The 54905-nt window shown below is 74.5% G+C and carries 54 protein-coding genes and 1 riboswitch (1 of these 55 cut by a window edge); of the genes, 31 read left to right on the top strand and 23 right to left on the bottom strand.

The features are described from left to right. A protein-coding gene (locus tag OG556_RS04875; RefSeq protein WP_371516028.1) for a PP2C family protein-serine/threonine phosphatase crosses the window boundary here: on the bottom strand, positions 1 to 645 show its 5' portion. Its footprint begins 444 nt before the window's first position; only the first 645 of its 1089 coding nucleotides appear in the window; its start codon is at positions 643 to 645; its stop codon lies beyond the left edge, outside the window. 217 nt (positions 646 to 862) lie between these two features. On the opposite strand from OG556_RS04875, the gene OG556_RS04870 reads away from it, so the two are divergent. The 3 genes from OG556_RS04870 (at position 863) to OG556_RS04860 (ending at position 3729) form a co-directional block, all read left to right on the top strand. Next, positions 863 to 1831: a pseudouridine synthase gene (locus tag OG556_RS04870; protein ID WP_371516027.1), complete on the top strand. Its 969-nt coding sequence runs from the start codon at positions 863 to 865 to the stop codon at positions 1829 to 1831. A 72-nt stretch (positions 1832 to 1903) separates the two neighbouring features. Next, on the top strand, positions 1904 to 2665 hold the full coding sequence (locus OG556_RS04865; RefSeq protein ID WP_371516026.1) for an SDR family NAD(P)-dependent oxidoreductase: 762 nt from the start codon (positions 1904 to 1906) through the stop codon (positions 2663 to 2665). Continuing rightward, positions 2662 to 3729: an S-adenosylmethionine:tRNA ribosyltransferase-isomerase gene (locus tag OG556_RS04860; RefSeq protein ID WP_371516025.1), complete on the top strand. Its 1068-nt coding sequence runs from the start codon at positions 2662 to 2664 to the stop codon at positions 3727 to 3729. Before OG556_RS04865 ends, OG556_RS04860 begins: the two co-directional genes overlap by 4 nt. A gap of 94 nt (positions 3730 to 3823) precedes the next feature. Here the strand turns inward: OG556_RS04860 and OG556_RS04855 are convergent, their stop codons facing one another. Together OG556_RS04855 and OG556_RS04850 are read right to left on the bottom strand one after the other, a co-directional pair. Then, the gene (locus OG556_RS04855) at positions 3824 to 7504 is read right to left on the bottom strand and encodes a SpoIIE family protein phosphatase (protein ID WP_371516024.1); all 3681 of its coding nucleotides are present in this window, start codon (positions 7502 to 7504) and stop codon (positions 3824 to 3826) included. Positions 7505 to 7709: 205 nt separating this feature from the next. Continuing rightward, positions 7710 to 9203 (bottom strand): MFS transporter, encoded by a 1494-nt coding sequence (locus OG556_RS04850; RefSeq protein ID WP_371516023.1) that lies wholly within the window; start codon positions 9201 to 9203, stop codon positions 7710 to 7712. A 121-nt stretch (positions 9204 to 9324) separates the two neighbouring features. Here OG556_RS04850 and OG556_RS04845 point away from each other — a divergent pair, with 121 nt between their 5' ends. Then, complete coding sequence (locus OG556_RS04845; protein WP_371516022.1) at positions 9325 to 9867, top strand: winged helix-turn-helix transcriptional regulator; 543 nt, start codon at positions 9325 to 9327, stop codon at positions 9865 to 9867. Between the two features lie 71 nt (positions 9868 to 9938). Here the strand turns inward: OG556_RS04845 and OG556_RS04840 are convergent, their stop codons facing one another. Next, the gene (locus OG556_RS04840; protein WP_371516021.1) at positions 9939 to 11126 is read right to left on the bottom strand and encodes an alpha/beta hydrolase family protein; all 1188 of its coding nucleotides are present in this window, start codon (positions 11124 to 11126) and stop codon (positions 9939 to 9941) included. 191 nt (positions 11127 to 11317) lie between these two features. Next, positions 11318 to 11881 carry a hypothetical protein gene (locus OG556_RS04835; RefSeq protein ID WP_371516020.1) on the bottom strand — a complete coding sequence of 188 codons (564 nt, stop codon included), beginning with the start codon at positions 11879 to 11881 and terminating at the stop codon, positions 11318 to 11320. Between OG556_RS04835 and OG556_RS04830 the strand changes: the two genes are divergently transcribed. Continuing rightward, entirely contained in the window at positions 11871 to 12101 is a 231-nt protein-coding gene (locus OG556_RS04830; protein ID WP_371516019.1) for a hypothetical protein, read from the top strand. The genes OG556_RS04835 and OG556_RS04830 overlap by 11 nt on opposite strands. Positions 12102 to 12353: 252 nt before the next feature. On the opposite strand, the gene OG556_RS04825 is transcribed toward OG556_RS04830, so the two are convergent. The 3 genes from OG556_RS04825 to OG556_RS04815 all read right to left on the bottom strand — a co-directional run bounded on the left by OG556_RS04825 (position 12354) and on the right by OG556_RS04815 (position 15594). Then, positions 12354 to 13442, bottom strand: a complete 1089-nt coding sequence (locus OG556_RS04825; protein ID WP_371516018.1) for a serine hydrolase domain-containing protein — start codon at positions 13440 to 13442, stop codon at positions 12354 to 12356. Between the two features lie 392 nt (positions 13443 to 13834). Next, a complete protein-coding gene (locus OG556_RS04820) occupies positions 13835 to 14902 on the bottom strand; it encodes a glycoside hydrolase family 19 protein (RefSeq protein WP_371522571.1) in 1068 nt (355 codons plus the stop codon). Positions 14903 to 15180: 278 nt separating this feature from the next. Continuing rightward, positions 15181 to 15594 carry an HIT family protein gene (locus OG556_RS04815; RefSeq protein WP_371516017.1) on the bottom strand — a complete coding sequence of 138 codons (414 nt, stop codon included), beginning with the start codon at positions 15592 to 15594 and terminating at the stop codon, positions 15181 to 15183. Between the two features lie 167 nt (positions 15595 to 15761). On the opposite strand from OG556_RS04815, the gene OG556_RS04810 reads away from it, so the two are divergent. Next, complete coding sequence (locus OG556_RS04810) at positions 15762 to 15950, top strand: DUF1508 domain-containing protein (protein WP_350883537.1); 189 nt, start codon at positions 15762 to 15764, stop codon at positions 15948 to 15950. Between the two features lie 121 nt (positions 15951 to 16071). Here the strand turns inward: OG556_RS04810 and OG556_RS04805 are convergent, their stop codons facing one another. Next, the gene (locus OG556_RS04805; RefSeq protein WP_371516016.1) at positions 16072 to 16767 is read right to left on the bottom strand and encodes an MSMEG_1061 family FMN-dependent PPOX-type flavoprotein; all 696 of its coding nucleotides are present in this window, start codon (positions 16765 to 16767) and stop codon (positions 16072 to 16074) included. A 141-nt stretch (positions 16768 to 16908) separates the two neighbouring features. Here OG556_RS04805 and OG556_RS04800 point away from each other — a divergent pair, with 141 nt between their 5' ends. From OG556_RS04800 to OG556_RS04750, 11 genes are all read left to right on the top strand, one after another. Further along, positions 16909 to 17223 carry an antibiotic biosynthesis monooxygenase gene (locus OG556_RS04800; RefSeq protein WP_371516015.1) on the top strand — a complete coding sequence of 105 codons (315 nt, stop codon included), beginning with the start codon at positions 16909 to 16911 and terminating at the stop codon, positions 17221 to 17223. Positions 17224 to 17421: 198 nt separating this feature from the next. Continuing rightward, a riboswitch (FMN riboswitch) is annotated at positions 17422 to 17549 on the top strand. Between the two features lie 208 nt (positions 17550 to 17757). After that, the gene (locus tag OG556_RS04795) at positions 17758 to 18420 is read left to right on the top strand and encodes a riboflavin synthase (RefSeq protein WP_371516014.1); all 663 of its coding nucleotides are present in this window, start codon (positions 17758 to 17760) and stop codon (positions 18418 to 18420) included. 56 nt (positions 18421 to 18476) lie between these two features. After that, on the top strand, positions 18477 to 19064 hold the full coding sequence (locus OG556_RS04790; protein ID WP_350883668.1) for a nicotinamide mononucleotide transporter family protein: 588 nt from the start codon (positions 18477 to 18479) through the stop codon (positions 19062 to 19064). Beyond that, positions 19061 to 20338, top strand: coding sequence for a bifunctional 3,4-dihydroxy-2-butanone-4-phosphate synthase/GTP cyclohydrolase II (locus OG556_RS04785; protein ID WP_371516013.1), 1278 nt, complete (start codon positions 19061 to 19063; stop codon positions 20336 to 20338). The genes OG556_RS04790 and OG556_RS04785 overlap by 4 nt, the downstream gene beginning before the upstream one ends. A 71-nt stretch (positions 20339 to 20409) precedes the next feature. Then, on the top strand, positions 20410 to 20883 hold the full coding sequence (ribH, locus tag OG556_RS04780; protein ID WP_350883547.1) for a 6,7-dimethyl-8-ribityllumazine synthase: 474 nt from the start codon (positions 20410 to 20412) through the stop codon (positions 20881 to 20883). Positions 20884 to 20983: 100 nt separating this feature from the next. Further along, positions 20984 to 21256 carry a phosphoribosyl-ATP diphosphatase gene (locus tag OG556_RS04775; RefSeq protein WP_063346472.1) on the top strand — a complete coding sequence of 91 codons (273 nt, stop codon included), beginning with the start codon at positions 20984 to 20986 and terminating at the stop codon, positions 21254 to 21256. Between the two features lie 45 nt (positions 21257 to 21301). Further along, positions 21302 to 22150 carry an ATP phosphoribosyltransferase gene (hisG, locus tag OG556_RS04770; protein ID WP_350883551.1) on the top strand — a complete coding sequence of 283 codons (849 nt, stop codon included), beginning with the start codon at positions 21302 to 21304 and terminating at the stop codon, positions 22148 to 22150. Between the two features lie 164 nt (positions 22151 to 22314). Then, a complete protein-coding gene (locus tag OG556_RS04765; RefSeq protein WP_350883553.1) occupies positions 22315 to 22755 on the top strand; it encodes a PH domain-containing protein in 441 nt (146 codons plus the stop codon). A gap of 215 nt (positions 22756 to 22970) precedes the next feature. Then, complete coding sequence (locus tag OG556_RS04760) at positions 22971 to 24314, top strand: hemolysin family protein (protein ID WP_371516012.1); 1344 nt, start codon at positions 22971 to 22973, stop codon at positions 24312 to 24314. Next, positions 24311 to 25357: a hemolysin family protein gene (locus tag OG556_RS04755; RefSeq protein ID WP_363623619.1), complete on the top strand. Its 1047-nt coding sequence runs from the start codon at positions 24311 to 24313 to the stop codon at positions 25355 to 25357. The genes OG556_RS04760 and OG556_RS04755 overlap by 4 nt, the downstream gene beginning before the upstream one ends. A gap of 98 nt (positions 25358 to 25455) precedes the next feature. Continuing rightward, complete coding sequence (locus OG556_RS04750) at positions 25456 to 26442, top strand: NAD-dependent epimerase/dehydratase family protein (protein ID WP_371516011.1); 987 nt, start codon at positions 25456 to 25458, stop codon at positions 26440 to 26442. Positions 26443 to 26469: 27 nt separating this feature from the next. On the opposite strand, the gene OG556_RS04745 is transcribed toward OG556_RS04750, so the two are convergent. Both OG556_RS04745 and OG556_RS04740 read right to left on the bottom strand, forming a co-directional pair. Then, complete coding sequence (locus OG556_RS04745; protein WP_371522568.1) at positions 26470 to 28437, bottom strand: AAA family ATPase; 1968 nt, start codon at positions 28435 to 28437, stop codon at positions 26470 to 26472. Between the two features lie 408 nt (positions 28438 to 28845). Further along, positions 28846 to 29478: a uridine kinase gene (locus tag OG556_RS04740; protein ID WP_371516010.1), complete on the bottom strand. Its 633-nt coding sequence runs from the start codon at positions 29476 to 29478 to the stop codon at positions 28846 to 28848. Between the two features lie 209 nt (positions 29479 to 29687). On the opposite strand from OG556_RS04740, the gene OG556_RS04735 reads away from it, so the two are divergent. Next, complete coding sequence (locus tag OG556_RS04735; RefSeq protein WP_371516009.1) at positions 29688 to 30851, top strand: acyl-CoA dehydrogenase family protein; 1164 nt, start codon at positions 29688 to 29690, stop codon at positions 30849 to 30851. 128 nt (positions 30852 to 30979) lie between these two features. Here the strand turns inward: OG556_RS04735 and OG556_RS04730 are convergent, their stop codons facing one another. After that, positions 30980 to 31450 carry a hypothetical protein gene (locus tag OG556_RS04730; RefSeq protein ID WP_371516008.1) on the bottom strand — a complete coding sequence of 157 codons (471 nt, stop codon included), beginning with the start codon at positions 31448 to 31450 and terminating at the stop codon, positions 30980 to 30982. A gap of 229 nt (positions 31451 to 31679) precedes the next feature. Here OG556_RS04730 and OG556_RS04725 point away from each other — a divergent pair, with 229 nt between their 5' ends. The 4 genes from OG556_RS04725 (at position 31680) to fxsA (ending at position 36277) form a co-directional block, all read left to right on the top strand. Further along, complete coding sequence (locus OG556_RS04725) at positions 31680 to 32120, top strand: Lrp/AsnC family transcriptional regulator (RefSeq protein ID WP_350883567.1); 441 nt, start codon at positions 31680 to 31682, stop codon at positions 32118 to 32120. A 31-nt stretch (positions 32121 to 32151) separates the two neighbouring features. Further along, positions 32152 to 33765, top strand: coding sequence for an amidohydrolase (locus OG556_RS04720; RefSeq protein ID WP_371516007.1), 1614 nt, complete (start codon positions 32152 to 32154; stop codon positions 33763 to 33765). Between the two features lie 237 nt (positions 33766 to 34002). After that, the gene (gene lnt / locus OG556_RS04715; protein ID WP_371516006.1) at positions 34003 to 35643 is read left to right on the top strand and encodes an apolipoprotein N-acyltransferase; all 1641 of its coding nucleotides are present in this window, start codon (positions 34003 to 34005) and stop codon (positions 35641 to 35643) included. 55 nt (positions 35644 to 35698) lie between these two features. Beyond that, positions 35699 to 36277, top strand: coding sequence for an FxsA family membrane protein (gene fxsA, locus OG556_RS04710; RefSeq protein ID WP_371516005.1), 579 nt, complete (start codon positions 35699 to 35701; stop codon positions 36275 to 36277). 136 nt (positions 36278 to 36413) lie between these two features. Here the strand turns inward: fxsA and OG556_RS04705 are convergent, their stop codons facing one another. The 3 genes from OG556_RS04705 to OG556_RS04695 all read right to left on the bottom strand — a co-directional run bounded on the left by OG556_RS04705 (position 36414) and on the right by OG556_RS04695 (position 39002). Further along, positions 36414 to 36788, bottom strand: coding sequence for an RNA polymerase-binding protein RbpA (locus OG556_RS04705; protein WP_030306127.1), 375 nt, complete (start codon positions 36786 to 36788; stop codon positions 36414 to 36416). Positions 36789 to 37063: 275 nt separating this feature from the next. Continuing rightward, entirely contained in the window at positions 37064 to 38680 is a 1617-nt protein-coding gene (locus tag OG556_RS04700; RefSeq protein WP_371516004.1) for a hypothetical protein, read from the bottom strand. Between the two features lie 127 nt (positions 38681 to 38807). Beyond that, positions 38808 to 39002, bottom strand: a complete 195-nt coding sequence (locus OG556_RS04695; protein WP_063346460.1) for a hypothetical protein — start codon at positions 39000 to 39002, stop codon at positions 38808 to 38810. Positions 39003 to 39451: 449 nt separating this feature from the next. Between OG556_RS04695 and OG556_RS04690 the strand changes: the two genes are divergently transcribed. The 4 genes from OG556_RS04690 to OG556_RS04675 all read left to right on the top strand — a co-directional run bounded on the left by OG556_RS04690 (position 39452) and on the right by OG556_RS04675 (position 42201). After that, positions 39452 to 39877, top strand: a complete 426-nt coding sequence (locus OG556_RS04690) for an ankyrin repeat domain-containing protein (protein ID WP_371516003.1) — start codon at positions 39452 to 39454, stop codon at positions 39875 to 39877. Positions 39878 to 39900: 23 nt separating this feature from the next. After that, the gene (locus OG556_RS04685; protein WP_371516002.1) at positions 39901 to 40413 is read left to right on the top strand and encodes a GNAT family N-acetyltransferase; all 513 of its coding nucleotides are present in this window, start codon (positions 39901 to 39903) and stop codon (positions 40411 to 40413) included. Between the two features lie 46 nt (positions 40414 to 40459). Next, positions 40460 to 41533 (top strand): serine hydrolase domain-containing protein, encoded by a 1074-nt coding sequence (locus OG556_RS04680; RefSeq protein ID WP_371516001.1) that lies wholly within the window; start codon positions 40460 to 40462, stop codon positions 41531 to 41533. 170 nt (positions 41534 to 41703) lie between these two features. Beyond that, entirely contained in the window at positions 41704 to 42201 is a 498-nt protein-coding gene (locus OG556_RS04675; protein ID WP_363623640.1) for an NUDIX hydrolase, read from the top strand. Between the two features lie 42 nt (positions 42202 to 42243). On the opposite strand, the gene OG556_RS04670 is transcribed toward OG556_RS04675, so the two are convergent. The 3 genes from OG556_RS04670 to OG556_RS04660 all read right to left on the bottom strand — a co-directional run bounded on the left by OG556_RS04670 (position 42244) and on the right by OG556_RS04660 (position 44595). Further along, a complete protein-coding gene (locus OG556_RS04670) occupies positions 42244 to 42894 on the bottom strand; it encodes a vitamin K epoxide reductase family protein (protein ID WP_371516000.1) in 651 nt (216 codons plus the stop codon). Between the two features lie 68 nt (positions 42895 to 42962). After that, on the bottom strand, positions 42963 to 43784 hold the full coding sequence (locus OG556_RS04665) for a DsbA family protein (protein WP_371515999.1): 822 nt from the start codon (positions 43782 to 43784) through the stop codon (positions 42963 to 42965). Between the two features lie 136 nt (positions 43785 to 43920). Further along, entirely contained in the window at positions 43921 to 44595 is a 675-nt protein-coding gene (locus OG556_RS04660) for a hypothetical protein (RefSeq protein ID WP_371515998.1), read from the bottom strand. A 284-nt stretch (positions 44596 to 44879) separates the two neighbouring features. Between OG556_RS04660 and OG556_RS04655 the strand changes: the two genes are divergently transcribed. Further along, a complete protein-coding gene (locus tag OG556_RS04655) occupies positions 44880 to 45767 on the top strand; it encodes a CHAD domain-containing protein (protein WP_371515997.1) in 888 nt (295 codons plus the stop codon). Positions 45768 to 45816: 49 nt separating this feature from the next. On the opposite strand, the gene OG556_RS04650 is transcribed toward OG556_RS04655, so the two are convergent. Continuing rightward, a complete protein-coding gene (locus OG556_RS04650; RefSeq protein ID WP_371515996.1) occupies positions 45817 to 46596 on the bottom strand; it encodes a uracil-DNA glycosylase in 780 nt (259 codons plus the stop codon). Positions 46597 to 46768: 172 nt separating this feature from the next. On the opposite strand from OG556_RS04650, the gene OG556_RS04645 reads away from it, so the two are divergent. Together OG556_RS04645 and OG556_RS04640 are read left to right on the top strand one after the other, a co-directional pair. Further along, positions 46769 to 47740, top strand: coding sequence for an SPFH domain-containing protein (locus tag OG556_RS04645; RefSeq protein WP_371515995.1), 972 nt, complete (start codon positions 46769 to 46771; stop codon positions 47738 to 47740). A 78-nt stretch (positions 47741 to 47818) separates the two neighbouring features. Beyond that, the gene (locus tag OG556_RS04640; protein ID WP_371515994.1) at positions 47819 to 48277 is read left to right on the top strand and encodes a CBS domain-containing protein; all 459 of its coding nucleotides are present in this window, start codon (positions 47819 to 47821) and stop codon (positions 48275 to 48277) included. Between the two features lie 57 nt (positions 48278 to 48334). Here the strand turns inward: OG556_RS04640 and OG556_RS04635 are convergent, their stop codons facing one another. Further along, complete coding sequence (locus OG556_RS04635) at positions 48335 to 48643, bottom strand: TetR family transcriptional regulator C-terminal domain-containing protein (RefSeq protein WP_371522566.1); 309 nt, start codon at positions 48641 to 48643, stop codon at positions 48335 to 48337. Between OG556_RS04635 and OG556_RS04630 the strand changes: the two genes are divergently transcribed. Beyond that, a complete protein-coding gene (locus tag OG556_RS04630) occupies positions 48545 to 49012 on the top strand; it encodes a hypothetical protein (protein ID WP_371522564.1) in 468 nt (155 codons plus the stop codon). The two genes, OG556_RS04635 and OG556_RS04630, sit on opposite strands and share 99 nt — an antisense overlap. 41 nt (positions 49013 to 49053) lie before the next feature. Beyond that, positions 49054 to 49560 carry a hypothetical protein gene (locus tag OG556_RS04625; RefSeq protein ID WP_371515993.1) on the top strand — a complete coding sequence of 169 codons (507 nt, stop codon included), beginning with the start codon at positions 49054 to 49056 and terminating at the stop codon, positions 49558 to 49560. Here OG556_RS04625 and OG556_RS04620 read toward each other — a convergent pair. The 3 genes from OG556_RS04620 to OG556_RS04610 all read right to left on the bottom strand — a co-directional run bounded on the left by OG556_RS04620 (position 49557) and on the right by OG556_RS04610 (position 54518). Then, positions 49557 to 52478, bottom strand: coding sequence for an FAD-binding and (Fe-S)-binding domain-containing protein (locus OG556_RS04620; protein ID WP_371515992.1), 2922 nt, complete (start codon positions 52476 to 52478; stop codon positions 49557 to 49559). The two genes, OG556_RS04625 and OG556_RS04620, sit on opposite strands and share 4 nt — an antisense overlap. Positions 52479 to 52641: 163 nt before the next feature. Continuing rightward, complete coding sequence (locus OG556_RS04615) at positions 52642 to 53646, bottom strand: glycosyltransferase family 2 protein (protein WP_371515991.1); 1005 nt, start codon at positions 53644 to 53646, stop codon at positions 52642 to 52644. Between the two features lie 203 nt (positions 53647 to 53849). After that, positions 53850 to 54518 carry a lytic transglycosylase domain-containing protein gene (locus OG556_RS04610; RefSeq protein ID WP_371515990.1) on the bottom strand — a complete coding sequence of 223 codons (669 nt, stop codon included), beginning with the start codon at positions 54516 to 54518 and terminating at the stop codon, positions 53850 to 53852. Between the last annotated feature and the right edge of the window lie 387 nt (positions 54519 to 54905).

The following is a 54905-nucleotide window of genomic DNA, read 5'->3' as shown; positions in this document are numbered from 1 at the left end:
CCGCTCGGCCAGCCGCCCGAGATCGGGCTCCGTCCGGGCCGCCTCGCGGAACACCCCCAGAACGTCGGCCGCCGTCTCCACCGCCGGCAGCCCGTGCCCCTGCACGTCCCCGAGCAGGATCCGGGTGCCGTAGCGGGTGTCGACCACCGCGTACAGGTCCCCGCCGATGCGTGCCTCGGCCGCCGCCGCGACGTAGCGCACCGCGGTGCGCAGCCGCCCGATCCGCTCCGGCGGAGGGCGCAGCAGGGCCCGCTGCGCCGCCTCGGCGACCGTCCGGACGTGGAACAGCTCCCGCTCCCGGGCCGCGACCAGGACGACGTTGGCGGCGCTGGCCAGGGTCGCCGCGAGCACCGTGATCAGCGCGGTGATGTGCACCTCGGCCGGCAGTTCGGTGTTGGTGGTCTCCAGCAGCCCGACCGCCACGACGGCGATGCCCCCGGCGGCCAGCGGCACCCGGGCGCTGCGGGTGGTCGCCCCGGCCAGGACTGGCGCGACGGCCAGGACGGGGGAGAGGGTCGTCCCCGGTCCGGTCACCAGGTCGGCCACCACGGCGGCGACCAGCAGCCCGAAGGCGCCGACCAACAGCATCCGGGTGCGCCGCGGCAGGTGCAGCGGCGGCACACCGTCCGGGCCGTCTGCGCTCACACGTCCTCCCGGCTGCTCCCGGCGGATTGGCGACCTACCGTCCACTGTGCTCCGCACTCCCCGTGAGCGGCACCTCGGGGGCCCGGGGCTGCTCGGGCAACTCGGGCAACTCGGGGACCTCGGGGACCTCGGGGACCTCGGGGACCTCGGGCAACTCGGGGACCTCGGGGACCTCGGCCGAGGCCGCCCCGGGCGGGCGGACTACGCTGGCCGGGAGATGAGACGCAAGAGCCGCCGCCCGGCCTCCCCCCTCCCGCAGCGCCACGGTGTGGACCCGGTGCACCTGCGGCTGCCGCCCGAGGGCCCCTGGCCGACCGTCCGCGCCTACCTGGTCGAGCGGCTGCCGGCCGTGGCCGCCGCGCGGATCGACGCGGCGCTGGGCGGCCGCGAGATCGTCGGCGAGCACGGCCCGGTCGCCCCGGACGAGCCGTTCCGGCCCGGCGCGCACCTGTGGTTCTACCGGGACCTCCCCGAGGAGGTCCGCGTCCCGTTCGAGCTGGAGGTGCTGCACCGCGACGAGCACCTGGTCGTCGTCGACAAGCCGCACTTCCTGGCCACCACCCCGCGCGGCCGGCACGTCGTCGAGACGGCCCTGTCCCGGCTGCGGCACAGTCTCGACCTGCCCGCCCTCAGCCCCGCGCACCGGCTCGACCGGCTCACCGCGGGGCTGGCCATGTTCGTGGTGCGGCCCGAGGAACGCGGCGCCTACCAGACTCTGTTCAGCGACCGGTTGGTGCGCAAGGAGTACCAGGCGATCGCCCCGTACGACCCGGCGCTGGAGCTGCCGCGCACCGTGCGCAGCCACATCCTCAAGGAGCGCGGGGTGATCGCGGCCCGGGAGCTCGACGCGCCGCCGAACAGCGAGAGCCGGATCGACCTGCTGGAACGCCGCGACGGCCTGGCCCACTACCGGCTGCGGCCGCTGAGCGGGCGCACCCACCAGCTGCGGCTGCACATGTGCGGCCTCGGCGTGCCGATCCTCGGTGACCCGGTGTATCCGGTGGTGCTGCCCGAACCGGCCCCGGACGACTTCCGCAGCCCGCTCCAACTCCTCGCCTCGGTGGTCGAGTTCACCGACCCGCTGACCGGCCGGGAGCGCCGCTTCGACACCCGCCGCACCCTCGCCGCCTGGACGGACCCGCAGGCCTGGGCCACCGGCCCCGGTCCGGCGCCCCATACGGGCTAGGCCCAACGGACGACCGGGTCCCGGTCCCGGCGGCCGATCCGCCGCCGCCCCTCGCGGGGCGAGGGTGGGGACATGAACGCAGCACAGCACACCGCCCCCGCCCAGGCCCCCGCCCCCGTCGCCGTGGTCACCGGCGCCTCCCGGGGCCTCGGCCTGGCGCTCGCCAAGGCCCTCGCCGCCGACGGCTGGCAGCTGGTGATCAGCGCCCGTGGCGCGGCCGGACTCGCCGCCGCCGAGACGGCCCTGGCCGCCGTCACCAAGGTCGTCGCCCTCTCCGGTTCCATCGTCGACGACGACCACCGTGCCCACCTGACCGCGGCCGCCGACGGGCTCGGCGGCGCGAGCCTGCTGGTCAACAACGCCGGTACGCTCAACGGCGCCACCGTGGCCGGCGCCGAGCCGCTGCCCCGGCTGGCCGACTTCCCGCTGCCGGACCTGCTGGAGACCTTCGAGGTCAACGCGCTCGCCCCGATCGCCCTCACCCAGCTCCTCCTGCCGCAGCTGCGCGCCCGCGCCGGGGCCGTGCTCAACATCAGTTCGGACGCCGCCGTCGTGCCCTACCTCGGCTGGGGCGGCTACGGCGCCAGCAAGGCGGCGCTCGACCACGCCACCGCCGTACTCGCCCGCGAGGAGCCGGAGTTGCGGGTGTGGGCGGTGGACCCGGGCAGCATGCGCACCGAGATGTTGCAGGAGGCCAGCCCCGGTGAGGACATCTCCGGCGAACCGCTGCCCGAGGAGGTGGTGCCGGTCCTGCTCGGACTGCTGCACGACCGGGCCCCCTCCGGCCGCTACCGCGCCGAGGACCTGAAGGCCGCAGCCAGGGGTGGGCGATGACCGGACTCGTGGACCTCGGCCTCGACGTCGCCGTACCGCCCGAACTCTCCGCCCGGGCACCGGCGGAGGCGCGCGGCGGAGCGCGGGACGGCGTGCGGATGCTGGTCGGCCGGCGCGACCGGGGGAGCGTCGAGCACCACCGCTTCACCGAGCTGCCCGTGGTGCTGCGCGCGGGTGACCTGCTGGTGGTCAACAACTCGGCCACCCTGCCGGCCGCGCTGCCCGGCCGACTGCCCGACGGTACGGCGGTCGCGCTGCACCTGTCCTCCGCCCAGCCCGACCGACGCGGCTCCCACCTGGTGGAGTTGCGGCGGGTGGTGCCGGGGTCGGCGGCCGCCTACTACCCGCCGGCCGACTCCCCGGCCCGCCCCGGTCTGCGGGTGGCGCTGCCCGCCGGCGGTGCGGCGGAGCTGGTCGCACCGTTCACCGCCCGGCTCTGGTACGCCGAACTGACCCTGCCGGCAGGGCTGTTGCCGTACCTGGAGGTGCACGGCAAGGCGATCCGGTACGGCTACGTGGACCGCGACTGGCCGATCGAGGCCTACCAGACGGTGTTCGCGACCGTCCCCGGAAGCAGCGAGATGCCCAGCGCCGCACGGCCGTTCAGCGCGGAGGTGGTGGCCCGGCTGGCGGGTCGCGGGGTGCTGGTCGCGCCGGTCACGCTGCACACCGGGGTGGCCTCGCCGGAGGCGCACGAGGCGCCGTACGCCGAGCGGTTCCACGTCCCGGCGGCCACCGCCCGCCTGGTCGGCCATGCGCGGGCCGGGGGCGGGCGGGTGGTCGCCGTCGGCACCACGGTGGTGCGCGCCCTGGAGTCGGCCGCCGCGCCGGACGGCACCGTCCAGGAGGCGGACGGCTGGACGGAGTTGGTGGTCACTCCGGAGCGCGGGGTGCGCGCGGTCGACGGCCTGCTCACCGGCTGGCACGAGCCCAGCGCCTCGCACCTGCTGATGCTGGCCGCCGTCGCCGGGCGGCCCCTGCTCGCCGAGTGCTACCGGGCCGCCGTCCAGCACCGGTACCTCTGGCACGAGTTCGGCGACGTGAACCTGCTCCTGCCGGACTGAGCCCGCGGGCCGTGGCGACCGGTCGCGGGCCGGATCACCCGGTCGCAGGCCGCGTCGCCCGGTCGCGGGTCGTGCCGCCCGGTCGCGGGCCGGATCACTCGGACGGGCTGCCCGGGGGCAGTTCCAGCTCGAACCAGACCACCTTGCCGTCCCCGGTGCGGCGGCTGCCCCAGCGGTGCGCGAGCTCGTTGACCAGGTGGATGCCGCGCCCGCCCTCGTCCTCGGCGCGGGCGCGCCGGATCCGGGGCGCCTCGCTCTCCTGGTCGGCGACCTCGACGGTGAGCGCCCGGTTGCAGAACAGCCGCAGCTGGGTGGGGGATCCGGCGTGCACCAGGGCGTTGGTGATCAGCTCGCTGGTGAGCAGTTCGGCCCAGTCGGCGAGCGCTTCGAGGCCCCAGGAGGCCAGCGTCTCGCGGGTGAACCGGCGCGAGTGGGCGACCATCGCGCGGTCGCCGGTGAGCGGCAGGCTGGCGATCCGGTCCGCGCCGACCGGCCGGACCTGCGCCATGATGACGGCGATGTCGTCCTCGCTGGTGGGGCCGGTGAGTTCGGCCAGGACGGCGTCGCAGGTCTGCTCCAGCGACAGGCGCCGGTCGGCGACCGTCCGGCAGAGCAACTGCAGTCCCTCGTCGATGTCGTGGCCCCGGCGCTCGACCAGCCCGTCGGTGTAGAGCGCCAGGATGGCCTCCTCGGGGAGGGTGAACTCCACGCTCTCGAACGGGACCCCGCCGACGCCGAGCGGTGCGCCGGGCGGCAGTTCGACCAGGTGCGCCCGCCCCTGCGGATCGGCGACGACGGGCGGCAGGTGGCCGGCGCAGGCGGCGGTGCAGTGGCGGTCCACCGGGTCGTACACCACGCAGACGCAGGTGGCGAACTGGCCCTCGCCGAGCGCGCTGGAGGCCTCGTCCAGCCGGTGCAGGACGCGCTCCGGGTCCAGGTCCAGGGTGATCAACGTCCGGGCGACAGTACGCAGTTGGCCCATGGTGGCGGCGGCCCGGATGCCGTGGCCCATCACGTCGCCGACGATCAGCGCGACCCGCCCCGAGGAGAGCGGCACGACGTCGAACCAGTCGCCGCCGACCTCGCTGACCACGCTGCTGGGCAGGTAGCGGTAGGCGAGGTCGAGGCCGAGCGTGCGGTGGATCTCCTGCGGCAGCAGGCTGCGCTGGAGGGTGAGCGCGGTGTCCCGCTCACGCCGGTAGAGCCGGGCGTTGTCGATCGCGAGGGCGGTGCGCGCGGCGAGTTCCTCGGCCAGCGAGCGGTCCTCCGGGCCGAACGGCTCCGGGTTGCGGGTGCGGACGAACTCCGCGCCGCCCAGCACGAGTCCGCGTGCCACCAGCGGCACCATCAGGTACGAGTGCACCCCGGCGGCCATCCCCGGCTGGACCCGGTCGGGCGAGGCGGCGATCCGGCGCATCTCCTCCTCGGTCACCTCGGAGACCAGAATCGAGCGCCGGGTGCGCAGGCTCTGGGCGTACAGCTGGGCGGACTGCGAGGTCTCGCCGACCTGGTCGGAGGCCGCCGTCATGGTGCCGTCCCGAGTCGCCTCGCCGACCGCCACCGCCCGCATCAGTATCGTCTCGTTGTCCGGGACGGGGCCGGGCTCCTCGCCGCCGAGCACCGCGTCGCGCAGGTCCACGGTGACGAAGTCGGCGAAGCGCGGGATCACCACCTCCACCAACTCCTGGGCGGTGCGGTGCAGATCGAGGGTGGTGCCGATCCGGGTGCTGGCCTCGTTGAGCAGCGACAGCCGCTGCTGCGCGGCCCGGGCCGCGTCCAGCGCCCGCTGCCGGGCGGCGGCCGCGTCGCGCTCGCGGGTGAACAGCAGCGCGTTGTCGATGGACACGGCGGCCCGCACCGCCAACTCGCCGGCCAGCGCCAGGTCGTCCTCCTCGTACGGGCGCTCCACCAGGGTGCGGTAGAAGCCCGCGACGCCGACCGCGGTGCCGCGCGCGATCAGCGGGACGACCATGAAGGAGCGGACGTTCTGCTCCCGCACCGCCGCGGCGCGCACCGGGTCGTCGGCGAACCAGGCCATCCCCTCCGCGTCCATCCGCGGCACCAGGACCGGCTTGCGGTGCGCCAGGCTCCACGCGTACGGCGTGCCGGGTACGAAGCGGTGCACCCCGCCGAGCCGGGCGACCGGCCGCAACGTCGAGCCGAGCACCGAGTGGAAGGCCATCCGCCGCAGCAGCGCCGAACCGTCCGCCGGGGCGCGGGCCTCGCGCTCGCCGCGGACCAGGTCCTCCAGCACCTCCACCACCACGGAGTCGGCCAGCCTGGGCGTCGCCACCTCGGCCAACTCCTGCGCGGTCTGGGCGAGATCGAGGGTGGTGCCGATCCGGGTGGAGGCCACGTTGACCAGCGCCAGCCGCTCCTGGGCGGCCTTCGCCTCGCGCAGCGCCTGCTGCCGGGCCAGGACGGTCTGGTGCTGGCGCAGGTACAGCCGGGCGTTGTCGATCGCGACGGCGGCCCGCGAGGCCAGCTCGTCGCCGAGGGTGATGTCGGCCTCGTCGAACGACTCCCGGTCGCCGCGCCGCGAGTACACCACCATGCCGAGCGTGGTGCCGCGCGCCACCAGCGGGGTGATCCGCACCGAGCGGGGCCGGTCGCCGAGGTAGGCCCGGCGGTGGCTCTCGGTGATGGCCTCGCTCAGCAGCGGCAGCTCCCAGGACGGCACCACCACCGTCCGCCCGGTGGCCAGCGCCCGGGCGTACGGGGAGTCCGGCGTCAGCTCGTACAACGAATCCACCGGCAGTGACTCGGCCGGGTACAGCGGGTCGGTGGTGGCCAGGGCCAGCCGGCGGACCAGTTGCGGCGCGTCCGGGTCGGGCGGTTCGACGTTCCGCCCGGCCACCAGCACCTCCAGCGCGAACACCCCGCTGATGTCGGCGACGCTGGGCACCATCGCGTCGGCCAGCTCCCGGGCGGTCTGCCGCAGGTCGAGCGTGGTGCCGATGGAGGCGGTCGCGTCGACCAGCAGGGCCAGCCGCTCCTGGGCCCGCGCCGCCCGGGCCTCGGCGCGGAACCGCTCGGTGACGTCGATGACGGTGGAACTCACGCCGAGCACCCGGCCGCCGGGTTCCTCCAGCCGGAAGTACGAGGCGGACCACGCGTGGTCGTGCTGCGGGTCGCCCGGGGTGCGGCCGTGCGAGCGGGTGTCCACCACCGGTTCGCCGCTCTCCAGGACCCGCCGCATCACCGACTCCACCTCGGCGCCGTTGATCCCGGGCAGCACCTCGATGACCCGGTGGCCGAGCTGCTCCTCGACGGGCAGGCCGTTGGCCCGGGCCAGCGCCTCGTTCAGCCGGACGAAGCGCAGCTCGGGGTCGAAGACGCCCATGCCGACGGGGGACTGGGTGAAGAAGCCGTCGAGCACCGCCAGGTCCGCCTGGATCCGGCGCAGCGTGGTCACGTCGGAGGCGACCGCCAGCACCAGCGTGCGGCCGTCCGGCCCTTTGATCGGATGGGTGCGGAACTCCAGGTTCACCAGGTGCCCGTCCCGGTGCCGGACCGGGAACACACCGGACCAGGCCCGGCCGTTCAGGATCTGCTGGAACAGCTCCAGCACCTCGGGCCGCTGCTCCTCGGAGGTCAGCAACTTGGCGGCCCTGGCCCCGATCGCCTGCCCCGGGGAGTAGCCGAGCAGTGCCTCCGCGTCGCCGCTCCAGTGCAGGATCCGGCCGTCGGCCTCGATCAGCGCCGTCGCGATCGGCACCATCAGCAGGGCGTCCTGTTGCGGCTCGCCCAGGTGGTGTTCGTTGTCGTTCACCATGGCCAGAGAACCGTCCGGAGATCGTCCCCACCAGCCCTGCCATCTTCGCACGCGGCCCCGGCGGGCCGCTCACCGTAGCGGGGCGCACCGGAGCGGCAGCGGGCGCAGGGGAGGAAGCCGTTGAGCTCCCGGCGGCCCTGGAGGCCCTGGCGGCCCCGGCGGCGGTCGAGCGCGGGAAGTCGGCCGGGCCGACTTCCCGCGCGCCTCACCGGGTCGCGGCCCGCTCGCGGGCCGGGTCGGCCTCCGCCGCGCTGCCGCCCCGGGCTCCGGTGGTGCGGGCTTCGGCGGCACGGGCGGCCAGGGCGAGCAGCGCGCCGACGAGGCACAGGGCGGCGGCGACCAGAACGGCCCGGTCGGTGCCCGTGGCCAGGGCGCGGGCGGCGGCCTCCCGGCCGGGGCCGCCCGGTCGGGCCGAGCCCGCGACGGCCACGGCGACCGCGACGCCGAGCGCCGAGCCCAGGTACCGGGAGGTGTTGTTGGCACCCGAGCCCATGGCCGCCCGGTGCGCCGGGACGCTGCTGACGGCCAGCCGGGCCAGCGCCGCGTTGAGCACCCCGCTGCCGACGCCCGCCACCGCCAGGCCCGGCGCCAGCCGCAGCCAGCCGGAGCCGGGCGCCAGCCCGTACAGGCCCGCCTCGCCGAGGCCGCAGACCGCGAGCCCGGCGGCGACCTGCGCGGTGGCCGACAGGTGCGCCGCCAGCCGGCGCGCCTGGAGCGCGGACAGCACCGACAGGCCGGACCACAGCGCCAGCACCCCGCCCGCGGCCAGGCCGGACAGGCCCAGGACGCCCTGGAGCAGGGTCGGCAGGTAGCTCATGAAGCCGACCAGCGAGATCCCGGTGAACAGCGCCCCGCCGGTGGCGGCGACGAAGCCGGGGCTGCGGAACAGCGCGAGGTCCAGCATCGGCTCCCGGACCTTCGCCTCGACCAGCCCGAACAGGGCCAGCAGCAGCACCCCGAGCGCCAGCAGCGCGACGACCACCGGCCGCCCCCAGCCGCCGCGCCCCTCGGCCAGCCCGGCGATCAGGCAGGACGTCCCGGCGGCCAGCGTCAGCACCCCGTACGGATCGAGGGCGCGGGGCCGTTCGGCCCGCGACTCGGTGAGGACGGCGGCCGCGTACGCCGCCAAGGCGGCCGCGACGACCGCGAGCCCGCCGCTGACCGCGCGCCAGCCGGCCCACTGCTCGACCAGCGCGCCGTACACCGGGCCGACGGCGATGCCGAGGCCGACGGCGGCGCCCCAGACCCCGAGTGCCCGGATCCGGCCCGGTCCGGGCGGGTGGGCGTGGCTGATCAGGCCGAGCGCGGGTGCCAGGACGGCGGCCGAGGCGACGCCGAGCAGCACCCGGGCGGCCAGGTAGACGGCGCCGCCGGGGGCCAGCGCGGCCAGCGCCTCGGCGGCCGCGAACAGCAGCACGCCGAAGGTGAAGACCCGCTTGCGGCCGTGGTCGTCGGCGGCGCTTCCGGCGGTGAGCAGCAGGGCGGAGACGCCGACCAGGGTGCCGGTGAGGATCCAGGTCCGGCCGGTGGCCCCGAGGTGAGCGGCCTGGGCGGTGGCGGCGAGCGAGGCGGTGGGGGCGGTGTAGGCGACGGTGACCAGCGCGGTCGCGGCCGCGGTGGCGGCCAGGGTGGCGCCGGGCCGGGCGGGCGCGGTGACGGGCGCGGTGGCGGGGGAGGAGCCGGGTGGTGCGGGGGACATGAGGTGTTCCCTCCGGAGCACGGACCATAGGTCTGGTGAATGAACCTTCGTCTCGATCGGCACGCTACCACCGTTGGTCTGTTCATTGAACCCTCTGCCCGGGTGGACTACGCTGACCCGCATGGCGCTGGGAACCGACTACGAACAGCAGGACTGCGCACTGGCCCGCGCCCTGGAGGTGGTCGGCGAACGCTGGAGCCTGCTGATCCTCCGCGACGCCTTCTACGGAGTGCAGCGCTTCAACGACTTCCTCGCCCACCTCGGCATCCCCCGCGCCGTCCTCACCGCCCGCCTCAACGCCCTGGTCGCGGCCGGAGTGCTGCGCAAGGAGCCGTACCAGCAGGCGCCGCTGCGCCACGGCTACCTGCTCGCCGAGACCGGCCTCGAACTATGGGGGCCGATCTACCAGTTGAGCCGCTGGGGCGGTCGGCACGCGACCGCGGGCGGCCCGCACCACCTGTTCGCGCACGCCGTCTGCGGCACCGACCTGGACGTCGTCGGCGCCTGCCCGCGGTGCGGCGGCGCACCCGTCCCGCCGGCCGGGATCACGATGCGCCCCAACCCCGCCCGTGACGGCACGCACCGGGACGACCCGGTCTCCCGCTCCCTGCTCCGCCCGCACCGGCTGCTCGAACCGATCGCCTCGGCGGCTCCGGCCGCGTAGCTAACGCCGGGCGACAGGCGAACGGCGCGGCCTCCGGCAGGCTGCCGACGGCCGCGCCGTTCGCGTTCCGCTTACGGGTGGAACGTCACCTCCGGAGCGGCTGCGGTCGGCCCGTCGAGGAGCGGCTGCGGCTCGCCCTTCAGCTGGAGGTCGAAGAAGGCCGCCACGTACGAGCGGGTGAGCTCCGCGCCCCGCTCGCCCGACATCGTGGTGCCGGGAGGCTGGGGCAGGCCGAGCTTCTCGAAGAACAGCGGGAAGTCGGTGAAGGTGCCGTGGTTGGAGCCGGCGAAGGTCAACCAGCGCTTCCAGCCGTCGAGGTGCGACCAGCTCTCCGTCCAGCTGCTGTCCTCGGCGCCGTCGGGCAGCGGGTGGCCGATCATCAGGAAGGGCTTGCCGCCGATCCCGGAGGCGGGGACGGTGACGTCCATGGTGCCGTCCAGGTCCACCCCGGCCCGGATCCGGTCGTCGGTGAGCAGCGACGGGACGGTCGAGGCGCCGCCGGCCGAGTGCCCGGCCATCCCGATCCGGTCGCGGTCGATCATGCGGGCGTAGCGCCAGGCCGGGTGGGGGCGGGCGGTCAGCTGGTCGAGGACGAAGGAGACGTCCTTCGCCCGGCTGTTGTCCACGGCCGCCCAGGACTCCGGGGTCGTCAGCTTGTTGCACAGCAGGCACGGGAGGGTCTGCCCGTCGGGGAACGTCGTCCCGGTGTTCTCGTAGGTGTGGTCGACCAGCGCGACGACGTACCCGCGGCTGGTCAGGTCCTCGGCGAGGCCGCTCAGCGAGGCCCGCGGCATGGTGAAGCCCGGCGACAGCACCACCAGCGGGAAGTGGCCGCCCTGCGGGCGCGCGTCGGACTTCGCCCAGGTCCGGGCGCCGGTGACCGTCTCGGTCGGGATGGTGTTGCCCGGGAGCTTCCCGTCCAGCAGCATCCGGGCGGCCGCGGGGGTCATGTACGGGGCCGCGCTGCCCGTCCCGGCCTTCGCGGGGTAGTACATCGACACCATCAGCTGGCGCGGACCGGCGGAGGGGACCCACGGATCCGGGCGGTCCTGGTCCACCAGGTGCAGGACCTCCTGCCCGACCGCGTACGGGCCGGTCGGGCGCGGCAGGTCGACGTGGACGGCGGCGGGAGCGGGGGCGGAGGCGGAGGCGTTCGTCGGGGCGGCGGGAGCGGCCAGGGCCGGTACGGCGGCGGCGACGGACAGCGGCAGGGTGAGCAGCAGGGCTGCCGCGGCCGCGGTGGCGCGAAGTCGGTTCATGTGAGGGACGGTAGGCCGGGGGAGCGGAAGTTGACGTCCCCTCAGCGGCGTACAGATCCCTTCCGGGACGTGCGGGCGGGGACCCTTAGGGGTCGGCCGGCCGGACGCCGGCCGGGCCGCGGTTGCTTGAGGAGTCGAACGCACCGCAGAGCAGTGAGTTCGGGAGTCCGCCCCCCCGGATCGTCCGCCGGTCAGAGGCTCCGGGCCCGGACCTCCTCGACGAAGGCCGCCGCCGCACCGGCGTTCGGCACCGGGAGGGTGAGCGGCAGGCCGGCCGAGTGCGTCCGGATCTCCAGCTCCCCGAGCTCCGAGGCCCGCGCGGACCGCACCTCCGCCCACCGGAACGCCTCCGTCGCGGCGAGCGGGTGCGGCGGCCGGTGCACCAGCCCGCCGGCCGTCAGCGTCAGCCGCCCCCGGGCGAACCGGACGCCGCCCTCCGTGCGCAGCGCCTCGTGCAGCGCGGCCCGGAGGGTCGGGCGGAGTCGCTCGTCGAGCTCCCGGAACAGCTCGTCCAGCTGCCGCAGCTGCGCCAGTGCCAGCGGCTCGTCCGCGCCGACCAGCCAGATCCGGCCCTGCTCGCCCACTCCGTGCCGCCCGCCGGGGGAGTACTCGGTGGCCTCCACCGCGCTCCACGGCAGGGGCTGCTCCGTGCCGTCCGCCCCGACCAGCACCAGCCCGTGCTCGTGCACCCGGACGGCCCGCAGGCCCGGCGTCGGCCGCAGCCGCCCGTACCCGCTCGCGGCCGTGATCGCCACCGCGGCCACCACGGGCGCGGGCCACCACTCCCCGCTCGCCAGCCAGGCCGCCCCGGCGGCAGCGGCCGACACCGCGTCCAGCCAGGCCCGGGTCCGCCACGGCAGCGGCCGGAACCGCCGGTACACCCGCACCGCCCGGCCGAGCCGCCCGTCGCCGCCCGCGACCGACCGAGCCCGCGACAAGGGCCACACCACCGCCACCTCGGCCACCTCCCGCTGAGCGAACACCGCAACCGGAACCACGACTGTCAGATCCTCAGCATCGACCGACCGCCGCGCCCTCGAACAGGGCCAATTCGTACCTCTTGGCCCTGAAACGACCGCACCCCATCCTCCACCTCATTCCGCCGACGCCCGCACCCGGTCCTCCGCCGGGCCCGCTCACCGTCACGCCCGCTCACCGTCACGCCCGCTCACCGCCATGCCCGCTCACCGCCATGCCCGCTCACCGTCACGCCCCGGCCTCGGCTCGTCAGCTCGTCGTCGCGTACTCGTTCTGCAGCGTGCGCAGCAGGGCCGTCCCGGCCGGATCGGCGGAGCGGCGGGTGTTCACCAGGACCACCACCCCCACCTGCTTCTCCGGATCGAAGGCCACGAAGGAGCGGAACCCGCCCGTGCCGCCGTTGTGCCAGATCTGCAGGTGACCGCCCTGCTGGGTGCGCAGGCGGTGACCGAGCCACCCCAGGTGCATCCAGGCGAACGGGTTGACCCGGTGCCGGGTCTCCCGGGTGAGCGTGATCGCGGGCGCCAGCGGCGCGTCCGGCTCGCGGTCGGCGGCCAGCTGGGCCCGCAGGAGTATCGCCAGGTCGGAGGCGGTCGACCGGAGCCCGCCCATGCCGGGAACGTCCGCGAAGTCCCAGTACGGCACGGGCCGCCCGCCGGAGGTGTGCCCGTGCGCCAGCCGCCCGGACTGCTCCCGGCCCGAGCGCACGTGGGTGTCCACCAGCCCCAGCGGCTCGCATATCTCGCGCGCCACCAGCTCCTCGTAGCCGGTGCCGGCCCGGTGGGCGAGGGCCAGGCCGAGCAGTCCGGCGCCGAGGTTGGAGTAGCGGAAGCCGCGCCCGGGGGTGGCCCGCAGTCGCGTCCGGGCCAGCCCGGCGAGGACGTGCTCGGTGCTGCAGTGCGCGTACGGATCGGGCTTGTTGGGATTGAGCAGCGCCGTCGCCAGCATGCCCCGGGGCAGCCGGGGGAGCCCGGAGGTGTGGGTGGCGAGGTGCCGCAGGGTGATCGGATGGCCGCCCCTGGCCGGGACGGCGGCACCGTCGGGCCGGACGTCGGCGAGCACGTCGGCGAGCGGTTCGTCGAGCGCGTCGTCGAGCCCGGTGGCGGCCCCGCCGGAGTCGGCGAGCACCAGCCGCGCGAGGACGAGCGAGGTGAACACCTTGGTGACGGAACCGACTTCGAACAGGGTGTGCGGCCCGGGCACGGCGCCGCCCGGACCGGTCCGCCCGGCGCCGCGGATCTCCACGGCGCCGCCGGCCAGCCCGGCGACCACCGCACCGACGTGCTGGCCCGCGAGCCGGTCGGCGGTCTGTTGCACGAGGCTGGCGAGTTCGTTCATGCCTTGAGCGTAGGGCGTGTCTTCGAACCCCCGTCGTCCGCCCGGAGGGCGGGCGTGGCGGCGTTGGGGTGCGTGCATCGCAAGGCGGAGGAGGGAGTCCATGCGGTGGGGGCACCTCCCGGCCGGAGGCTGGGGGCCATTGGCGACTGACGACAACGCGGCGAGGTGCGTGCCCCGGCGCCGACGCGCAGGCGGGGGTTCGAAGACGCGCCCTGAGGGCCGCGACCTGCGAAGTCGTCCGCCGGAACGACGATTTCAGCCGCCCTCCGCTGCTCCCGCAGGAGTACGCCCCCCACATGGGTACGCCCCGCTACGCTCGGCAGCGTACGGGCACCACGGTGTGATGACCGGTCCGGGCGTAGCGGGGCGCGCGGTGGGGCGGGGGCGAGCCGTCAGCAGCTCAGGTTGCCCCCGGGGACGGTGCCGAGGATCTGGACGAAGCTCTGGTACAGGTCGATCCGGTGCTGCATCTGGGCGGTGTTGTTGCCGTTGCACTCCAGCGAGCCGTTGATGCTGCGGATCGTCTCGCCGAAGCCGGACCCGTTGACCATGGCGTTGTGCGCGGTCATGGTGCCCGGCCCGTTCTGGGTGTTCCAGTACCAGAGGCCGGTCTTCCAGGCCACCGCCGGGTCGGTCTGCACCAGGTTCGGATTGTGCAGCAGGTCGATGCCGAGCGCGTCGCCGGCGGCCTTGTAGTTGAAGTTCCAGCTCAGCTGGATCGGCCCGCGCCCGTAGTACGCGGCCTGCCCGGCCGGGCACCCGTACGGCTGCGAGGTGTCGCAGTAGTGCGGGTAGTTGGAGGTGTTCTGCTCGACCACGTACACCAGTCCGCCGGTCTCGTGGCTGACGTTGGCGAGGAACGCGGCGGCTTCCTGCCGGCGCACGGTGTCGCTGCCGGTGGCCGCGAAGGCGGGGTAGGCGCCGAGCGCGTCGAGCAGGCCCTGGTAGGTGTAGAAGGAGTTCCGGCCCGGGAACATCTGGTCGAACTGGGCCTGGCTGACCGGGAATCCGCCCGGGTTGGGCGGCTGGGTCGAGCCGCAGTCGTACGGCGACCAGTACCAGGTGCTGATGACCGGGTCGTAGCCCGGGTTGTCGTGGGTGGCGCGGTAGTAGCCGCCGTTGGTGTACCGGACGATGTCGCCGGCGACGTAGGCGCGGCCGGCGACCCAGGCGGGGTAGTTGCAGGTGCCGGACGTCGGGGTCGGCGTCGGGTCGGTGGACCCGCCGCAGGAGCCCTGGTCGGCCCAGACCCCGGTGCCGCCGGTGCTCGGGGCCTCGTTCTGGGTCCACCACTTGGCGGTCCAGTTGTGCCCGTTGTACGAGACGGCCGCGCCGCCGGTGTAGGCGGTGGCCGCGCTCCACGGCGTGCCGCAGGCGGCGGCGCTGGCGGAGGCGGGGAGGAGGACCGCGACCGCCAGCGCCGTGACCACGGCGGAGAGCAGCGCGAGCAGGCGTTTCATTGACACGTCATCACCCCTTGTGCGGTGGGGGCCGCACGTCGTCGTGACAGGGACTTGAGCGGGCAGGGGATCCGGGTCCCGTGCGGGGGTGCGCCAGGGGAAGACGGCCGACCGGGGTGTGGGCCGGTGCGGGGCCGTGAAGGCGACTCAAGCGGAGTGTTCTATACCTGTCAAGAGAGTGGGTGAAACCGGCTCACAAATGTGGTGCGCACGCCCCCTGGTGCCCCCGCGAGCCCCCTCGGCCTGCGAGCCGCCCCCCTCAGTCCCCGAGCCGCCCCTCAGCCGCCGAGCACCGCGCGCAGCCGGGCCGCGATCTCCGCCGCCCCCGCCTCGTCCGGGTACTTCCCCCGCGGCCAGAAGAAGCCGCGCAGCCCGTCCTTCGGATTGCGCGGCACCACGTGGACGTGCAGGTGCGGCACCGACTGGCTGATCCGGTTGTTCGCCGCCACGAAGCTGCCCGCCGCGCCCAGTCCGCGCTCCACCGCGGCGGCCACCCGCTGCACCTGGAGGAAGAACGGCCCCACCTCGGCGGCCGGCAGGTCCGCCAGGGTGCGGTGGTGGGCGCGCGGGACGACCAGCACGTGGCCGGGGAACAGCGGCCGCCGGTCCAGGAAGGCCACCGCCGCCTCGTCGTCCAGCACCCGGTACGCGGGCTCCTCGCCCGCCACCACCGCACAGAAGACGCAGTCCATCCGTCCATTCAAACCACCGGCGCCCGCCCCGGCACCTCCGCGATCGCGCGGTCGCGGGGCGTCACCCGTCCGGCCCCCGAGCGGGTGCGGCCGCCCGGTCGGGGGGCGCACGGTGCTGGAGGGGGTCGACCAGAGGCGCGCCGCGCGCCGCACGAGGAGGTGGCCCGATGGCGGGCAAGTTCGAGGTCTACGAGGACGCCGGCGGCAAGTACCGGTTCCGGCTCAAGGCGGGCAACGGCGAGATCGTCGCCACCGGCCAGGGTTACTCCAGCAAGGAGGCCGCCCACAAGGGCGTCGAGGCCGTCCAGCGGGCGGCCAGCGACGCGCCGGTGGTGGACCTGCCCAAGGCCGCCTGAGCGCGCCGAGCGCCGAGCACCGAGTACCGAGCGCCGAGCACCGAGCACCGAGCGCCGCCCGCCACGCGGCAGCACGCCGTGTGGCGGAAGGCGCCCGCCGCACCCGCCCGCGCCGCGGTCGTCACTCGTAGCGGTGGAGCAGCGCCTCCCGCTCGGTCTGCTCGATCATCTCGATGGTCAGCGAGTCGTCCCGCAGGTGCGAGAGGGTGATCTCGGCCGAGGTCGGCTGCGCGTCCTTGGCCGGCCAGTTCTCCGGCTTCCACGCCGAGCCGCGCAGGAAGGACTTCGGGCAGTGCGCGTACACCTCCTCGACGGCCACCACGATCGCGCTGCGCGGGGGCTTGCCGACGGCGGTCAGCTGCCGCAGCAGCTCCGGGTCGGTGGAGACGCAGGCGCGCCCGTTGACCCGGAGCGTGGTGTCCCGGCCCGGGACGACGAAGAGCAGCCCGACCCGGCCGTTCTCCAGGATGTTGTGCAGGGTGTCCAACCGCTTGTTGCCGGTGGCGTCCGGGATGGCCAGGGTGTGTTCGTCGAGGACGGAGACCACCCCGGCCGGCCCGCCGCGCGGGGAGACGTCGCAGCGCCCGGCGGCGTCCGAGCTGGCCACGAACACCAGCGAGGAGCAGGCGATCAGCCGCCGCGCGACCTCGTGCAGGTGGTCGACCTGCTTGCGGCGCGCGTGGTCGCCGGGCTGCTCGTAGATCTCGCGCAGCTGTGCCGGGTCGGTCAGCGCCCCTGCGCTGAGAGCGGCGAACAGGCTGCCCGGCGCATCCGGAGCGGCGGTTGACGGTATGACAGATTCCGGTGTGCTGGTCATACCGGAAATCTAGCCGAGCCCCTTCCCGGAGCCCCCGGCCACCGGCCGGTGCGGTCCTCGGTAAAGCTTCCCCGCCACCCCTCCCCACCAGCGCTTTTACCCTGATAATGGGGCCAGGCGCTCCGCTCGGAGGTGGTGGTCGTGATCGTGAGGATCTGGGCCGGGCAGGTCCTGGCCAGTCGCATCGAGGAATTCTGTGTGCTGCTGACAACCCAGGTGATCCCGCAGCTCGGGCGGACCGACGGTTGCCTGGGCGGCGAACTGCTGCGCTCGGTGACCGAGGACGGACACCGGGTGCTCGTGGTGAGCCGCTGGCGCGACGAGGCGGCGCTGCGCGGGTACGCGGGGCCGATGTGGCGGATCCGGCCGGTCTGGTCGGAGGGCGAGCTGTGCTACCTCGCGCACCCGCCGGTGGTCAGCCACTTCACGTCGATCGCCGCACCCGCCACGCTCTGAGCGCACCCGCTGCATTCCGACCGCGCCCGACTACCCTTCGTATGCGCTCGCCACCCTCCGTAGGTGAACGCCGTGTTGCGGGCGCCGCCTACCACCCGGCCGCACATTCCCCGCATCCGCGTGAAACAGCCCACAGCGGATGGCTCTCCCTGGGCTTGCGCACGTCATGGCAGAATGACCCCAACAGCAGTGACGTTCAGCGCACTCCGGGGTCGGTGAAAATCCGAACCGGCGGTTACAGTCCGCGACCCGTCCGCAGCCAGCGGCCGGTTGACCAGGTGAAATTCCTGGACCGACGGTTAAAGTCCGGATGGGAGGCGTGCGCGGGCGGACGAAGAGCAGTATCCGTGGTCCTCCGGTGGACCACGGCCAGGTGAACGGCGGGAGAGGTGTCTCCCGTGCCGGGCGAGCGATCTCCCGGCGGCCTCGGCATCCCGGCGACGGGTCGTGCCGTCGGCTCGCGCGCCGTTGCCCGTCCGTGTCATCTCCCATGCCGCCCCGGAGTCCGCGCCCCCAAGCGCGAGGAGAACCCGGGTGTTCACCGGCATCATCGAAGAGCTCGGCGAGGTCGTGTCGATCGAGGAGGTCGGCGACTCCTCGCGAATCCGCCTGCGCGGCCCGGTGGTCTGTCAGGGTGCGCGGCACGGCGACTCCATCGCGGTCAACGGCGTCTGCCTGACCGTCGTCGACAGCCCGGACCAACTGGCGGCCGACACGGGCGAGTTCAGCGCCGACGTGATGGCCGAGACGCTGCACCGCTCCAGCCTCGGCGAGTTGAAGCCCGGCTCCCGGGTCAACCTGGAGCGCGCCATGGCGCTCGGCGACCGGCTCGGCGGCCACCTCGTCCAGGGCCATGTCGACGCCACCGGAACGCTGTTGGGCCGCGAGCCCGGCGAGCGCGACGCGGCCGGCGACCTGCGCTGGGAGGTGCTGCGCTTCTCGCTGCCCGACACCATCTCCCGCTACCTGGTGGAGAAGGGCTCGATCACGGTCGACGGCGTCAGCCTCACCGTGGTGGAGGCCGCCCGGGACAGCTTCACCGTCAGCCTCATCCCCACCACCCTCGCGCTGACCTCGCTCGGCGCCAAGGCCGTCGGCGAGAGCGTCAACCTCGAAGTGGACGTGCTCGCCAAGTACGTCGAGCGGCTGCTCGACTCCCGCACCCTCCCCCCGACGATCGCCGGAGAGTCCAAGTGAACTGGCTCAGCGGAGAAGCGTTCACCGTCTTCGGCGAGCACGTGAAGTGGGCCGACATGTTCGGCAACCTGCTCGGCCTGGCCGGCCTGGCCTTCGGCTGGCGCCGCTCGGTCTGGAGCTGGCCGCTCCAACTCCTGTCCGGCGCCGTGCTGATCGCCGCCTACCTCGGGGGCCACGTCCCCGGCCTGATCGGCAAGCAGCTGATCGTGCTCGTCACCGCCGCCTGGGGCTGGGCCCAGTGGCGGCGGGGCCGCCGGGACACCGGCACGATCGCCGTCCGCTTCGCCACCTGGCCCGAGCGGGCCGCCCTGGTGGTCGGCACCGCGGCCGGCACCGTCGCGCTGGCCTGGCTGTTCACGGCCCACCCCAGCCTGTCCTGGAGCCCCTGGTCGGACGCCTACATCTTCGTCGGCACGCTGGCCGCGATGGTCGCCCAGGCCCGTGGCTGGCTGGAGTTCTGGTTCGCCTGGATCGCCGTCGACGTGGTCGGCGTCCCGCTCGCCTTCAACAACGGCTACCCCTTCTCCGGCCTCACCTACTCGATCTACTTCGTCCTGGTGCTGCTCGGCCTGCGCTCCTGGTGGCTGAGCAGTCGTGAGCCGCGCGTCAACTCCGCCACCGTCCCGCAGGGAGTCACGGTATGACCGAGAACCACACCGCCGACCGCGAGCGCGAGGCGGCACCCGAACTCGTCCTCGACCCGGTCGAGCGCGCGATCGCCGACATCGCCCTCGGCCGCGCCGTGATCGTGGTCGACGACGAGGACCGCGAGAACGAGGGCGACATCGTCTTCGCCGCCTCCGCCGCCACCCCCGAGCTGATGGCCTTCACCATCCGCTACAGCTCCGGCGTGATCTGCGCCCCGCTGACCGGCGAGGAGCTGGACCGGCTCAAGCTGCCGCCGATGACCCAGGTCAACGAGGACCGCAAGGGCACCGCGTACACCGTCTCGGTGGACGCCCGGGAGGGGGTCGACACCGGCATCTCCGCCGCCGACCGCGCCCGCACCGTCCGGCTGCTGTCCTCGCCCGGCACCGAGCCCGGCGACCTCACCCGCCCCGGGCACGTGTTCCCGCTGCGCGCGGTCGAGGGCGGCGTGCTGGTGCGCCCCGGCCACACCGAGGCCGCCGTCGACCTGGCCCGGCTCGCCGGACTGCCGCCGGCCGGTGCGATCGCCGAGGTGGTCAACGACGACGGCACCATGGCCCGGCTGCCCGAACTGGTCGCCTTCGCCCGTGGGCACGGCCTCGCGATCATCTCCATCGAGGACCTGATCGCCTACCGCCGCCGCACCGAACTGCACGTCGACCGGGCCGCCGTGACCGCCCTGCCCACCGTCCACGGCGAGTTCACGGCCGTCGGCTACAAGGGCACCATCGACGGCGTCGAGCACCTCGCGCTGGTGGCCGGCGGCCTCGGCGCGGACGGCCGGCTGCCCGAGGGCGAGGACGTCGTGGTGCGGGTCCACTCCGAGTGCCTGACCGGCGACGTCTTCGGCTCGCTGCGCTGCGACTGCGGCCCCCAGCTGGAGGCCTCGCTGCACAAGGTCGCCGAGTCCGGCCGCGGCGTGGTGCTCTACCTGCGCGGCCACGAGGGCCGGGGGATCGGCCTGGCCCACAAGCTGCGCGCCTACGAACTCCAGGAGCAGGGGCGCGACACCGTCGACGCCAACCTCGACCTCGGCCTGCCGGCCGACGCCCGCGACTACAGCATCGCGGCGCAGATGCTGGTGGACCTCGGCGTCCGCTCGCTCACCCTGCTCACCAACAACCCGGAGAAGCTCACCGCGCTCACCGAGCACGGCCTCAAGGTCAAGGGGCGCGAAGCGGTCGAGATCGCGCCGGGTGAGCACAACCTGCGCTACCTGCGCACCAAGCGCGACCGGATGGGCCACGACCTGCCCGGCCTCGACTCCTGAACCCACCGCACGCCCCTCGCACGCATCACGCACCACCCCACGCCCCACCACCACGGACAGGAAGAACGAGCATGAGCGGCCACGGAGCCCCCGAGCTGACCATCGACGGCGCCGCCGACCTCAAGGTCGCCGTCGTCGCCGCCCAGTGGCACGACGTCGTGATGAACGGCCTGCTGGACGGCGCCCACCGGGCGCTCAAGGAACTGGGCGTCGCCGAGCCGACCGTGCTGCGCGTCCCCGGCACCTTCGAACTGCCGGTCGCCGCCAAGCGCCTCGCCGACCACGGCTACGACGCGGTCGTCGCCCTCGGCGTGGTGATCCGCGGCGGCACCCCGCACTTCGACTACGTCTGCCAGGCGGCCACCGCCGGCCTCACCCAGGTGACCGTCGACACCGGCGTCCCGGTCGGCTTCGGTGTGCTGACCTGCGACAACGAGGAGCAGGCGCTCGACCGCGCCGGCCTGCCCGGCTCCGCGGAGGACAAGGGCCACGAGGCCGTCACCGCCGCCGTCGCGACCGCCGCGGTGCTGCGCGCCGCGCTCTGAGCGCACCGCCCCGACCCGGACCGTGGACGTCCAACGGACTGTCCACGGTCCGGGACCGTTTACCGCCGGTCAGCCCGCACGCCGTAAGGTGAGTCCCATCATGGCTTCGAAGACATTCGAGGAGCTCTTCGCCGAGCTCCAGCAGAAGGCCGCCACCGGCGACCCCTCGTCCTCCCGTACCGCGCAGCTCGCCCAGCAGGGCGTCCATGCGATCGGCAAGAAGGTCGTCGAGGAGGCCGCCGAAGTCTGGATGGCCGCCGAGTTCCAGACGGACGAGCAGACCGCCGAGGAGATCTCACAGCTCCTGTACCACGTTCAGGTGATGATGATCGCCCGCGGGCTGACGCTCGACGACGTCTACAAGTACCTCTAAACCCGAACCGCACACCCCTCCCCACAGGTAAGGAACCAACCTCCCATGCTGCGCATCGCCGTCCCCAACAAGGGTTCTCTCTCGGGTCCCGCGGCGGAGATGCTCCATGAGGCCGGCTACCGCCAGCGGAAGGACCCCAAGGAGCTCGTCCTCGTCGACCCGAACAACGAGGTCGAGTTCTTCTTCCTGCGCCCGCGCGACATCGCCGTCTACGTCGGCTCCGGCCGCCTGGACATCGGCATCACCGGCCGTGACCTGCTGCTGGACTCGCACTCCAACGCCGAGGAGGTGCTCGCCCTCGGCTTCGCCGCGTCGACCTTCCGCTTCGCCCGCCCCGAAGGCGTGGCCGTCGAGGACGTCAAGGGCCTGGAGGGCCTGCGGATCGCGACCTCCTACACCGGCCTGGTCGAGCAGCACCTCGCCGACCACGGCGTGAAGGCGACCGTCACCAAGCTGGACGGCGCGGTGGAGACCGCGGTGCAGCTGGGCGTCGCCGACGTGATCGCCGACGTGGTGGAGACCGGCACCAGCCTGCGCAACGCCGGCCTGGAGGTGTTCGGCGAGCCGATCCTGATCTCGGACGCCGTGGTGATCCGCCCCAAGGGCGCGGGCGAGGACACCCGGGTGGACCAGTTCCTGCGCCGGCTCCAGGGCGTGCTGGTGGCCCGCCGCTACGTGCTGATGGACTACGACATCCGCGCCGAGAAGGTCGGCGCCGCCGTGGCGCTCACCCCCGGCCTGGAGTCGCCGACCGTCTCCCCGCTGCACACCGAGGGCTGGGTGGCGGTGCGCTCGATGGTGCTCCGCAAGGAGGCCCAGCAGATCATGGACGACCTGTGGGGCATCGGCGCCCGGGCCATCCTGGTCACCAACATCCACGCCTGCCGCCTCTGACCGGCGCGGCGGCGACCTCGCCCGCCGTGGTGCGGGTAAGGAACGGTTGAATGGGGCGGGGACGCTGACCGGCGTCCCCGCCCTTCGTCCGATCCGCCCGCTGCCCGGGACCGTCGTTCCCGGGAACGACCGTTCCCCCCGAACCACCCCACCGGAGACCCCACGTGTCCACGCCGCCCGTCGAGTTCCCCGTCACCTGGGCGCCGCGCCGCACCCGCGCCGTACTGCTGCCGGTCTGCGCGCTGCTGGTGGTGCTGTTCGCGGTGATGGCCGTGGCGCTCCCGGAGAACTGGCAGCTCAACGACCGGATCATGATGGCGGGCAGCGGCGTGCTGTTCGCGTGCGTGGGCCTGATGCTGGCCCGCCCCCGGGTGAGCGCCGACGCGCAGGGCGTGACGGTGGTCAACTTCGTCCGCAGCCGCCGGCTCACCTGGGCCGAGATCGTCCGGGTCAACTTCCGCCAGGGCGACCCGTGGGCCACCCTCGACCTGGCCGACGGCACCTCGCTCGCCGCGGTCGGCATCCAGTCCGGCGTCGGCAAGGACCAGGCGATCGCGCACGCCCGCGCCCTGCGCGACCTGGTCGAGCACCACGCCGGGGCCTGAGCCCGGGGGACCGGCCGGGCCTGCGAATCCTCGGCCCGGCGGGTCCGAACACTCTTCCTACCACCGTCCGGGTATGGTCTACGCTGGTAAAAGCAGGGCAAAACTTCCGTCCTGCCCGAAAGACGACTTGAGGAGTGACTTCCCCCCTCGATGGACGATCCGTCCGGTAGTACCTGCGCCGCCCACCTTCCTGTCAGCGGAAGGCAGGCGGCACTGTGATCACCGCCTGGCTGCTGTTGCTCGCAGCCCTCCTGCTGATCCTCGCCAACGGCCTGTTCGTGGCCGCCGAGTTCGCCTTCGTGACCGTCGAGCGCGGGGCCGTCGAACGCTCCGCCGAGGCCGGCGACGCCAAGTCCGTCCGCGTCTCCCGGGCCCTGCGGCACCTCTCGTTCGAACTCTCCGGCGCCCAGCTCGGCATCACCGTCACCTCGCTGGTGGTCGGCATGCTCGCCGAGCCGGCGCTGTCCACCCTGCTCAGCCCCGTCATGACCGGGATCGGCGTGCCCGAGTCGGCCGCCCGCGGCGTCGCCGTGGTCGTCGGCATGGTGCTCGCCACCGTGGTGCAGATGGTGATCGGCGAGCTGGTCCCGAAGAACTGGGCGATCTCCCGCCCGCTCCAGGTGGCCCGCGCGGTCGCCGCCCCGCACATGGCCTTCTCCTTCGCCTGCCGCCCGCTGATCAGCTTCCTCAACGGGGCGGCCGACCGGACGGTCCGCGCCTTCGGCGTCGAGCCGCAGGAGGAGCTGGACCACGCCCGGACCCCGGCCGAACTGGTCTCGCTGGCCCGCCACTCGGCCAAGGCCGGCGCGATAGACGAGGAGTCGGCGACCCTGTTCGTCCGCACCCTGGGCCTGGGCGAACTGACCGCCGAGTCCGTGATGACCCCGCGGATCGACGTCGCCTCCCTCCAGGGCGACGCCACCGCCTCCGACGTGATCAACCTGACCCGGGCCACCGGCCTGTCCCGCTTCCCGGTCTACACCCACAGCCTGGACGAGGTCACCGGCATCGTGACCCTCAAGGACGCCCTCGCCGTCCCCGCCGCCCGGCGCGGCCTGGTCCGGGTGAGCGAGCTCACCTCGCCGCCGCTGCTGGTGCCCGAGACCCTGCCCGCCGAGCGGCTGCTCGACCAGCTGCGCCGCCTCCAGCCGATGGCCATCGTGGTCGACGAGTACGGCGGCACCGCCGGCGTCGTCACCGTCGAGGACATCGTCGAGGAGATCGTCGGCGAGGTGCAGGACGAGCACGACCCGGCCGACCGCCCCGAGCTGCTCCCGCTGCCCCCGGTGAACGGCCTGCCGGCCTGGGAGGCCGAGGGCCGCGCCCGGATCGACCAGCTGGAGGCGATCGGCCTGATCGCCCCGGACGGCCCGTACGAGACGCTGGCCGGCCTGGTCGCCGACCTGCTCGGCAAGCTGCCCGAGGTCGGGGAGCAGGCGGAGCTGCCGGGCTGGCGCTTCACCGTGACGGGTGTCGACCGGCACCGCACCAGCCAGGTCCGGGTCGAGCGCACCAGCGCGCCGGCCTCGTTCGGAGACGACCAGGAGAACGCCCGATGACCGCGCTCCAACTGGCCGTCGCCGTCCTGCTCCTGCTCGGGAACGCCTTCTTCGTCGGCGCCGAGTTCGCCGTCGTCTCGGTGCGCCGCAGCCAGATCGAACCGCTCGCCGAGGCCGGCCACAAGCGGGCCCGCACCGTGCTGCACGCGCTGTCCAACGTGTCCGCGATGCTGGCCGCCGCCCAGCTCGGCATCACCGTCTGCTCGCTGGGCCTCGGCGCCCTGGCCGAGCCGACCATCGCCAGCCTGCTGGAGGGCCCGTTCCACGCGATCGGCGTCCCGTCCGGTCTGATGCACCCGCTCTCGTACGGCATCTCGCTGGCCGTCGTGGTCTTCCTGCACATGGTGATGGGCGAGATGGTGCCCAAGAACATGGCCATGGCGGGCCCGGAGAAGGCCGCGCTCTGGCTCGGCCCGCCGCTGGACCGGCTGGCCCGCTGGCTGGCCCCGGTGATCAGCCTGCTGAACGCCATCGCCAACGGTGTGCTGCGGCTGTTCCGGGTCGAGCCCAAGGACGAGGTCGAGTCGGTGTTCACCACCGAGCAGCTGATGTACCTGCTGGTCGACTCCCGGGACGCCGGCCTGCTCGACGAGGGCCGCCAGGAGCGTCTGGAGGACGCCCTGGAGCTGGGCCACCGCCCGGTCACCGAGGTGCTGCTCAAGCCCGAGCAACTCGTCACCGTGGACACCAAGGTGACCGCCGCGGAGGTCGAGGAGCTCGCCCTGCGCACCGGCTTCTCGCGCTTCCCGGTCACCGACGGCGACCCGGCCGGCCACGGCTACCTGGGCTACCTGCACCTCAAGGACATCCTCGACGTGGAGGACCCGTCCGCGCCCGTCCCGGCCCGGCTGTGGCGTCCGATCACGGTGCTGCGCGGCAGCCTCCCGCTGGACGACGCGCTCGGCGCGATGCGCCGGGCGACCTGCCACCTGGCCGCCGTGCTGGACCAGGACGGCCGCACGCTCGGTGTGGTCATGCTGGAGGACGTGCTGGAGGAGCTGGTCGGCGAGATGCACGACCCGGACCACCGCTCCGCCGCCTGAGGTTCCCCCTTCCGCCGACGGCGTGTCCGCTGCGGGCGATTCTGCTCTCAGCGTTCAGCCGTTCCCATGCCGACCACCCTGGGCGCAGGGTGGTCGGCATGAGGCTTCTCCTGCTGGGTGGAACGAATTTCGTCGGACGGGTCGTCGCCGAGGAGGCGCTGGCCAGGGGATGGGAGGTGACGGCCCTCAACCGCGGTACGCAGCCCGCGCCCGCGGGCGTGACCGCACTGCTGGGCGACCGCACCGCCGAGGGCGGGCTCGCGGCGCTGGCCGCGGGGGAGTGGGACGCGGTGGTGGACACCTGGTCCGGAGCCCCGGCGGCGGTGCGCGACAGCGCCCGGCTGCTGGCCGGCCGGGTCGGCCACTACGGGTACGTCTCCAGCCGGTCGGTGTACGACTACCCGCTGGCGCGCGGGGCGGACGAGTCGGCGAAGGCGGTCGAGTCGTCCCCGGACGCCGACGGCGAGGTGCCCTACGCCGAGGCCAAGCGCGGGGCCGAACTGGCCCTGGAGGCGGAGTTCGGCGGGCGCGCCCTGCTCGCCCGGGCCGGGCTGATCCTCGGCCCGCACGAGAACATCGGCCGGCTGCCCTGGTGGTTGAACCGGATCGCCCGGGGCGGCCCCGTGCTCGCCCCCGGCCCGTACGACCTGCCGCTGCAGTACATCGACGTCCGCGACCTCGCGGGCTGGCTCCTGGACGCGTCGGCGGCCCGGCTCGGCGGCGCGTGCAACGTGGTCGGCCCGGCGGGCCACACCACGATGGGCGAGCTGCTGGAGGCCTGCGTGCGGGTCACCGGCTCGGACGCGGACCTGCGCTGGACCGACCCCGAGCGCATCCTGGCGGCCGGCGTCCAGCCCTGGACGGAGCTGCCGATCTGGCTGGCGCCCGGCGAGCTGAACGACTTCCTGCACGGCGCGTCCGTGGAGCGGGCGGTCGCCGCCGGACTGCGCTGCCGGCCGGTGGGCGAGACGGTCGAGGACACCTGGGCCTGGCTGCGGTCGATCGGCGGCGTCGCCCCGCAGCGCGCCGACCGGCCGCAGGTCGGCCTCGACCCCGAGCGCGAGGCCGAGCTGCTCCGGGGCTGAGCCCGGCGCGATCCCGGGGAGCTGGTCTCAGCCGCGGCCGTCGATCAGCTCCCCGTAGGCCTGGACGAGGTCGGGCAGGCGCAGGGTCGCCAGGTCCTCCCGGCCCGGCGGCTCGCGCAGCAGTGAGAGCCGCAGGTCCCGGTAGGCGCAGGACTTCTCGTACAGGGTGCGGATGAACCGGCCGTTCCCCAGTTCGTCGATCCAGCCCTCGCGGACCACGTGGGCGCAGATGCTGGCCAGTTCCTCGGCCGCGTCCTCGTCCCAGCCGTCGCCGTCCCGGCCGGCCAGCGCGGCGCCGATCGCGGTCAGCTCGGTCGGGCGGTAGCTGGGGAAGTCGACCCGGGTGGTGAAACGCGAGTTGAGGCCGGGGTTGGTGGCGAGCAGCCGGTTCATGCCCTCGGGGTAGCCGGCCAGGATCACCACCAGGCGGTCGCGGTTGTCCTCGGCGCGTTTCAGCAGCACCTGGAGGGCCTCGTCGCCGTAGGCGTCGCCCTTGGTGTAGCCGGAGTTGGAGAGGCTGTACGCCTCGTCGATGAACAGCACGCCGTCCAGCGCCGAATCGATCAGCTCGTTCGCCTTGACCGCGGTCTGGCCGAGGAACTCGCCGACCAGGTCGGCCCGTTGGGCCTCCACCAGGTGGTCGCCGGAGAGCAGCCCGAGGGCGTGGAAGACCCGGCCGAGGATCCGGGCCACGGTGGTCTTGCCGGTGCCGGAGGGGCCGGAGAAGACGAAGTGGCGCTTGGGCGGCTGGACCGGCAGGCCCTGCGCGGCCCGGAGTCTGGACATCCGCAGCTGCGCGGACAGCGCCCGCACCTGGCGCTTGACCGGCTCCAGGCCCACCATCAGCGAGAGTTCCGCCAGTGCCGCGTCCAACTCGCGCTCGTCGTCGACCGGTTGGGTGGCGGGCAGTGGAGCGGTGCGGGGCTGGGCCTCGGCGCGGACCGGCGCCGGCAGCGGGGCGGCGGAGCCGCCCGGCGAACCCGACCGCTCGCCGGCCGCCTGCGGTGCCGGGCCGGCCGTGGAGCCGTCGCCCGGTCCGGGCCCCGTGAGGAACCCGACGCCCTCGACGAATCCGACCCCGCCGGTGTACCCGACGCCCTCGGTGAAGCCGGGGGCCGCGTCGCCGAAGCCCCCCGCCGTGGCGTACCCGGCCCCGTCCGGGAAGTCCGCCTCGTCCGTCCCGTCCGTCCCGTCAGCCTCGTCCGGCTCGGTGTCCTCGTACCCGGCCGACCGCCCGCCCGTCGGCAGGCCGCCGTCCAGCAGGGCGTCCGGCAGGTCGTCCGCCAACCCGTCCTCCGCCGCGATCGCGGCCAGCCGCGCGGCGGTGTCCATGAACACCGGATCGGCCCGGTGCACCGCCCGGTAGAGCGGCAGCGCGGCCGCACTGCGCCCGGCCCCCTCGTACGCCCGGGCCAGCCAGTACCGCAGCTCCTTGCGCTGGGGCTGTTCGGAGCGGCAGCGGGCCAGCGAGGCGGCCAACGGAGCCTGCGCCTGGGCGCACATGTCCAGCCGGACCCGCGCCATGCCGGCGAACAGCCCGGCCTCGATGCCGAGCAGCGGGTCGTCCAGCAGCCGGTCGGTGTCCCGGATCAACTGCTCCCAGTCCTTGAGCAGATAGGACCGGCAGGCGTACAGGAACTGGGCGGACGGGTCCTCGCTGGGCGCCGGGCACTGCTCCAGCGCCCGGTCCAGCTCGGCCAGGTGGCGGCCGTCCAGCCAGTGCGAGGCGTGCGCCAGCGCCAGGTCGCGGGCGTCCTCCAGGACGGGCTGCACCCACCAGCCCAGCCAGTACCAGGAACTGAGCGGGCGGCGGTGGCGCCGCCGCTGCTCGCCGAACCGCTTCTGGTTGCGGTACATGGCCAGCAGCGCCGCCGAGGTGTCGCTGCGCAGCGCGTGCAGGCCGAGCCAGGCGTCGGCCATGCCCGGGTCCAGCCGGACGGCCGCGCGGAACTCCTCCTCGGCACGGGCGTACGCGCCCGCCGTGTACGCGTCCATGGCACGCAGCCACGCGCGTTCGGCGAGCCGGTCCGGGCCGCCCGCGTTGCTGTCCGAACTGTCCACCGTCGTCACTCACGCCCCCCCGCGGCATGGCCCGGGGCTCGGTGGCAGGTCGCCTGCGTGCAGCCGGGCCGGTGGTCGAAAGCCCCCGGGCGCATCTGCGCCTGCGAGGAATCGTACCGGCGTGGCGCTGATCCGGAAGGGCGCCCACGGAGTCAAATGCGATCGTGTGAGCGGTCGTTGAGCGGGTGGGGGCCCGGACCGGCGATGGGGGAGCGCGATTCGGAAAGGACCGGACGGCGCCCCCGGCTCACGGGGGAACAAGCCGGGGACGCCGGGTCCGAGGCGGCCGGAACATCCCGTTCCGGCGGCTGAGGAGAACCTAAATCCTGGTGACAGTGCAGGTCAAGGGCTTGTTGAAGGTTCACCCACGGTGCCCGGCGTGATTCGTCCGGTCACCCCGTCGACCCGCGTCCCGGCGAACGGACGGCTCGGATCTGCGGCGAAATGTGCCGATTCGGCCCGAGCCCAGCCGGCCCAGAACTCGGCCAGATCCGGCCCGTCCCGCTGCTCGCCGCGCCGCCGGGCCGAGGCGGCGTCCAACTCCAGCCAGATCACCCGGGCCAGCCACGGCCGCACCGCCCGCCGGCCGGCGCCGACGCCCTCCACCAGCACCACCGGGGCGACCGGCACCGCGGCCGTGCCCGCGAAGCGGCGCAGCGTCCAGTCGTACACCCGGTACGCGCCGTCCCGGCCGGCCGCCAGCGGCTCCAGCACCTGTTCGCGCAGCCGCCCGGTCCAGCCGAAGGGCTCGGCATGGGTGGCCAGGTCGTCGAGGTGGACCACCGGCGCCCCGCCGAGCGCCGCCGCCAGCCGCCCGGCGAAGGTCGTCTTGCCCGAGCCCGCGTGCCCGTCCACCGCGACCAGCCGCACCGGCCCGCAGGAGGGCGGCAGCGCGCGCAGCTCCGCCGCTAGCGAGGCCACCGCGTCGCCGGGAACGGGCGGAAGGGCGGGGGAGAGGGGTCGGGAAGCAGCCACAACGGCAACCCTACGGTGCCGTAGCCCACCAGTCCGTCCAGTTACTCCTGAGTGATCGTGACGGCGGCCCGGGTTTCCGGCATACTCGCATCGCCATGCCTGTGAACGGCCGTTCACCGTAATCCGGTGCCGGTCGGGCCGACCTGCCACACCCGCGCCGGACCAGCCACACCACGCTCCGGTGCCCGATCGAGGAGGCGACCGCCGCCATGACCCCGTCCCCAGTGAAAGCCGTGGAGCGCCAGCTGCCCAGCGAGGAGGCCCACGAGCTGCTGAGCCTCACCCGGGACCTGGTCCAGCGCGAACTGCAGCCCCGCGCGGCCGAGGACGAGGCCGCCGGCCGCTTCCCGCGCGAGGTCTTCCGCACCCTCGGCGAGGCCGGCCTGCTCTCCCTCCCCTACGACGAGAAGTACGGCGGCGGCGGGCAGCCCTACGAGGTGTACCTGCAGGTGCTGGAGGAGCTGGCGGCCGGCTGGCTGGCCGTCGGCCTCGGGGTGAGCGTGCACACCCTCTCCTGCCACGCGCTGGCCGGCTTCGGCACCGAGGAGCAGCGCGGCCGGTGGCTGCCCGGAATGCTCTCCGGCGAGCAGCTCGGCGCCTACTGCCTCTCCGAGCCGCAGTCCGGCTCGGACGCGGCCGCGCTGCGCACCCGCGCCGACCTCGACGGCGACGCGTACGTGGTGAACGGCACCAAGGCGTGGATCACCCACGGCGGCCGGGCGGACTTCTACAGCGCCCTGGTGCGCACCGGCGACGAGGGCTCCAAGGGCATCAGCTGCCTGCTCGTCCCGGGCGACGCACAGGGCCTGTCGGCCGCCCAGCCGGAGCACAAGATGGGCATGCGCTCCTCGCCGACCGCGCAGCTGCACTTCGACGCCGCCCGGGTCTCCCGCGACCGGCTGATCGGCGAGGAGGGCCAGGGCTTCCAGATCGCGCTCGCCGCACTGGACTCCGGCCGCCTCGGCATCGCCGCCTGCGCGGTCGGCGTCGCGCAGGCCGCGCTCGACCTCGCGGTCGACTACGCGCGCACCCGCCGTCAGTTCGGCCGCCCGATCGCCGAGTTCCAGGGCCTGTCCTTCATGCTCGCCGACATGGCCACCCAGATCGAGGCCGGGCGGGCGCTCTACCTGTCCGCCGCCCGGCTGCGGGACGCGGGCCTGCCGTTCTCCAAGGAGGCGGCGATGGCCAAGCTGTTCTGCACCGACGCCGTGATGCGGGTGACCACCGACGCGGTCCAGGTGCTCGGCGGCTACGGCTACACGCAGGACTTCCCGGCCGAGCGCTACATGCGCGAGGCGAAGGTGCTGCAGATCGTCGAGGGCACCAACCAGATCCAGCGGCTTGTGATCGGTCGTCACCTCACCAAGGGCTGAGCCCCCCCACGAACGGCCTCCGGCCGTCACTCCAGGGTGCGGAGTGACGGCCGGAGGCGTCTTCGTTTCTGCGTCAACCCGCCTGCGCGGGAGGGCGGATCAGCAACCCGCCCGCGCGGGCCGGCGGATCAGCGCCGGACCAGGCGGCGGCGCTGCTCGGGGATGGCCGAGATGACCGGGACGGCCGGGGCGACGGCGGCGGTCCGCGTCGGCCGGTGCGCCACCGCGTGCGAGAACGGCTGGGTGCGCCAGTCGAGTTCGGTGGGGAGCCGGAACAGCGCGTCGAGCCCGGCGGGTTGGGCGTCCTCCGGGGTCTCCACCTCGGCGAGGTCGTCGGTCGGGGTGCCCGAACCCGGGCACAGCGCGGGGGTGAAGGGGTTCCAGGCGGTCGGCAGCAGCGCGTGCTGCGGCAGCCGCTCCTCGTCGGCCACCAGGGCGATCGGGCGGCGGCACTCGGGGCAGTGCACCCGGAAGATGTCCCAGGTCTCGGCCTCGCCCGGGTCGATGCCCGGGACGTGGCCGTGATCGACCGCGAGGTCGTCGCGGCCGGTCGTATCGTCGGTCTCGTCGGCGCCCAGGGCACGCTGGTCAGTCGGCATGAGGATCCCCCTCGGATCGGGCCCGGCGTGGTCGCCCGGGGCCACAACCAGCACTTCCCTCCGATTCGGGCTCATAACCCTGCGGTCCGGTGCACCGTGATGCACCGGGTGTGTCCTTGGCCACATCCACTGCCACATTCGCCTGGCATTTGCCCGCGTGACACCTGCGGGCACCCGATGTGACACCGCGTGCGCCCCCCGTGCCCCCGACCGGGTAGGTTTGCGCACTGTGGAGGATCTCGACCAACGCATCGTCCAGCTGCTCCTAGAGGACGGCCGGATGAGCTACACGGACCTGGGCAAGGCCACCGGCCTGTCCACCTCGGCGGTGCACCAGCGGGTGCGCCGCCTCGAACAGCGCGGGGTGATCCGCGGCTACACCGCGATCATCGACCCCGACGCCGTCGACCTGGCACTGACCGCGTTCATCTCGGTCAAGCCCTTCGACCCCAGCGCCCCGGACGACACCCCCGAACGGCTGGCCGGCCTGCCCGAGATCGAGGCCTGCCACAGCGTCGCCGGCGACGAGAACTACATCCTCAAGGTGCGCGTCGGCGCCCCCGGTGACCTGGAGGACCTGCTCGCCCGCATCCGCAGCGCCGCCGGCGTCTCCACCCGCACCACCGTCGTCCTCTCCACCCCCTACGAGGCACGACCCCCGAGGCTCTGAGGACGAACCCCGCAGGTGCAGACTTAGCGGCATGACCGAACGCACTTCCCGGACCGTCCTGCTGCGCGGCGGCGCCGTCTACAGCCCCGCCGACCCCTTCGCCACCGCGATGCTCGTCGAGGGCGAGCACGTCGCCTGGGTCGGCAGCGACGGCGCCGCCGAGGCGTACGCCGCCACCGCCGACGAGATCGTCGAGCTGGACGGCGCCCTGGTCACCCCCGCCTTCGTCGACGCCCACGTGCACGCCACCGCCACCGGCCTGGCGCTCACCGGCCTCGACCTCACCGGCAGCCCCTCGCTGGCCGCCGCCCTCGCCGCCGTCACCGCCTTCGTCGACGCCCGGCCCGAGCCCGGCGGGGTGCTCATCGGCCACGGCTGGGACGAGACCGGCTGGCCCGAGGGCCGCCCGCCCACGCTCGCCGAACTCGACGCCGCCGCCCGCGGCGCCGCGCTCTACCTCTCCCGCACCGACGTGCACTCCGCGCTCGCCACCACCGCGCTGCGCACCCTCGCCCCCGGCCTGGCCGAGCACCCCGGCCACACCGCCGACGGCCCGCTCACCAGGGACGCCCACCACGCCGTCCGGCGGACCGCGCTCGCCCACCTCACCCCCGAGCAGCGCGGCCGCGCCCAGCGCGCCACCCTCGCCCGCGCCGCCGAACTCGGCATCGGCGCGCTGCACGAGTGCGCCGGCCCGGAGATCTCCTCCGAGGCCGACCTGGCCGCCCTGCTGGCCCTCGCGGCCGAGGGTGAAGGCCCCGAAGTCTTCGGCTACTGGGGCGAGTTGGGCGGCGCCGAGACGGCCCGCCGACTCGGCGCGGTGGGCGCCGGCGGCGACCTCTTCGCGGACGGCGCACTGGGCTCGCACACCGCCTGCCTGCACACCCCCTACGCCGACGCCGAGCACACCGGCACCGCCTACCTGACCGCCGAGCAGGTCGCCGACCACGTCGCCGCCTGCACCGAGGCCGGGCTCCAGGCCGGCTTCCACGCCATCGGCGACGCGGCCGTGGCCGCCGTCCTGGACGGCGTCCGGGCGGCCGGCGAGCGGGTCGGCGCCGGGCGGGTCAAGGCGCTGCGCCACCGCGTCGAGCACGCCGAGGCGCTGGACGACGAGTCCGTCGCCGCCTTCGCCGAGCTCGGCCTCACCGCCTCCGTCCAGCCCGCCTTCGACGCCGCCTGGGGCGGCCCGGAGGGCATGTACGTCCAGCGCCTCGGCGCCGAGCGGGCCGCCGGGCTCAACCCCTTCGCCGCCCTGCTGCGGGCCGGCGTGCCGCTGGCCTTCGGCTCGGACGCCCCGGTCACCCCGCTCGACCCCTGGGGCACCGTCCGCGCGGCCGCCTTCCACCAGACCCTGGACCACCGGATCTCCGTCCGCGCGGCCTTCACCGCGCACACCCGCGGCGGCTGGCGCGCGATCGGCCGCGACCAGGACGGCGTGCTCGTGCCCGGCGCCGTCGCCAGCTACGCGATCTGGGCCGCCGCCGAACTGGTCGTCCAGGCCCCGGACTCCCGGGTGGCGGGCTGGTCCACCGACCCGCGCTCCGGCACCCCGGGCCTGCCCGACCTCACCCCCGGCCACCCGCTGCCGGCCTGCCTGCGCACCGTCGTCCGCGGCCGCACCGTCCACCGGGCCGCCGAGTAGAGCCGAGCACGCCCCCCGCGAGCTGCCCGCCCCGGACTCCCGCCCGGAGCCCCTGGGCGGGCAGCACCACGCCCTCCGACCCCGCCGCCCGGTCGGGGGCGTGTGCGCCAAGGCCCGCCGGGCCGTGAGGCGCTGACCGGGCTACCACCCTGACCTCACGCCTCCCTGACCTTCCGGGGTACCTTCTTCGGACAGCGTCCGAACAGCAAGATCCAGGAAGATGGTGCGCCGGTGGCCATGCCCGTCACCCAGGAGCGGCCGGGGGCCGCACCCGAGCCGGCGGAGTCGGCGCCCAGGCCCGGCCGGGCCGCCCGCGCCGTCGCCAAGGTCCGGGCGGGCCTTCCCCGCACCGGCCTCGCGGCCCTGGCGGGTCTGCTGCTCGCGCTCGCCTTCCCGCCCTTCGACCTGTGGCCGCTGTCGCTGCTCGGCGTCGCCGCGCTGTCCCTGCTCACCCGGGGCCGCACCGTCCGCCAGGCGGCCTGGACGGGCTTCGCCTTCGGCCTGCCGTTCTTCCTGCTGCTGCTCAGCTGGCTGCGGGTGGTCGGCTGGGACGCGACGGTCGGCCTGTCGGTCGTGGAGGCGCTGTTCCTGGCTGTCCTCGGCGGCGGTCTGGCCCTCACCTCCCGGCTGCCGGCCTGGCCGCTCTGGGCGGCCTGCCTGTGGATCACCCAGGAGTGGGCGCGCGACCGGCTGCCGTTCGGCGGCTTCCCGTGGGGGCGGCTGGCCTTCGCCAACACCGCGACCCCGTTCACGCCGCTGGCCGCGCTCGGCGGCGCACCGCTGGTGACCTTCGCGGTCGCCCTCTCGGGCGCCCTGCTCGCCGGCGCCGCGCTGCGCCTGCGCGGGCCGCGCAGGACCCCGAGGGCCGCCGCGCTGGCGGGGCTGGGCGCGGTGGCCGCGCTGCTGGCCGGGTACCTGGTGCCGGTGCCGACCGCACCGGCCGACACCGTCAAGGTCGCCATCGTCCAGGGCAACGTGCCCAACCCGGGCATGGACTTCCTGGGCCGCCCGATGATGGTCCTCAACAACCACGCGGTGGCGACCGAGCGGCTGGCCGCGGACATCGCCGCCGGCAAGGTCGAGCGCCCCGACATCGTGATCTGGCCGGAGAACTCCTCCGACCTGGACCCGTTCAGCGACCCGCTCGCCTACCAGCGCATCGACCAGGCCGTGAAGACGGTCGGCGTGCCCACCCTGGTCGGCACCCTGGTGGACGGCCCGGACGCGCAGCACGTCCAGAACGAGGGCATCGTCTGGGATCCGAAGACCGGCCCCGGCGCCTCCTACACCAAGCAGCACCCCGTCCCGTTCGGCGAGTACGTGCCGTTCCGCGCCCAGCTGATGAAGGTGATCACCCGGCTCCAGCGGGTCGCCCGGGACTTCTACCCCGGCGACCACAACGGCGTCATGCAGCTCGGCCCGGCCCGGATCGGCGACGTGATCTGCTTCGAGGTCGCCTACGACGAGATCGTCCGCGACACCGTGGACAGCGGCGCCCGCGTCCTGGTGGTCCAGACCAACAACGCGACCTATGCCAAGACCGGCCAGCCCGAGCAGCAGCTCGCGATGAGCCGGCTGCGCGCGGTCGAGCACGGCCGGGCCGTGCTGATCGCCGCCACCAGCGGCATCAGCGCGGTGATCGCCCCGGACGGCACGGTCCAGCAGCGCACCGCGGAGCTGACCGCGGCCGAGCTGTCGGCGGTCGTCCCGCTGCGCGACGGCACCACGGTCGCCGACCGGGTCGGCGCCGCGCCGGAGTGGACGCTGGCCCTCGCAGGCCTGCTGGCCTGCGGTGCGGGCGTGCTGGTCGGCCGCCGACGGAAGGCCGGCGCCGGAACACCGGCCGCCGGGGAATCGTTGGACCAGGTGGTGCCGTAGCCGGCCCGGACCTCCCGTGCGGCGCGCAGAGCACTGCTTGGAGTGGATTCGTACCGTGACCCAGCAAGCTACCCCCGCCCGTCCGGCCCCGCGCGGCAAGCTCCGCCGGGTGCTGCCGCTGCTGATCACCGCCTGGCTGGTGCTGGAGATCTGGCTGCTGGTCCAAGTGGGCTCGTGGCTGGGTGGATTCGTCGTCGTGCTGCTGCTCATCGCGGGCGCGCTGATCGGCGGTTCGCTGATCAAGCGGGCCGGGCTGAAGGCGCTGTCCGCGGCGATCGAGCAGAGCAAGGACCCGAAGTCCGAGCAGCCCGAGACCGGCACCAGCCTGACGGTGCTGGCGGGCCTGCTGCTGATCGTCCCGGGCTTCCTGTCGGACCTGGTGGCGCTCACCCTGCTGTTCCCGCCCACCCGGGCGCTCTGGCGGGCCGGTGGCCGCCGGGTGGCCGACAAGGCGCTGCGCAGCACCGTCGCCGCCGGGGCCGACCCGTTCGCGGACGCGATGCGGCTGCAGGAGCAGCTGCGCATCCACCGCCCGGACGGCAAGGTGATCCAGGGCGAGGTGGTGGAGCCCGGTGACGGCCCGCGCGGTCCGCAGGGCCCGGACACCACCTACCGCCCGCCGATCTCGGGCTGACCGCCTCTCCCGGGGGCCCCAGGGCCGACCCTGGGGCCCCCGGGAACGCGAGGCGGGAACGGCGAGGCGGGAACGCGAAAGGGACCCTGGTGACCAGGGTCCCTTTTCGCGTCCTCCCGCCGTGGCGGGAGCGAGGTCAGGCGCTCTTGCGGGTGTCCCGCGGGTGCACCGCGAGGTTCATTCCGCCGGAGCGGAGCACGGCCAGTCGCTCGGCCAGTACCTCCTCCAGTTCCTCACGGGTCCGGCGCTCCATCAGCATGTCCCAATGGGTACGCGTCGGCTTGACCTTCTTCTCTTCCGGCTCGTCGCCGTCGAGAAGCACCGCCTCCTGGCCACAGAAGCGGCATTCCCAGGCCTGGGGGATCTCCGCCTCGACCGAGAAAGGAACCTCGAATCGGTGTCCGTTCTGACATGCATACTCGACGGTCTGGCGGGGAGCCAGATCGATACCGCGGTCGGTCTCGTAGCTAGTGGCCCCGAGTCGCGTGCCGCGGAGAGCTCGCTCGCTCATGAATCGTGCCTCCCGGGCTTATGGCCCACAGGACTAGTGGTCGCTGTTCTTCGTCGTTCGGTCAACGCTCGGCTTCCGACGAAGATTCCCGTCCGGGGACATGCGTCGTCTGTCGTGCCGCCCCTGTTTGTACCCATCGGCGCCCGATTTGTCACATCTGGCCGTGGATATCACCCTAGGTGTCACCTATTTCACATCTGGTGATCGGTCGGCCTTTCCGTGACGAGCCTACCGGGGCGGGATTCGACGACCGCCGCCGCCCCCGTCCGCCGCGGTCAGGAGATCGGGCGGGAACGGATCATCGGCTCGCCCTTGGCGAGGTCGATCGGGTGGGCCCGGGAGGCCGGGTCGGCGGGCAGGACCAGCGGCGGGTGCTCCGGCCGGGGCGGCAGGTCGGCGGCGGCCTCGGTGCGGGTGTCGCGGTGCGGCAGCAGGGCGATCACCGCGTCCCGCAGCTGGGCCGGGGCCTCCTCGTCCAGCGGGTCGACGGTGGCGGGCACCTGGAGCCGGACGGGGGTGCCGTTGCCGATCCGGGCGTAGCCGCGGCCGGCGGGGGCGTGCGCGGCGGGCACGATGTCCAGCGGCGCGCCGAGCACGGCGTGGCCCTCCTCGGGCCCGGCGGGGCCGAGGACGACCCGGGCCCGGGTGGTGGAGCGCACGGTCGGGGTGATCCGGCCCCAGGCCTCGACGTCGTCGGCGATCACCACGGTGACGCGGGCGGCGCGGCCGTGCCGCAGAGGCAGCTCCAGCAGGTCCTGCGGGTCCGGGCGGCCCTCGGCGTGGGCGAGCTCGCTCAGCTCGGTCGGGTGGTCCAGGAGCAGCCAGAGCGGGCGGGTGGCGTCCTCGGGGGGCGCGGTGCCGGCGTGCCGGGCGGCGTTCAGCGCGGCGAGCCGGCGCTCGGTCTCCTGCGCGGCCCACTCCAGCGCGGCCAGTGCGCCGTGCAGGCTGGTCTCCACGGTGTGCACGCCGGGCCGGTTGACCAGGCAGGCGTGCTCCCCGGTGCCCGCGCCGTCGACCACCACCAGGTCCCCGTACGGGAGCGCCTGGAGCGCGATCGAGCGGATCAGGCTGGAGGTGCCGTAGCCGGTGACGCCGAGCGCCAGCAGGTGCGGCTCGGCCGAGCGGGGGCCGGTGCGCCAGACGACCGGCGGCTGCTGGGCGATCGCGCCGCCCTGGGCGACCGGGATGGTCCGGGCGGTGCCGTCCTCGTCGGTGAAGCCGAGCACGATCTCGCCGGGGGCGGCCACGAAGCGCTGGGCGACGATGTCGGCGGGCAGCGGGGTGAGCGCGGCGATCCGCAGCCGGTTGGACTCCTCGTCCCAGTCGAAGCGGTACTCCCGGGCCCGGCCGGCCTTGCCCTGGACGACCTGCTCGATCCGGGCCCGCGCGCTCGGCTCGGTGTCGGTGAAGTACGCCGGGTAGCCGAGTTCCAGCCGGGAGAGGCGGCCCTCGTCGTCGAACTCCCAGGAGCCGAAGGCGCGCTTGTAGTGGCCCTCGTAGTGGTACAGCGGGTTGGCGTCCTCGGGGCCGCACAGGTACGGCGTGAGCGCCGCGTAGAGCGCGCCGAGCTTGATGTCGGCGACGTCCGGAGCGGGCGGGGCGGGTGCCTGCCTGGGGGCCCGGCCGGCCCAGGCGGAGCTGGCCATCAGGGCGATCAGGGCGAACAGCAGGCCGTGCGGCAGCAGGTAGACGCCGACCAGCATCGCGGCGGAGAGGAACAGCGTCGGGCCGCGGCGCTCCTTCGGGGTGGCGTTCCAGCGGTCCTTGGCCCAGCCCGCGTGGTGGCGCAGTCCGCGGCCGATCACGGAGAGGGGGGCGAACATGTCGGAGGCGTGGTCCCCGGCGGTTCGGGCGAACTCGCGGCCCTTGCTGAGATGGCGTTGGAGCGGCATTCCTTGACTCCCCGGGCGAGTGGGACGGGTCGGGTGGCGGGGGCGGAGCCGGTACGACGGGACCCGGGGCGGTGGGATCCGCGCCCGGGCCCGTGCGGGGGAGTGGCAGCGCCTGGAACGTGGACCGCTAGAACTTGAGGCCGCCGAGCAGGCTCGCCAGGCTGGCGCCGCCGGCGGTGATGCTCGGGGCGATCGAGGAACCGGCGACGTAGAAGCCGAAGAGGGCGCAGACGACGGCGTGGGAGACCTTTAGCCCGTCCCTGCGGAAGAACAGAAAGGCGATGGTGCCGAACAGGACGATGCCGGAAATCGAGAGGATCACGTTCTGCTCCTCGGGGAGGGGGGACGGGGACGGTGTTACGGAAAGTGCGCCAATCGTGACAAAAAGTAATAGATGATGGAACGGTGCAAATGGGTGGTTTCCCGTTCAACGTCGCCCTGGAGTTCGGGCGAAGGCGGGCGGACCGGCCGGGGTGGGGCCGTGTCCCGGGCAGTTCCGGTGCGGCGAGGCATTCCCGCCGGGTGGGCGGGAGGTTTCCGGGAGGTCGGGGAAGTTCGCCCGGATGGCCGCCGTTCGAGGGCCGCCATCCGCCATCCGGACGCGCGCTGGCCCGGCCCGGCACCCGGCCGCTACGGTGCGGTACGCGCAGCTCCTCCAGCCGCACTCCTCCAGCGACACTCCTCCACCGTGGCTCTGCCGCCTGCGGACCCTGTAGAACCCGTAGAACCCGTAGAACCCGCAGAGCCCGCAGACCGGAAAGGCCGCCCGCCATGACCGACGCCGCCAACCAGCAGCCCGCCGACGCCCCCGGGGCCCCCGACGCCGAGGTGATCGCCCTGGCCGGAAAGCTCTTCGACGCCGCCCGGGCCGGCGAGACCGACGCCCTGGCCGCCTACGTGGACGCCGGCGCGCCCGCCGACCTCACCAACGACCGCGGCGACACCCTGCTCATGCTCGCCGCCTACCACGGCCACGCCGCCACCGTCGAAGCCCTGCTGGCGCGCGGCGCCGACCCGAACCGCGCCAACGACCGCGGCCAGACCCCGCTCGCCGGCGCCGTCTTCAAGGGCGCCGAGGACGTGCTGACCGTCCTGCTGGACGGCGGCGCCGACCCCAGCGCCGGCACCCCGAACGCCGTCGACACCGCGCGGATGTTCGGCAAGGACGAGCTGGTCGCCCGTTTCGGGGCCCGCTGACCCAGGTCGTAGGCTCTTCCCTCATGAAGAGCACCACCATGGAGGCCGGAACCGTCGAGTTCCGCGTCACCGGCTACGGCCACCCCGACGCCCAGGCCCTGTCGGCGGAGGTGCAGCAGGAGTACGTCCGCCGCTACGGCGACCCCGACGAGACCGTGCTGCACCTCGACGACTTCGACGCGCCGGCCGGCCTGTTCCTGGTCGCCTACCTCGCCGGCCGACCGGTCGCCTGCGGGGGCTGGCGGGCCAAGCAGGCCGGGCCGGACGGGCTGCGCGACGGCGACGTCGAGCTGAAGCGGATGTTCGTGGTCCCCGCCGCCCGCGGCCGCGGCCTGGCCCGGGCGGTGCTGCGCCGCCTGGAGCAGACCGCCGCCGAGGCCGGACGCACCCGCGTCATCCTGGAGACCGGCACCGAGCAGCCCGAGGCCGTGGCGCTGTACGGGTCCGAGGGGTACGCGGCGATCCGGAAGTTCGGCATCTACCGCGACCACCCGCAGAGCATCTGCCTCGGCAAGGAACTTCCCGCGGCGGCCTGACCGGCCCGCCCGCCGGGTAGGCTCACGACGCCTCTGAGGGGGGACGATGAGCCAGCAACCGCCAGGAGCCGACCGGCTCCCCGCCCTGGCCGCGCCCGGCGGGGAGCTGGACCGGCTGGTCCGGGGCGGCGTGCGCACCGTCGGGGCCGGCGCCGTCTGGGCCGTCGGCGATGCCGGGGGGACGCTCGGCGGCGGCGCGCACGGCGTGCTCGGGCAGGGCCCGTACGCCCGGCTCGCTCCCGGCCCGGACACCCGGTACGACCTCGCCAGCCTCACCAAGATCATCGCTCTCTGGCCCTGCGCCGGAGTGCTCCGGCAGGCCGGGCGGCTCCCGCTCGACGCACCGCTCGGCCGCTGGTGGCCGCCCGCCTCCGGACATCCCGTCGCTGTGGTGACGGTCCGTCAACTCCTCGCGCACACCGCAGGAATGCTCCCGCGCACCGGATTCGAGCGGCTCTACGGGCGCGACCTCGCGGCGATCCGGGCCGGGGTGATCGCCGCCCCGCTGCACCGCGCCCCCGGCACGGCCGTCGAGTACACCGACCGCGCCGCCGTCCTGCTCGGCTACCTCGTCGAGGACCTCGGCGGCGCACCGCTGGACGAGCTCGCCGCCCGCTGGATCTGGCGGCCGCTCGCCATGGCCGACACCCGGTACGGGCCGCTCGGCCCCGCCGACACCGCCCGCACCGCGCCCACCGAGTACGACCCGCAGGCCGGGACCCACCTGTGCGGCGTCGTCCACGACCCCTCGGCCCGGCTGCTCGGCGGCGTCTCCGGCAACGCCGGGGCCTTCTCCACCGCCCGCGACCTCGCCCGCTTCCTCACCGCGCTGCTCGCCCCGCCGCCCCAACTGCCCTGGGGCGAGGCCTGGATCGCCGAGTCGCTGCGCGAACAGACCGGCGGCCTCGCCCCCGCCCGCGGCCTGTCCTGGCTGTACGCCCCCGGCACCGACCCCGCCGAGGGCGCCTTCGTCCACTACGGCTTCACCGGCACCGGCATCTGGATCTCCCGGCGGCTCGGCCGCTGGGCGCTGCTGCTCACCAACAAGGTCCACTACGACCGCGACATCCAGCCGCTCACCGACCTGCGCAACGCCTACCGGCGGGCGGTCTTCGGATAGGGGCTCTCTTCCGGACCGCGCCGGGCGCGCGGTGTGATCCGGAAGAGAGCCCCTGGGTCCGTTCCCGCGTCGAGTACCCGATCGGGTGGATTAGGGCACGAACCGCCGGATCCGGCACGGGGGTTGCGGCAGAGTGGCCACCGCGACGGGGCACCGGCGGAGGAGGCGCGATGACGGACACCTGGCTCTCGGAACAGGACTGGCTGGCCGGACTGCTGCGCGCCTACGTCGGCTGCAGCGTGCTGCTCACCGGCGAAGGCGGCGACGTCCTGCTGCTGAAGGCCAGTTACCGCGCCCAGTGGCAGTTCCCCGGCGGCGGGATGGACCCGGGCGAGGGCCCCGCCGAATGCGCCGCCCGCGAACTGCGCGAGGAGACCGGGCTGGTGGCCGGCGAGCTGCGGCTGCTCGTCGTCGAGTGGCGCGATCCGATCCCCGGCCAGGGCGAACACGCCCACCCCGCCGTGCAGTTCATGTTCGACGGCGGAACGGTCCCGGCCGGCGCGACCATCCGGGTGCAGGCCGAGGAGATCGCCGAGTACGGGTACTTCACCCCCGCCCGGGCGGCCGCACTGCTGCACCCCTGCGCGGCGCGCCGGCTCACCCGGGCCCTGGCGGCCCGGCGCACCGGCGCCACCGCGCTGCTGCACTCCACGGGATACGTAGGCTGACGATCCGTCAAATATGCCAGTCCGTCAGACCCGTCAGGCCCATCAGACCAGCGTGCTCCAGTAGTACCAGAACCGATTGAGGATCAGCAGCGCGATCACCGCCGCCCACAGCACCGGCACCGCCCAGTGGTAGCGCGCCGCCTCCCGCACGACCGGCCGCAGCCGCGGGCCCACCGGGATCACCCCCGTCCGGAGGTTGTGCAGCGTCGTGTACCAGAACAGCACCACCACCGTCGCCCACACCACCATGCAGTACGGGCACAGCGCGCCGATCCGGTACAGCGCCTCGTCGATCAGCCAGTGCACGAACACCACCCCCAGCAGGGTGCCCGCGTGCAGGCCCAGCCAGAACCAGCGCCGGTACGCGGCACCGGCCAGCAGCCCCGCCCCGACCGCCGCCAGCGCGCCGAAGGCGGCCAGCCCGAGCAGCGGGTTCGGGAACCCGAAGACCTCCGCCTGCTCGGTGCGCATCACCGAACCGCAGCTGATCACCGGATTGATGTTGCAACTGGGGACGTAGGACGGGTTCTCCAGGATGCGGAGCTTGTCGAAGGTCAGGACGGCCGAGGCGGCCAGCCCGATCAGCCCGCCGAGGAACAGCAGCAGGGAGAACGCCCGGCCCGCGCCGACCGGCGCACGGCCGGCGTCGCCGGGGACGGGAGGGGAGAGGTGCACAGAGGTAGCGGCGGTCATGGCAGCACACTCCGGTGGCTGGGAGGAGCCGGCCCGGCCGGGGTTCGGCCGGGCCGGTGGTGCCGTGCTTACTGCAGGCCGGCGGCCTGCTTCACCTGGGCGGTGAACTGCTCCGGCGTCACCGTGGACTGGCCGCTGAACAGCGTGATCGGCTTGCCGTCCACCTTGACCGTCGGGGTGCCCGTCACCCCGCTGCCGTTGAACGCCTCCGCGACCTTCGCCGCCCACGGCGCGTACGTCTTGTCGGTGACGGCCTTCACGAAGGCGTCCGTCTTCAGCCCCGGCACCTGGCCGGCCAGGTCGAGGATGTGGTTGACGTTGCCGAAGTCGTCCTTCCGCTCGTCGGGCTGGTTGGCGTACAGCACGTCGTGGAACTGCTTGAACTTGTCCACGCCCTCGTTCAGCGCGGCGCCCGCGGCGGCCAGCGCGGTGCGCGAGCCCTTGCCGCCGAGGGCGTTGTCCAGGAACGCCGCCAGGTGGAACTCCACCTTGACCGAGCCGTCCTCGGTCAGCTTCTTGACCGCCTCGCCGTTCGCCGCCTCGAAGTGCTTGCAGACCGGGCAGCGGAAGTCCTCGTACACCTCCATGGTGTGCGGGGCGTCGGCCTTGCCGTAGGTGATCACCGTGCCGCCCGGGCCGGAGGCGTTCGCCGGGACGACCAGCTCGGTCGGCGCGGACGCGTCGGCGGCCGCCTTCGAGTCCTTCTTGCCGGACGCCGAGTTGATCGCGACCGCCGCTCCGCCCGCGAGGGCGAGCACCGCGACGGCGGACACCGCCACGACGATCCGCTGACGGCGCTTCGAGGCCGCCTGCTCGATGCGCTGCGCCTCCTGGATCCGCTCACGGGCACTGATGCGCTTGGCCTGCTGCTTGCTGGGGGTCTGAGCCATGGAAGGTCAACTCCTGTACGCGGCGCGCGGATGCGCGCGGGAAACCGCACCGGGTGCGGCGGGATCGAGTGAACGCGGGAGTTGTGCGCGCTGCCTGCGGACGAACGTGCGCGGCGGCCCTACGGCCTCGGGCGGGTCAGCAGGCAGGCGCGAGAACCGGCGGACCACGCCGGGGAGCCGGGCTCAGCACCACGTCCTCGCGGCGCGGCCGCACGCGGTCCGACACCGGCAGCGGCACCCGCAGCACCGGCCGGACCGGAGCCGGGAGCAGCAGCAGGACCAGGGCGCGCAACGGGCGGGTCAGCGACTGGCGCAGTGCGCGCAGCGACCGGGCCAGGCCCGTCAGGGCCGCGTCACCCAACCGCAGCCAGGCCGCGGCGGCCAGCGCGATCACCAGGTGCACCAGCAGGAGCAGCACCTGCGTCGCCGCCGGGGCCAGCGGCCCCACGTGGCCCAGCGGACCGGCCAGCAGCGACCCGTCCACCGAACCGCCGCCACACACCAGCAGGTTCACACCGCGCGCGGGCACGTGCTCGGACAGGATCGGCCCACAGCCGGCCTGCCCCAGGTTGAACGTCGTGTTGAGCAGCAGCTCGACCGGCACCAGCACACCGGAGATGTGCAGCAGCCGCCGCTCCCCGCCGGCCAGCGCGGCCGCGACCAGGAAGACGACGGCGGTCGCGGCCGCCACCAGCGAGAGCGGCAGCGGGCGACCCGTGATGACCACCTGGCCCAGCGCGGACAGCGGCACGGCGAGCGCGGTGAACACCGCGGCCCGCAGGGCCCTGATCGCATGGGTGGAGGTCGTCACGTCCCGGAGTATGCCACGACGCTTACATCCGGCACGAGGGCGCGTACCCGGGCAGTGGAAGCGTTGCCCGCCGGAGGCCGTTCGTTCACCAGCCTGACGTGCGCTCAGCCGGGACCGCCTCGCCGGTCGTGCGGGCCGGCGTCGGGCGCGCCGCGCGGTCGTCCCGGGCCTGCCCGTCCCCGGCCTGGCCTGCCCGTCCCCGTCGCGGTCCTGGTCGTCGTCGTGCGCCCGGACCCGTAGCCTGGAAGGCGTTCCCGGCGACCCCGAAGAGGGGGTGAGCGCTCATGGCGCGACCGACCACCACGGTGGGGCAGGTGCTGCTGGACCGCCTCGGGGCCCAGTCGGAGGTACTGGCCGGCCTCGACGACGCCGTCCGGGCGGACGAACCGGACGCGGTGCACCGGATGCGGGTCGCCTGCCGGCGGCTGCGCAGCGCCCTGCGGACCTTCCGGCGGCTGTTCGCCCCCGGGGCCACCGACCACCTGGTCGCCGAACTGCGCTGGCTCGCGGCCGCCCTCGGCCGCGCCCGGGACGGCGAGGTGCTCGCCGAGCGGCTGGCCGCCCAGGCCCGGGCACTGCCCGCCGAGTGCCGGCCGGAGCGGGTCGCCGCGGAGCTGGAGCGGTGGGGGCGGGTCGAGTACCGGCAGGCCTGGCCCGAGGTGCTCGCGGCCCTCGACAGCCCGCGCCGCCGCGCCCTCGCCGACGCCCTCGCCGCCCTCCTCGCCGACCCCCCGCTGCGCCGCCGGGCCGGGCGTGACGCCGTCCCCGAGCTGGCCCGGATCGCCGAGCGCGAGCAGCACCGCACCGGCGAGCGCGTCCGGGCGGCCCTCGACGCCGGGGCCGGGCCCGTCGAGCAGCGCGACCGCGCCCTGCACGAGGCCCGCAAGGCCGCCAAACGCGCCCGCTACGCCGGCGAGACCGCCGCCCCGGCGGTCGGCGCTGCCGCCGAGCGGTACACGGACCGGATGAAGGCCGTCCAGGAACTGCTGGGCGAGCACCAGGACGCGGTGATCGCCGCCGACACCCTCGCCGGGCAGGCCGCCGACAGCGTCGAGCCCTTCGGCCTCGGGGTGCTCTACGCCCGCCAGCTCACCGCCGCCGAGACGGCCCGGGCCCGGCTGCCCCAGGTGTGGGACCGGGCGGCGGGGCGCAAGCTGCCCCGGTTCGGCTAGAGCGTGTCCGACCTGGGCCCGTGTGCTGGCGGGAATTGTCGGACACGCCCTAATCCGGCGCCGGTTCCAGCCCGGCCGACCGGGCGGCGGTGCGGAGCAGGGCGCGGAGCATGGGGGTGGTGAGGCGGCCGGTGTTCGTGTTGCGCGGGCTCACGTGGTAGCAGCCGTACAGCTGGAGGGCGGGGCCGCCGTCGGCGGCGGGGAGGACGGCCAGGGCGCCGTGGCCGAAGGCGGGTCGGGGCCGGGGGACCTGCCAGCCGGCCTGCGCGAGGGCGGGCAGGAGGGCCTGCCAGGCGAAGCCGCCGAGGGCGACGACGGTCCGTACGGTGGGGCGCAGCAACTGGAGTTCGCGGGTGATCCAGGGGCGGCAGGTGTCGCGTTCGGCGGTGCTGGGCTTGTTGTCGGGCGGGGCGCAGCGGACCGGGTCGGTGATGCGGACGCCGCGCAGGTGCAGGCCGTCGCCGTACCGGACGGATTCGGGGCGGTTGGCGAGCCCGAGGTCGTGGAGCGCCGCGTAGAGCAGGTCGCCGGACGGGTCGCCGGTGAAGATCCGGCCGGTGCGGTTGGCGCCGTGGGCGGCGGGGGCGAGGCCGACCAGGACGAGCGGGGCGTCGGGCGGGCCGAAGCCGGGGATCGGGCGGGCCCAGTAGTCCCAGTCCAGGTAGGCGCGGCGCTTGGTGCGGGCGGTCTCCTCGCGCCACTCGACGAGGCGCGGGCAGGCCCGGCAGTCGGTGACGACGCGGTCCAGCGCGGTGAGCGAGGTGGCGCGGGCGGCGGCCTCGGCGGGGTGGCGGGGGTGGCCGGGGTCGTCGGCGGCGGACTGCGGCATGGCCACGATCCTACGGTCCGTCCTCGGCCCCGTACCGAGCTCGCGCCGGCCGTGCCCGGGCAGGCGTAGCGTTGAATCAGCTGCTCCGGCGGCCCCCGGCTGGGCCGGGTCGGCGACGGCCGGGGCTGGCTGGTGCGCGAGGAGGCCTCGCCGAGGCCGCAAGGAGGCCGCGATGATCGTCGATGCGGTGCTGGGTGCCATCGGGGGGCTGGTCGGGCTGGGGGCGATCTGGGCGGGCCTGAGCGTGCGGGTCGTCCAGCAGTTCCAGAAGGGAGTGGTGTTCCGCTTCGGCCGGGTGCGCAGGGAGGTGCGCGAACCCGGGCTGGTGGCGCTGCTGCCGATCGCGGACAAGCTGCGCAAGGTGAACGTGCAGATCGTGACGATGCCGATCCCGGCGCAGGAGGGCATCACCCGGGACAACGTGACCGTCCGGGTGGACGCGGTGGTGTACTTCCGGGTCGAGGACCCGGTGAGGGCGACCGTCAACGTGCAGGACTACCAGTTCGCGATCTCCCAGGTGGCGCAGACCTCGCTGCGCTCGATCATCGGCAAGAGCGAGCTGGACGACCTGCTGGCCAACCGCGAACCGATCAACCAGGGGCTGGAGTTGATGATCGACAGCCCGGCGCTGGGCTGGGGCATCCAGATCGACCGGGTGGAGATCAAGGACGTCGCGCTGCCGGAGTCGATGAAGCGCTCGATCGCGCGGCAGGCGGAGGCCGAGCGGGAGCGGCGGGCGCGGATCATCACGGCGGACGGCGAGTACCAGGCCTCGGCCCGGTTGTCGGAGGCGGCGGCGGTGATGAGCGCGACCCCGGCGGCGCTCCAACTACGGCTGCTGCAGACGGTGGTGGAGGTGGCGGCGGAGAAGAACTCGACGCTGGTGCTGCCCTTCCCGGTGGAGCTGCTGCGTTTCCTGGACAGCGCGACGGACAACCAGCAGCGGGCCGCGGTGAACGCCGCGGCGGCAGCGGCGAAGGCCGCCGAACGGGCCGCCGTGGAGCGCGAGGAGACGGCGAAGGAGGAGGTCGAGCAGGACCGGTCGCAGCACGAACTCCCGCCGCTGGAGGAATTGTTGGACCAGTCGCCACTGCCGGGGGCGGACGCGCCGGGCGGGCGGGCGGAGCCGGACCAGGCGGCCTGACCGGTGCCCGGTGGCGGCCTCCGCGGGCCCGGACCAGGATGGAACAGGGGGCGGGAAGCCAGGCCAGGAGGCGGGACCATGACCAGAGCCAGCGACATCATGCACCCGGGCGCGGAGTGCATCCGCGAGCACGAGACGCTCGCCGCCGCCGCCCGGATCATGCGGGAACGACACGTCGGCGCGCTGCCCATCTGCGGGGAGGACGACAAGCTGCTGGGCATCGTGACCGACCGCGACATCGTGCTGCGCTGCGTCGCCGAGGGCCGGGACCCGGCCGGGGTGATGGCGGGCGAACTGGCCCTGGGCCGGCCGATGACGGTGGAGGCGGACGAGGACGCGGAGCAGGTGCTGCGGGTGATGGAGCAGTACCGGGTGCGCCGGCTGCCGGTGATCAACCACCCGGAGCACAAGCTGGTCGGGATGATCAGCGAGGCGGACATCGCGCGCGGGCTGCCGCAGGCCCGGCTCGCGGAGTTCGTGTCGGCGGTCTGCGCGGAGGAGGCGCCCACGGAGGAGGCGGCCAAGGCCGGGGCCTGACGGCGGCGGGGTCTGTCGACGGCGGCGGCTCAGGGGCGCGGCGAATCAGTCAGGGCGTCATCCGGCCAAGGTGTCGAGGTGGCGGCGCAGTACGGCGCGCAGTTCGCCCGGGCCGACCAGGTCCGGGTGCTGGACGGCCTGGAGGGTGAGGCCGTCGAGCAGGGCGGAGAGGCGGCGGGTCTCGACGGCGAGGTCGAGGCCGGGTGCCAGGGCGCCGGAGCGCTCGGCCTCCGTCAGGACGCGTTGGATCAGCTCGTCCAGTCCGGCCTGCACCTCGGCGGCGCGGGAGCGGAGTTCGGGGCGGGTGCGGGCGGCGGTGACGAAGGACAGCCAGAGCGCGGACTCCTCCCGGCGCCCGGCGTCCAGGGGGAGGGTCTCGGCGAGGAGTTCCTCGACCTGTGCGCGGCGGTCGGTGCCGCGCTCGGCGTCGGGCTCGGGGTCCTGCGCGGCGCCACCGTCACGCTGTTCGAGCGCGACGGCGTGGCGTGGCAGCGGTACACCGGCCGGACTTTCCTGGTCGCCGCAGGCTCCCTCGTGGTGATGGCGGGCTTCGGTTTCCTCGCCGGCCGCTTCGGTCTCGCTCCGGACGCCCGGCCGGTCCAGCTGTCGATCGGCGTGGGCTTCCTCGGCGAGGCTCTGGCGGTCGGCTGTCGGGTGCTCGTCGCGGGCCTTCCCTTCGCGCCCGAGCGACGGGACTTGAACCTGCCGCTCGGTACGGATCGGATCAGGCGGTAACCTTGGTTGTCGCGTGACGATTCGTTAACTATGGTTGTCGTATGACATCGATCGAGATCACCCCCGAGGAGCGGTCCGAACTGTCCAGGGCGCTCGGTGACGCCCTGAACCCCCTTGCCAGGGCCGTGCGTTCGCGTGCGAGCGGGCTGCCCGAGGACCGGATGTGGAACGCGGACCCGGCCGAGGTCGCGCTCTCCGTCCTCGCCAGCTGGAAGGTGCTTGACACGGAGGTCAAGCGGCTGACCGCGATCGCTGCCGCGACCGCGGGCTCCTACGGCGCGAGCTACGAGCAACTGGGTGCGGCCTGGGGCATCACCCGGCAGGGCGCCCGGAAGAAGTGGCCGGAGGCCCGCCCGGCGGCGGCGCAGGGCGGGCTCGAACTGTTCGGTGGCACCGCCGAGTTGGAGCAGGAGGCGGAATCCGGCGGCTGGCGCTGGGCGGGCGTCGGCGCCGACGGTGCGCGCGGCGCGGCCGACCGCGGCTACCCGACGAAGGAGGAGGCCGCGGCCCGCGCCGGGGCCTTCCTCGGCGAGCACGCCGCGCCCTAAGCGCGCTCCCGAAGCGCCCGGGCGATCAGTTCCGCCAGGTGCAGGGCCTGGCGGCCCTGGGCGAGTTGGGCGATCTGGGTGCGGCAGCTGAAGCCGTCGGCCAGGACCACCGTGTCGGGGGCGGCGGCCCGGACCTCGGGGAGCAGGACGCGCTCGGCGATCGCCTCGGACACCTCGAAGTGGCCCCGCTCGAAGCCGAAGTTGCCGGCCAGGCCGCAGCAGCCGGAGTCCAGCACCCGGTTGTGCAGGCCGAGTCGGTCCTCGACCCGGCGATCGGCGGCACTGCCGAGGACGGCGTGCTGGTGGCAGTGGGTCTGGGTGACGGCGTCCAGCGGGACCTGGGGGAGCGGGGCGTCGGGTGCGTACTGGTCGAGGAACTCGGCGAAGGTGCGGGTGCGTTCGGCGAGCGGGCGGCCGTCCGGGCCGAGCAGCCGGGGCAGGTCCTCGCGCAGGGCGGCGGTGCAGCTCGGGTCCATCCCGACCACCGGGGTGTCGGCGGGCAGCCCGGCGTCGGCCAGCGTCCGCAGGCTGCGCCGCAACACCCGGCGGGCGGTGCCGAGTTGGCCGGTGGAGTACCACGTCAGGCCGCAGCAGACCGGGCCGGCGGGCAGCCGTACGTCGAAGCCCAGGTGCTCCAGCACCTCGACGGCGGAGCGCAGCACGTTCGGCTGGAGGTGGTCGGAGAAGGTGTCCGGCCACAGCAGTACCGGCCGTGCGCCCGCCGGGGCCGGGTGCGCGGCGCGGTGGCGGCGGTACCAGCGGGTGAAGGTCTCCGGCGGGAGGACGGGCAGCACCCGGCGCCGGTCGATCCCGCCGAGCCGCTTGAGCAGCCCGGCGGCCGGGGAGCGGGCGAGGGTGTTGGCGGCGCCGGGGGCGAGGGCGGCGGCCCGCAGCCAGAGCGGGAGCCAGCCCATCGAGTAGTGGGCGAGCGGGCGCGGGCGGTGCCGGTAGTGCTGGTGCAGGAACTCGGCCTTGTAGGTCGCCATGTCGACATGGACCGGGCAGTCGCTCGCGCAGCCCTTGCAGCTCAGGCAGAGGTCCAGGGCCTCCCGGACCTCCGTCGAGCGCCAGCCGTCGGCGATCGCCGCGCCGCCCTGGCTGCCGGGAGGTGCGGCCATGCCGCGCAGCATCTCGGCCAGCAGCCGGGCCCGGCCCCGGGTGGAGTGCCGCTCCTCGCCGGTGGCCATGTAGCTGGGGCACATCACCCCGGTGTTCGGGTCCACGCACTTGGCGACGCCGACGCAGCGGTGCACGGCCTTGGCCAGGCTGCCGCCGTCCTGCTCGTACGGGAGGGCGAGCGGCAGCGGGCGGCGCGGGGCGGTGACGAAGCGCAGGTCGGCGTCGAGCGGGCGCGGGTCGACCAGGGCCCCCGGGTTGAGCAGGTGCTCGGGATCCCAGATCCGTTTGAACTCGCCGAACAGGGCGATCACGTCGGGCGGGTACATCCGGGGCAGCAGTTCGCCGCGGGCCTGCCCGTCGCCGTGCTCGCCGGAGAGCGAACCGCCGTAGGAGACCACCAGGTCGGCGGCCTGCTCCAGGAACTCCCGGAAGACCAGCACCCCGGCGGGCTCGTCCAGCGGGAAGTCGATCCGCAGGTGCACGCAGCCGTCGCCGAAGTGCCCGTACGGCACGCCGTGCAGGCTGTGCCGGCGCAGCAGGGCGCGCAGGTCCCGCAGGTAGTCGCCGAGGCGCTCGGGCGGGACGGCGGAGTCCTCCCAGCCGGGCCAGGCCTCGCCGCCGCCGGGCAGCCGGGTGACGATGCCGGCGCCGGCCTCCCGGACGGCCCAGAGCTGGCGCTGCTCGGCCGGGTCGGTGACGAGGGCGACGGAGGCGGAGCGCTCGCGACGCACCGCGTCGGCGAGCCGGCGGGCGGCCTGGTAGGCCTCGACCGGGGTCGCGCCGCCGGTCTCCAGGAAGAGCCAGCACTCGCCCGCGGGCAGCCGGTCCAGCGCGGGCGGGCGGGGGCCGGCGGCGAGCAGTGCGGCGATCAGGTCGGCGGACATGCCCTCGGCGGTGAGCGGTCCGAGCGGCAGCAGCGCGGGGACGGCGTCGGCGGCGGCGCCCTCGTCGGGGTAGCCGGCCACCACCAGGGCGCGCGCGGGCGGTTCCTCGACCAGCCGGACGGTCGCGCCGAGCAGCAGCGCGCAGCTGCCCTCGGTGCCGGTGAGCGCGCGGGCCAGGTCGTGGCCGTGCTCGGGCAGCAGGGCGTCCAGCGGGTAGCCGGAGGTGCGGCGGGGCAGCGCGGGCAGGCCCTGGCGGATGGTGGCGAGGTTGCGGTCGGTGAACTCCTGGAGCTGCCGGTGGAGTTCACCGGGCCGCCCGGGCAGGGTGCGGAGCGCGGCGCGCTCCTGCGCGGTGAGCCGGCCGCCCACGGTCAGCTCGGTGCCGTCCGCGAGCAGCAGCTCCAGCTGCTCGACGTTGTCCGAGGTGCGCCCCCAGGCGAGCGAGTGCGAGCCGCAGGAGTCGTTGCCGATCATGCCGCCGAGGGTGCAGCGGCTGTGCGTGGACGGGTCGGGGCCGAAGCGCAGCCCGTACGGCCGGGCGGCGCGCTGGAGGTCGTCCAGCACGGTGCCCGGCTGGACCCGGGCGGTGCGGGCCTGCGGGTCGATGTCCAGGACCGCGCCGAGGTGGCGGCGGAAGTCCAGCACCACCGCGCCCGGGCCGATCGCCTGCCCGCCGATGCTGGTGCCCGCCCCGCGCGGCACCACCGGCACGCCGTACCGGCGGCAGAGCGCGAGGGCGGTGCGGACGTCGTCGAGGTCGGCGGGTTTGACCACGCCGAGCGGCAGCTGCCGGTAGTTGGACGCGTCGTGGCTGTAGACGGTCCGCTCGGCGGTGCCGAAGCGGACCTCCCCGCGCAGCACGGCGGCCAGTTCGCGGGCCAGCTCGGCCCCGGGGGCTGCGGACGGACGACTCACCAGGGACCTCCGGGCGGGTGCGGCGACGGCTCCGGCCGATCATGGCAGCCGCGCGCCCGCAGGGGTACCGGCCACGACCGGGGTACCGCCGATGGGGTGTCGGCCGGACCGGACCTCGGCCCCGCCGCCTGCGGAGGCGGGGCCGCGCACGTCCGGAGTCCGGTCACCGCCGCCCGGTGAGCGTGCCGCGGGCGATGTGGGAGAGCTTGGCCATCTCGAACGCGGGGTAGGCGCCGCCGGCCAGCAGCGAGAACTTGATCCCCTCGCGGCCGCCCGGGCGCCGGTGGCCGGGCGGCTGGAAGCGCCGGTGGTGCTCGGCGGCCCGGTGGAAGAACTGCGGCCGCTCGGCGCGGGTGACGCACCCGGCCAGGTCGAAGACGAACAGGTAGTGCCGGATCATCCGGACGAACAGCGCGTCCCGCACCGCGTATAGGTGCGGCTGGTCCTCCAGCAGCGCGAAGCTGCGCTCGTACTGGTCGAAGAGGTCGAACACACCGCTGCCCGGGGAGCCGGTGGGGTGGACGGTCTCCCGGCGGCGCAGCTGCACGCACTCGCGCGCCAGCACGGCGACCCGGCGGGCGCCGAGCAGCGCCGCGTGCACCACCGGGATCTCCTCGTACCGGCCATCGGGGAAGGCCAGCCGCAGCTCCTCCCAGTGGCCGCGGCGGATCAGCCGGTCCCAGACCAGCGGCGGCGCGCCGAACAGCGCGGGCTGGTCGAAGGGTTCGAATACCTCGGGGCCGGCCTCGGCGAGCAGCGCCTCCGCCCCGCCCGGCCAGTCCCGGTCGTTGTGCCGGCGGGAGTGGCCGAAGAGCAGCAGGTCCACCGGGCCGGTCTGCCCGAGCCGGTCGGCGAGGGTCTGCAGCGCGTCCTGGGGCAGCTGGTGGTCGGCGTCCAGGAACAGCAGGTACTCGCCGGCCGCCCGCGCTACCCCCGCGTTCCGGCTCACCCCGACCCCGACCGCCGCGTTGAGGTGCAGGACCGACAGCCGCGGGTGCCGGGCCGCGTACGCGTCGGCGAGCTCGCCCGCGGCGTCGGGCGAGCGGTCGGCGACCACGATCACCTCGACGTCCCGGAAGGACTGCGCGAGCAGCGAGTCCAGGCAGTCCGCGAGCTGTTTGTGCTGGTCGTAGGCGGGGAGCACGACGCTGATGAGGGGTGAGGGCATGACGCCGGAGCGTAAGAGGACGCGCTGACCGTGGCAAAGCCCTGACGGTGCGTAATACCGAGCAATCCCCGCCAAATCGTACGACCGTACGCCATATCTTCACGCGGCCTGCCGGACGCGTCCACGACAGCCGGAACGCACCCGGGCCCGCGACGCGTGGTGCGTCGCGGGCCCGGGGTGTGCCGAGGCTCGGCAGTCTCGGTCTAGTACCAGTGGTGGTTCTGCCAGAACGACCAGGCGGCGCAGGGGCTGCCGTAGCGGGTGTTCATGTAGTCCAGGCCCCACTTGATCTGGGTGGCCGGGTTGGTGCGCCAGTCGGAGCCGGCCGAGGCCATCTTGCTGCCGGGCAGCGCCTGCACCAGGCCGTACGCGCCGGAGGAGGCGTTGACGGCGAGGTGGTTCCAGCTGCTCTCGCGGGACACGATGTTGCTGAAGCACTGGAGCTGGCCGGCCGGGACGAGCTGCGCGGCGATCTGCTGCGGGCTGCCGGTGAGGGCCGGGGCGCTGGTGAGGTCCTGGCGCGCCTGGGAGCGGGAGGCGGCGGCGTCCGCGTCGGCCTTGGCCTTGGCGTCCGCCTGGGCCTTCGCGTCGGCCTCGGCCTGGGCCTGGGCGGCGGACTCCGCCTCGGCCTGGGCCTGCGCCTGGGCTTCCTGCGCGGCCTGGTCGGCGGCGGCAGCGGCAGCGGCAGCGGTGTCAGCCTGGGCCTGGTCGGCGGCCGCCTTGTCCTCCACCGTGACGGCGGCCGCGGGGGCGGCGGCCTCGGTGGTGCTCCCGGCCTGCGGGAGGGCGAGGGCGGCGGTGGCGGCGCTCGCGACGACGAGGGTGGCGATGCCGGTGATCAGGGAGTTGCGGCGGGCATGGCTGAGCTGCATGAAGCGGACAATCCTTTTCCGTCGGGGGCCGTGCCGGTGGCACCGGGTGCGGGGCATCGCACGGGCGCCCGGGTGAGCGGGGCCCGTGCGGCCGTCCGGGACGGCCGTGGTGCCCCGGCGGAAGTGGCGGGGCGGGTCGGCTGCGCGGCGGACGGGGCCGGCTGCGCTGCCTGGCGACGGGCCATTCTTGGCAGGGCCGGGGACGGGTGGCAAAGGCAGTTGCCACTACGGCGGGTAGTAGTCGCGGGGTGGGCGTGGCGGGACGCGGTGATGGTTTTGGGAGAGTTTGTCCGACTTGCACATTTGTAGGTCGAAGGCTGGCGGCGCGAGCGGAATGGGCGGGCGCGAGGTGTGGTGGCCTGCGTCCTTCGAGGCGTTCCGGGCGGT

Origin of the sequence: Kitasatospora sp. NBC_01300, from assembly GCF_041435235.1 — a bacterium.
In the GTDB taxonomy this organism is placed as follows: domain Bacteria; phylum Actinomycetota; class Actinomycetes; order Streptomycetales; family Streptomycetaceae; genus Kitasatospora.
Note: the sequence above shows the minus strand (reverse complement) of the source record. Positions and strands in the feature narration are given on the sequence as shown.

What these genes read in the sequence shown, in the direction of transcription:
- OG556_RS04755 (WP_363623619.1), top strand. Translation starts at nt 24,311, where the DNA reads ATGACCGCGCTCCAACTGGCCGTCGCCGTCCTGCTCCTGCTCGGGAAC.
- OG556_RS04855 (WP_371516024.1), bottom strand. Translation starts at nt 7,504, where the DNA reads ATGGTGAACGACAACGAACACCACCTGGGCGAGCCGCAACAGGACGCC.
- OG556_RS04840 (WP_371516021.1), bottom strand. Translation starts at nt 11,126, where the DNA reads ATGAACCGACTTCGCGCCACCGCGGCCGCGGCAGCCCTGCTGCTCACC.
- OG556_RS04790 (WP_350883668.1), top strand. Translation starts at nt 18,477, where the DNA reads ATGTTCGGCAACCTGCTCGGCCTGGCCGGCCTGGCCTTCGGCTGGCGC.
- OG556_RS04810 (WP_350883537.1), top strand. Translation starts at nt 15,762, where the DNA reads ATGGCGGGCAAGTTCGAGGTCTACGAGGACGCCGGCGGCAAGTACCGG.
- OG556_RS04815 (WP_371516017.1), bottom strand. Translation starts at nt 15,594, where the DNA reads ATGGACTGCGTCTTCTGTGCGGTGGTGGCGGGCGAGGAGCCCGCGTAC.
- OG556_RS04650 (WP_371515996.1), bottom strand. Translation starts at nt 46,596, where the DNA reads ATGCCGCAGTCCGCCGCCGACGACCCCGGCCACCCCCGCCACCCCGCC.
- OG556_RS04700 (WP_371516004.1), bottom strand. Translation starts at nt 38,680, where the DNA reads ATGCCGCTCCAACGCCATCTCAGCAAGGGCCGCGAGTTCGCCCGAACC.
- hisG (WP_350883551.1), top strand. Translation starts at nt 21,302, where the DNA reads ATGCTGCGCATCGCCGTCCCCAACAAGGGTTCTCTCTCGGGTCCCGCG.
- OG556_RS04805 (WP_371516016.1), bottom strand. Translation starts at nt 16,767, where the DNA reads ATGACCAGCACACCGGAATCTGTCATACCGTCAACCGCCGCTCCGGAT.
- OG556_RS04615 (WP_371515991.1), bottom strand. Translation starts at nt 53,646, where the DNA reads ATGCCCTCACCCCTCATCAGCGTCGTGCTCCCCGCCTACGACCAGCAC.
- OG556_RS04705 (WP_030306127.1), bottom strand. Translation starts at nt 36,788, where the DNA reads ATGAGCGAGCGAGCTCTCCGCGGCACGCGACTCGGGGCCACTAGCTAC.
- OG556_RS04750 (WP_371516011.1), top strand. Translation starts at nt 25,456, where the DNA reads ATGAGGCTTCTCCTGCTGGGTGGAACGAATTTCGTCGGACGGGTCGTC.
- OG556_RS04845 (WP_371516022.1), top strand. Translation starts at nt 9,325, where the DNA reads ATGGCGCTGGGAACCGACTACGAACAGCAGGACTGCGCACTGGCCCGC.
- OG556_RS04775 (WP_063346472.1), top strand. Translation starts at nt 20,984, where the DNA reads ATGGCTTCGAAGACATTCGAGGAGCTCTTCGCCGAGCTCCAGCAGAAG.
- OG556_RS04640 (WP_371515994.1), top strand. Translation starts at nt 47,819, where the DNA reads ATGACCAGAGCCAGCGACATCATGCACCCGGGCGCGGAGTGCATCCGC.
- OG556_RS04690 (WP_371516003.1), top strand. Translation starts at nt 39,452, where the DNA reads ATGACCGACGCCGCCAACCAGCAGCCCGCCGACGCCCCCGGGGCCCCC.
- OG556_RS04865 (WP_371516026.1), top strand. Translation starts at nt 1,904, where the DNA reads ATGAACGCAGCACAGCACACCGCCCCCGCCCAGGCCCCCGCCCCCGTC.
- OG556_RS04820 (WP_371522571.1), bottom strand. Translation starts at nt 14,902, where the DNA reads ATGAAACGCCTGCTCGCGCTGCTCTCCGCCGTGGTCACGGCGCTGGCG.
- OG556_RS04675 (WP_363623640.1), top strand. Translation starts at nt 41,704, where the DNA reads ATGACGGACACCTGGCTCTCGGAACAGGACTGGCTGGCCGGACTGCTG.
- OG556_RS04680 (WP_371516001.1), top strand. Translation starts at nt 40,460, where the DNA reads ATGAGCCAGCAACCGCCAGGAGCCGACCGGCTCCCCGCCCTGGCCGCG.
- OG556_RS04670 (WP_371516000.1), bottom strand. Translation starts at nt 42,894, where the DNA reads ATGACCGCCGCTACCTCTGTGCACCTCTCCCCTCCCGTCCCCGGCGAC.
- lnt (WP_371516006.1), top strand. Translation starts at nt 34,003, where the DNA reads ATGCCCGTCACCCAGGAGCGGCCGGGGGCCGCACCCGAGCCGGCGGAG.
- ribH (WP_350883547.1), top strand. Translation starts at nt 20,410, where the DNA reads ATGAGCGGCCACGGAGCCCCCGAGCTGACCATCGACGGCGCCGCCGAC.
- OG556_RS04870 (WP_371516027.1), top strand. Translation starts at nt 863, where the DNA reads ATGAGACGCAAGAGCCGCCGCCCGGCCTCCCCCCTCCCGCAGCGCCAC.
- OG556_RS04645 (WP_371515995.1), top strand. Translation starts at nt 46,769, where the DNA reads ATGATCGTCGATGCGGTGCTGGGTGCCATCGGGGGGCTGGTCGGGCTG.
- OG556_RS04825 (WP_371516018.1), bottom strand. Translation starts at nt 13,442, where the DNA reads ATGAACGAACTCGCCAGCCTCGTGCAACAGACCGCCGACCGGCTCGCG.
- OG556_RS04745 (WP_371522568.1), bottom strand. Translation starts at nt 28,437, where the DNA reads ATGGACGCGTACACGGCGGGCGCGTACGCCCGTGCCGAGGAGGAGTTC.
- OG556_RS04860 (WP_371516025.1), top strand. Translation starts at nt 2,662, where the DNA reads ATGACCGGACTCGTGGACCTCGGCCTCGACGTCGCCGTACCGCCCGAA.
- OG556_RS04785 (WP_371516013.1), top strand. Translation starts at nt 19,061, where the DNA reads ATGACCGAGAACCACACCGCCGACCGCGAGCGCGAGGCGGCACCCGAA.
- OG556_RS04655 (WP_371515997.1), top strand. Translation starts at nt 44,880, where the DNA reads ATGGCGCGACCGACCACCACGGTGGGGCAGGTGCTGCTGGACCGCCTC.
- OG556_RS04625 (WP_371515993.1), top strand. Translation starts at nt 49,054, where the DNA reads ATGACATCGATCGAGATCACCCCCGAGGAGCGGTCCGAACTGTCCAGG.
- OG556_RS04735 (WP_371516009.1), top strand. Translation starts at nt 29,688, where the DNA reads ATGACCCCGTCCCCAGTGAAAGCCGTGGAGCGCCAGCTGCCCAGCGAG.
- OG556_RS04610 (WP_371515990.1), bottom strand. Translation starts at nt 54,518, where the DNA reads ATGCAGCTCAGCCATGCCCGCCGCAACTCCCTGATCACCGGCATCGCC.
- OG556_RS04850 (WP_371516023.1), bottom strand. Translation starts at nt 9,203, where the DNA reads ATGTCCCCCGCACCACCCGGCTCCTCCCCCGCCACCGCGCCCGTCACC.
- OG556_RS04720 (WP_371516007.1), top strand. Translation starts at nt 32,152, where the DNA reads ATGACCGAACGCACTTCCCGGACCGTCCTGCTGCGCGGCGGCGCCGTC.
- OG556_RS04730 (WP_371516008.1), bottom strand. Translation starts at nt 31,450, where the DNA reads ATGCCGACTGACCAGCGTGCCCTGGGCGCCGACGAGACCGACGATACG.
- OG556_RS04685 (WP_371516002.1), top strand. Translation starts at nt 39,901, where the DNA reads ATGAAGAGCACCACCATGGAGGCCGGAACCGTCGAGTTCCGCGTCACC.
- OG556_RS04665 (WP_371515999.1), bottom strand. Translation starts at nt 43,784, where the DNA reads ATGGCTCAGACCCCCAGCAAGCAGCAGGCCAAGCGCATCAGTGCCCGT.